Here is a 57,671-nt window from a genome sequence, read left to right as displayed (position 1 = left end):
CCATTTACGTATAAGAAAACACCTTTTTTCCCTAGCTTGTGATAAAGCTTAGTTAGCTTTTTATAGGAATTGATGTTTTTAAGGTTTACTTTCACTGCTTCCTTTTGAACATAAACCGCATCCGTTACACTTCCTTGCTCGTCCAATACGTCAGCTACAGCAGATAGCGCAGCATCTCTATCTTTAATCAAATCAAGTTCAGCTTTCAATTCGTCACTAATATGGGCACCGTAGTTAGTCAAAAGAAGATCGGCGATAACAGCCCCAGCAGGTTTATCCTTTACATTTTCTATTGCGTTCAGAAGACCTTTATAACCATTTTTGCCACCATTTCCATACGTATTGGAAGCGACAGTTGCATCCGTTCCTCCATCAACTTTCACCTTGATTTCTACGCCTGTTTTTGACGTATCCGGTTTATCAGGGTTATTGCCATTCTCGGATTTGGCGAATGCCGATCCTGCCATAAGGCTTGTTGCAACGATGCATGAAGCAGCAATCATCCAGGTTTTACTCATTTTCATAATAACGACTCCTTTTTTTATGTATCTTTTTATCTAACTTTATCACTCTCTTAGTTATTCGATAGACTTCCTGATTTTGGATGGGTGGTTTAAAAACATTAAGCGGGCGTTTTTTACAAAAATATTTTTTTGCCCCAGAAAAAAAGAAAACCACCCAACGATTATTAGTCGTAAGGCGGTTATTGAATGGATATTTTCAATTATTCACTGCTTCGCTAATCAACTATTTATTGTACTACCTTATTCTGCCGCAGCACGTTTCCAACAAGCTTGTGCCACATCTTTCAAGACCAAAGCCTGTTCCCACCGACTAGATAGTTCCTTGCCATCCGCCCCCGTGATCGCATAAGGTGCAGGTCCAAGCTCGCAGACGAAAGGCAGCACATCGCCCGGCTTAGCTCCCTGCAGCCAATAGCGCATCGCTTGCGTCCACCATTTCTCAAAGCGCCCCAGGATCGCATCTGAGTAGCCAGTATTCACTTGAATTTGCTCACCTGAAGAAATGCGGCTATGAATCGCGGACGTGCGCTGCAGTATGGTTTCGAATAGAAGCTCTGCTTTTTCTTGTCTCTCCGTCATTTCCCCTGCCAACACATAGTGGGAGATGTCTAATGTAAAACGCAAATCAGGGAGCGCTTGTGCGTATTGAACAGTGCGGATCAAATCTTGTGTAATTTTGCCGCGATGCGTCTCTACATAGAAAGGAATTCTGTGCTCAGCCGTCACGGCACCTAGCTCAGCAAGCAGTTGGATTGCCTCATCCCCCACTACAAATGAATCAGCCACCTGCGCGTTCACATACAGCATATCGATATCATCCGCATGTTTCATGTGCGTAGATAAGTCACTCGCACTAAACGGAAAGCAATGTGTACCGAAGCTAAACCCGTATTGGCTCAGCAAACCTTTCCATATGTCCCTATTCTGAGCATCAGGTACTCTCCCTAAGATGCCAGTAAACCCTGCGTCCGCGATACGCTCGAATTTCACCTCAAGCGGCAGCTCCGTCCCATCCGGACCCAGCCCCATCGTCGCCCACATGGATTGATGAACTTCCATCCGTGGAGGGCGATTCGAGCCATCATTAATACGGGTATTATCGAACTTGGTCAACATGTGCTAGTATCCTCCCAGGCTTCCGGCCGGTTTATTTTTAGTGAGATCACCATGCGCCAGCATATACACAGCACGTTTCTGCATCGTTCTTTCTGCTTCCTCTTGTGCAGCACGCGCATCTCCGCCGTGGACATCTTCAATCATCCAGCGCTGCCCGAAGCCAGCATGTACAACTTCATCTGCCCAGTCAAAATCTTGAAACGTCGTCATGAGCGGATCCTTCGCGACATCTCGGCAAAACTCCCACTCCTCGCGCTTGCCTGGCGGATATTTCATCGCGCCTTTTCAATGGCAATCGTCAAATGCGAATAGGCTTCGGTGCCCTCGAACAGCTGTGCCGTCATATCGTACCACCCCGTCCAGTTGGGGAATTGATACACATCGTACCCTTTCACACGAAGCGCAGCCTCACCAAACCAGCTATGGCGTACTTCATCCCACATATGCCTAGCCGTATCGCGATAGAAATGCCATGGCTTTCCTTCGGTTGTGAAATGGACATAGGCTACACCCTCCGCTGGAGACATCTCGAAATACCTAGACAGCATCATCGACAAGAATCGTCCATCCTCATTATCGGGGATGCCAAACCCTTGCATTTTCACAACCTGTGACTGAAAACGACTGTCTCTCGTGCTCGTTTGCGGCATCGCAAATGGCTCTGTTAAGATTCGAACAGATGGATCCACAGGGGCCCGATCTTCCCATCCGGTTATACCGCCAGCTGCTGCAAGAAGTTGTTCCACATACATTCTCCAATGTCTCGCTTGTTCCTTCTCCGCTTCCGAGGCAGTTAGCAAGAGATGCTGAAGCGCCTCGCGCCCCCAGTCCATTTGCTCCTCGCGATCGACGAGCTGATGCTTCAAAATATGCAGCGTAGGCTCATCCACGAGCGGCTGTGCTTTTCCCCTATAGGCATGAATTGCAGCTATTTGTGCTGGTTTCACCACTTCAAAAAGCGCCGTCAACAAACACAAGGTCGTCGCTGAATTCAACACGGTTTGCATAAGCTCGTTTAGCGACACATCAGGGCATTTGTCGAATGCCACGGTACTCATGCGAAGCTGCTTAATCCGATTGCGGAATTGATCGTGGTGCTCCGCATCCTGCGAGCTTAACCGCGCAAGGGCTCCTTTTATTTCATATTCAGGTCTAGCCGCCATATGACCAGCCTCGATCCGCATCAATTGGCGATCTACATAGGCGATTCGTTGTAATGTTTTTGCTGATTCTTCTACTGACATCCCGTTTCGATCCCAATCCTTGATTCCCATGAATGGATGCAACATAAATAGCCCTCCAGTATCTTTGCACTATTTTATTTACATATGATCTAATCATAGTTCTAGTTACTATTTAGATACATACAGTGAACAACATAATAATTTGCACTAAAATACATCACGACATGGAAGGGGTTCCGTTACGCGGTCAAAGGGAAGCTCCCCCAGCATCGCATCTGGATGATTCGCAGTCACAGACATTCTAAACATCAACGTTTGGATGGGTTTGCTGATTAATCTGTTAGTTGTGGAGTGGTATCTATTGCGACCTCGAAAATAAAGAAAAAGGGCTATCCACTCGTCTATGTGACTAGTCGGATTAGCCCTTTACTGTACTCGCTCAACTCAGTACCAGCTTGTAAACACCGATGAAGTTCCATACGCCAGTGGGATCGCGGCTCCGATCATCACAATCGGTCCCCACCAGGTAAACATCGAGATGCCCGCAACAAGGCTAATGAGCATAAGAGCTGGCAGAACTAAGATCGGAATTGCGGCCTGAAGCGCTTGGTGCTTCTTCGTATCTTGGATCGGAAATAGTGACAGGAACGGTGTCGTTAGCTCATCCTTGCAGAATGATTTACGCCAGAAGACCAGCAAGACTGCCGCAAGGATCCAGACGAGAATTTTAATCGCACCTGGCAATATAAACAATGCTCCGCTGATGACGATAACAAACTGAATCGATTGCCGCCATTGTAGACCATTACGGAAATAGGATTTTACTAACAGCTCAGCGATCCCATTGCCGGCTCCATTGCCTTTGATCAACCGCTGCGATCTGCTGAATAAAAGTGGATATCTGCGTGTCGGTTTTCTTTTACGCTCCATCACACGAATTAACATCAAGGAGACGATACGCATCCGCGCATCTCGCTCTCTCGTGATATCCGCGAAGAAGGCACCCTTTTCACGCAGCCGCGTCCGGGTTAAGGGTATAAATGTAAGCAGCCCTAGTCCTATGGCAGCCCAGCTAATGATAGCTTGATCCGCAATTTCCGTGACTAACAATTGGAATAAGAAGAACCCTCCCGCAAACACCACAATACGCAGCACCCAGAGCAGGAATCTCTGGAATCGAAGTGCTAGCAATTGGCGAACTAGGCCAATGTTCAGCTTCACCACATAAGTCAGCAACCAGAAGCATACGACCTGCGTGACGCTATACGAATAAACGGGCACGACCAATGGCAGGAAAAGAAATGTGAGAAGCAACGTAGTAGTCCCTTGCAGCACCACCGAATAGCGGTACCCGAGTTGCATGAGATGTCGAAACCAGCCTTCATTTTGCCGGAGAAACAGTTGATCCCCCTCTTCAACAAAGTAGCGCAGCGTACCCATCCATGTGAAAATGTAGAAAAGTGTAGCCACCGTATGAATGGATATCACGCTTAACCACGCAGGCGGTGTCATGTACCAAGCATAATAGTGATAACCTGCCACAATCAGCAGGGGTATGACAAAATAAATCGCGATGACCCAATCAACGGCCATGCGTAAGGCACGATATTGGAAGAGCAGATCCGAGCGGACTCTTCGCGCAAAAACCTGAAAGCTGCTGTTCAAACCACTGTCGCCCCCTCTCATAATAAGGAATGGAAGCAGTCGAACAAGGTGGCATCCGGCATGTCGCATTGTTGTTGGATGTCTTGCAGTGTACCGTTCGCTACCAATCTGCCACCCGAAAGCAGCACAAATGAACTGCAAATCCGCTCCGCTGTATCTAACACGTGGGTACTCATCAAGATGCCTGCGCCACGCTTGCATTCCTCTTCCAGCATCCCCAAGAAATCCTTAATCGCCTTCGGATCTAGGCCTATGAATGGCTCGTCCACGATGTACACATCGGGCTTATTCAAAAAGCCGAGAATGAGCATGATCTTCTGCTGCATCCCTTTGGAGAATTTCCCAGGCAATTGATGCTTCTCATCTAGTAGTCGGAAGCGGTGCAAGAGATCATCTGCTCTCTCTAGAAACACCGTGCGATCCAATTCATACACTGATGCGGCGAATTCCAAATGCTCCCAAAGTGTCAATTCATCATATAGAATCGGGTGCTCGGGAATATATGCGTAGCTTTTGCTTTCACCCATGAAGGAGATTTTGCCTTTAAAATCCTTCAGTAAACCGAGGATGCTCTTGATTGTCGTACTTTTGCCGGCGCCGTTCGGACCTAATAGCCCCACGAGCTCACCTTGCCTCACCGAAAAATGAATTCCCTTAATAATATCCGGCACCTCATCGTAACCGGCCTGTTCAATATGAACATCTAATACGGCTAATCGTTCGTCTGACATTGCGTGACTTCCCTTCCATCCTGATCGTGCATCACATGCACTTTGCCAACATCGTATCATGAAAGTTTGCCCAAAGTATGAAGGTTAGATAAAAATAAAAAACCTCTAACACGATCACTCGAAAAAAGTGATCGTGTTAGAGATTGGCTATTCTATTCCGCTAATCAAGATAGCGACGAAACCTAGCATGAAATCTTAATACCATCTCAAGGCGACAGGCAGACATTGGATAAACAAAACAAGGTCCTGTAATCGTTTCATCATCGTATTCACCCTTCCAAAAAGACAGAAAACGCCTATCCGTGTAGGATAGGCGCCATTGCCTTAAGTATTTGTTGCACAACGCTGTGCGGTTACTTAAAGTATACTAGGGGAATACTATTGTGTCAACTATAGTGACATGAATAATTAATTGAGCTGTTTATTGCTGATTTTTATATTATTACGTCATTTAATATGACATTAATACTGTGATTTTACAGCGAACGATCAAGATGTGAACCTATTAAAACCCGAATGCTCAATTTGGCTGGATTTGTCCAATCAAATTCAATATTTAGCTACTTTTTGGAGCATTCCATTGGGTTTATCCAATGGAGTGACCTCAATTTAGCCTATTTAAGACCCAAATGCTTATCTTGACTGGATTTGTCCAATCAAATTCATTATTTAGCTACTTTTTGAAGCATTCCATTGGATTTATCCAATGGACATGAGGGTGCTTTGAGATGGTGGTGACGTGCTTGGCATGGAAGCGGTGCTTGGGGTGGCGGTAAGGTGCGGTGAAAATCAAATGAGCTGCTGAAGCCTGTGTGAGAATGACGTGTTTATAGTAGCTAAGCCCAGGAGATACGGAACGTCATTCCGCTATTTTGGCTAATACAATGCAATCCTGAAAGTTGCGGAACGTGGTTCCGCTATTTCCCCTAAACCAGCTCAAGATTAGCTATTTCCAGGAAAATAGCGCCCTCTCGTTCCGTATCTGGCTAATTTAGCTAGTTTCAGCCTAAATAAGGGAAACACGTTCCGCAACTAGAGGAGTTTAGTGGTGGTGTTGGGTTACGGGGCGGTAGCGCAATAGGCGATTGACCGTCGAGCGGTTATGGTGTGCTGTTATAGTGTGCTGTTATGGTGTGCTGTTATGGTGTGGAGCTATTGGTAAGAGATCAGTCGTGCCGGCGGGTGGGTAGGTGGTATTAATATGTTGAGTTGAGCTACGGGGTAAGCAAAAGCTTCCCCCTATCAAAACAAAAAGATCCTCACCCAGCCAATGCTGGATAAGGATCTCAGTTCATTTATCATCAACCTGCTGCATCTCCTGAACACTGTAGCTATTGATGACCGCCGCCGCAAAGGTTACGCGATTGTTCCGAAAAAAGTGATATAACAGCCGAGCCTCCGCAGATTCTTCATCATAGCGTGAGAAGTTAAAGAAATCGTCATCGGCCCAACCTTCACTTCGCAATCTTTCAATGGACTCAGCAATTTTGCTAGGAATGACTGGTTTGACTATTTTAGACGCTTCCGTTGTCATCGTTCCAACTCCACCTCTCACTAGAATCTATCATTCTAGTAAAAGGATGCCCAGATCTCGCAGCGGATAAACCTTCCTGTTCGCCTAGTACTCCACATAGCTGGTCACGGACTTGCCTGGCAGCGTTACGGTAAGGTTTCAACGCGCTGTGCCAACAATGAGGGCGGATGTCGATTTACTGTAGTAAAAGTCCTTTTGTGGACCAACACGTTTCTTCATTCCGCTACATGCTGCGCTTCGGGTCTTAACTAGTTATCTCTAATCCTTGAAGCTACCCCTTAGCGACTATCCAGCAACGCCTTACTCTCCATGTCAAATAACTGGAAAACGTACAGCTAATTCTTGCATTTTCATCATCAAATTGAGTTTAGATGGAAAAGATGTAGCTAATTTCTCCGATATTAATGGTTTCAGCAAAAATCGTTTGAAATAACTGGAGGAAATCCAGCTATTCTGTTCCTAGGCGATAATCCGGCGAAATTAGCTGTAGAAAATCCAGTTATTGGTGGTTTTGCGAGAGGTGGTTTTGCGAGAGGTGGTTTTGCGAGAGCTGTTTGAGCCGGGCTTGCTTTAGCGGAAGTTGAACGCAAAAAAGAGCTGCCCTCAAGCAGCTCGATGCTGCTCCAGAACAACTCTTTTTGAATTTTACAATAACCTACCAGAACAACTCGCCATGCCCAAGCAACCTTGAGAGACCCTCAACAAAATAGTAGTCGCCATAGATGAGCGGAACGTCGATGTTTTTCCCCTCTGGATAGTGGCTGGTACCGTGGGTGACCAATCCCTCTTCGGTTTCGGAATCCCATGCACCATAGTTCGTGTAGAGCGAATGCAAGATGCGCTCACCAGCTTCACGATAGAGGGATGCTTCTTGGCTATTCACTTGCTCCGCAATTAGCAGCAAGCCGCATGCCGCACATGCGCCAGCTGAAGAATCGCGGTATGCCGGAATGCCATCTGGCAAACGAAAATCCCAATGCGGCACATGGTCTTCCGGCAGGTTCGCCAAGAAGAAATGCGCAGCACGCTTCGCCGCCTGCAAATATTTCTCATCACCTGTGTAACGGTAGCTGAGGCTCATGCCGTAAATCGCCCACGCGGTTCCACGCGACCAGGCCGATTCAGGCGCAAAGCCTTGACCGCCGTTCACTTCAAGCTTCTCGCCGGTATGCGGATCAAAAATCACGATATGGTTTACCGACCCATCGGGACGGATAAAGTGATCAACCGCCATATCCGCATGCCTAACGGCGATTTCTTTATAGCGCGGGTCGCCCGTGGTTAGCGTAGCCCAGTGCAGCAGGGGCAGATTCATCATGCAGTCAATGATGGCCCAGCCAGCATTATCTTCGCCTTCACGCCATGGATTCCAAGCACGAATGTAGCTTCCCTTCACATTGAAACGTGCGGCTAGCAGATTCGCTGCTAGTAAAGCCCGACGCTTAGAGTCATCTGCGCCAAGCAGCTTATAGCGCGCGACACTCGTCAGCGTCCACATGAACCCAATATCGTGATCCAGACGATAGTAATCGGTTACAACTTGATCAAGCTGTTGCTCGCAAGACTCTGCCAATTGCTTTAGCGCCTCATCCTTCGTATCTCGGTACAAAAGCCACAATAATCCCGGCCAGAAGCCAGCCGTCCACCAGTAAGCAGGCTCCAGCTTATATTCCCCGCCTACACTCGCATGTGGAAAGCCGTCACCAATTCGCATGCTTGTTTTACCTACTTTTGCTACTGTTTGTGCCCATGCTTCTTGAGCCCAACCCTTCTGAATCGTTGTCATCTGAGCCTCTCCTTACCAGGTGTATTTAAACGTTTAACCTATTATACCACCTGGCTTTACGGAATGCTCGGCTTGTTTGATTTTGGTTTATCCTGTTGTATCTACAACGATAAATCCCACATCTCTAAGCTCTCCAACTTCGCTTCCCCATTCCGAGCAAAAAGCTTGATGCCAAGGCTATCCTTCTTTGGATAGATCCGATTCGTTATCGTCTTGACCCCGTTATTCGCGAACAGCTCCAACGAAGAGCAATCCACGAACAGCTGCAGCCTGATGCTTCCGTCCTCTAGTGGATCCAACTTCACTTCACTCACACCCGTTTCTCCTGAACCGGAATGTGTGCGGTCCACACTAAGTGTACGTTCTGCTACCGAGTAGGACACTTCCGTGTACTCGGAGCCGTCGGCTGAGCTGCGAAGGTGCAGACCGAATACCGCTTCAGCTCCGGATTCGCGCGTGTTAAACAAGGCAATTAGCTCAAGCTGGTCACCTTGCATGTTCGATAAAGGAACGAGCGTATTCATGCCAATGATCAGCTGATCCACGCTTTGTTGCCCCTTCCGCAGATCAGCCAGTTCCGCCACAGGCTGCATCCGCAACGTGCCATCTTCCGCAAGGGTCAGTTCGCGAGGCAAGGTAAAAGCTCCCATCCAACCGTGCGCTTGCTCCGGCATTTGAGCCCCCCAAATGTTCATCCAGCCCATCAGGATGCGCCTTCCCTGGCCGTCCACAAACGTTTGCGGCGCATAGAAATCGAAGCCGTAATCCAATCGCTCTGCATGACGATAATCGAATTTCCCCGTTTCATAGCTCAGTTTACCTGATAGATACATCGTTTTCGTGGTTCCCATATTCATCGGAGATATAATCAGTACCTGGTCATCCCCAACACCCAATGGGAATAAATCCGGGCACTCCCACATATCCCCCATCGTACCATTGCTCTCTGCCGCAACCCCCAGATAACGCCAAGCTAACAGATCAAGGGACGTGTAAAACAACGCTTTGCCCAAGCCTTCATTTCCGTACCCGAGTACCATGTACCACTTACCCTCATGCGACCATACCTTCGGATCTCGAAAGCCAAAGCCACCTTCCTCCGGTGCGCCTGCAATAACAGGATTAGCCCCTGATTTGCTAAAAGTAACCCCGTCCGTGCTTGTCGCTATACACTGAACCTCCGTAGGCATCCGTCCATCAACATGCCCTGTGTAGACTAACGTCAGAACGCCGTTATCATCAACAGCGCTGCCTGACCAACAGCCATAACCGCCGCTTTCCCCGCTATCGTACGCTTCCGAAGGTGCCAACGCGATAGGAAGGTGCTCCCAGTGCAACAAATCCTTACTTTTGGCATGCCCCCAGTGCATCGGTCCCCATTTCGGCTCAAACGGATAATGCTGATAAAAAACGTGATACTCCTCGTTCCAATAAATGAGCCCATTCGGATCATTCATCCAACCTGCTGCCGGCATGAGATGATAACCAAGCCTGAAGTCCCCGCCGGCCGACTTGGCGGCCTGCTCCAACGCATGATTCGCTTGTTCCACACGTTCCATGTGGAGCTTATAGCTTTGAGTTTGTTGACGATTCATCTTAGCATCCTCCCTCAGATTTCCTCCACGCAACAACTATTCTACTGATCTAACTTTATCGCTATCCCTCTCCAACATCAACACGAAAACGCAAAAAATACTCTCATCAAAAAGATGAGAATATCGTATTTAAGCTTTTTCAAAATGATTATTTGTCTAGTTAGTAACCCAAACGATTCCGCCCTTACTTTCATAAGATAAGGTGTGCGAATGCATCATTCAACCTTTTTCGATCGACCTTCCCCAAGAAGGTCGTTTTTTTTATTTTCGCAGCAATACGCCTCATCAATCATGGCGTGTACACCGTTTTTAAATGCTGCAGATTCCAAATGACTTTATCTCCATTGGCAATAATCAACTCTATGGAACCATTTTCTACTTTGTGAAGTAAGCCTATTTTTTTCGTGTTATCTCCAAGATCAAAAACAACTAGGCTTCCTTTCAGTTTTTCACATTGCCCTTCAAAGGTTCGTGATAAGGATACGTTGATAGGATTCAAAGGTAGTGATTGATTATTAAGCGAGTACGGCGTGAGGTGAGAATGATAAGGAATTAACCATTTCAAATGGTTCATAGACACAAATACGGCTTTATAGACAGGTGAGTAGAAGACGAAATAATCATTCATAATACTAGTTAAATAGCCATGTATCGTTTTATTGCCAGTTACATATATCTCGACAAATCGGCCTTTTGCATTATTTAATATCTTTCGAAATGAGAGGCTATCCTCTTGATAATCGATTGGCATTCCATCAGTTATCAGTTCTGTTTCCGTACTAGACTCTGAATTCAATCTGACATTTTGCACATTTACTAAGGGGATATAATAATACTGTTGTTTATTGAGCACAACCATGATATCAAGCCCTAAATCAATTATTTTACCCGTAAAGCTATTATTCCCAGAAATTTCAACAATCACTTGTTGACCAACAAATTGTTGAAGCACACGCATACGAATAACCTCCAGTTATCATCATATCTGACGTATTAAAAAATCCAGGATACCCAGAATGCTAGAATGACTAACGTGAAAATAAGAGTGATTGGAATGACTGTAATCGTCACCTTTAAGTACTCGGCCCAGCTCAACTTTACTTTTCCTTTCTTGATAATGTGCATCCACATAATGGTCGCGAGAGTTCCTATTGGTAAAATAAGCGAGCCCATATCACTGCCAATTACACCAGCGAGATAAGAAATTTTTAAGGTAAGTGGATCAAGACCCATGTTCGTCAAAGTTAACGTTCCTACCATTAATGCAGGATGATTGTTGAATACATTCGATAAAACTGTAAGTAGAATCCCCATAATTAGACTTGCATGAAGTAAACTGCCCGAAACGAGTGGTTGCATAAATTGGATGAGCATTTGGGTTAGTCCGATATTATGCAAACCATATATAATCACATACATACTGAAGGCAAACAAGAGTATATACCATGGCGTTTTTTTAATCATATCTGTAGGCGCAATTTTCAAATAATACCAACGCCAGCCCAACAGGAATGTAGAACCGATAACAGCCATTAATGGAACTGGGAAATGAATGAACGAAGCAACAAACAGACTTATTCGAACGCTGAATACGAAAATTAAGATATTCCGCATGAATTTGGTTCGATTCTCTTTCGGAAGCGGTGATGAAATGTCTTGCAGTGGATGTGTTTGGTGTAAGGTTCCTACTCTAATTGGTGGTAGTTTACGAGGTAATACGCGATAAAAACTTAAAAATAGAAGCAGTGTAAGGAGTGCAAGACCAAGTGATGCAGGGACAAACATCATCGCTGTGTGCATATAGAGGTCCATATGAACAATTTTTAGCGCAATTAAATTGACAATATTACTTACACCAATTGGTGCGCTAGAAGCTGTTGCAATTAAAGCGCCGGAGAGTAAATAAGGAATTTTTTGATGGTTTTTAAGACCTAATTGATGAAGCAGCATAAGTAAGATTGGTGTTGTAATTAATATACTACCGTCGTTGTTTACAAAAAGGGTCATCAGAAAACAAAATAAATTAGTGTACCAGAATAGGCGTATTCCTGATCCTTTCGCTCGTTCTAGGAGCTTCTCTGCAGCCCAATTAAAAAATCCAAAGCTTTCTAAAACAATCGCCATAACAATCGTTGCCATAATGGTTACGGCTGCTCCACCTATGGTTTCAGTTATTTTACCCAAGTCATTTATAGTAACACTACCGCTTAGGAGGACAAATATGGCGCCGATGGTTGCTGGAATAGATTCATTAACATTAGGACGAAAGATAATATAAGCAATAGTGCATATAAACGACAAAATGGTGATAGGAATCATGAAATCTTGCTGCATCATAATTCAACCTCTTTTCGATAAAGTAAAATAAGATCTTTATGAAGATCTTATTTATCATCTTTTTACAGTCTCTCTAGTGAACAAAACCGCTTGTGAGTTACGGTTTTCTAGTTATTCCTCCCTCCATGATAGATGTCTTATAGTTTCATTAGCATAATATGTTCAATTAACATAGAGGGGACTAGTTGTTTATACTATTTCTATATAATTCCACTAATAGCACTGTATATTGACCTAGAAGTAGAAACAGGAGACAACTGCCTGCTAAAGGCATTTTCGCGAATCTAGCACATCCTCGTCCACTCGGGAGGAGTGCCTACGTAACAGCATGCTAATTCTGTCGTACCTACTCTAGAAAACTCCACAGAAACTCAAAAAGCGAGCCCCAGGGGGCTCGCTAATTTATGTCAAATGGGGTTATCGCTATTAATGACCCACATGCTCCTCCCGCATCCCAATGATTGGATTGCCTGTTAAGCACTGTTCGAACATATCGATAATAGCTAGGAAGCGTTCCGCTTCACGGAACACGTGATCCGCCAACAAAGGATGTATGATGCTCTTGATTTTGCAAGCTTCAATTAGATCACGGGCTGTTTTTTTGAAATCACGGAGAGCGACGACAGAGACACGATTCTGGTCAAGGAACTGGTCCAACAGAGGATCGGTTTGAGACTGAGGCCTCATCCCGCTCAAATCAATGGCTTGGAAGAGGAGTTGGTCAAAATCATGGCTAAAATTCCGCGCTTGCTCCACTAATTGCCGTTCGGATGGATCCAGCAGATGACCGATAAACTTGGCGTGATCCGCCATGATGCGCAGGAAGAACACATTTTCATCAATAATCGCGTCGGGTAACGGTTCTAATCGTCCTGAATTTAATTCGTGTAATCGGTTTCGGAAATAGTTGGCCTCACGACTCGTATGGTCGACCAACAACGGAAAATTGTTAGCGCCAGGAAGCTTGCATTGGATGATGAGTCCGAGAACTTTCCTTTTGAAAGCCCAAATATGTGCAACAGCAGCAGCCACTTCCGTATTGAATCGTCTAATTTGTTCGGGGTCAGTCTGCTGCGTATACGAGTGGGAACGACCCTCAATATGCTCGAATATATGGTAATAATGATTCGCTTCTTGAATCAGCTGCGTGTCCTCACATCGAAAGCCAAGTTTGAGAAATAAGGAATGTTCCTTCATAATACGTGACCAGAACCGGATCTCATCTAATGAACGCATCACGAACTCATTTGACAATGCAGGCACTCTCCTCACCATGATGTTCTCCTATCCCATTTATAATGCGTGGAGGCCGTATATATGCCATGAGGGGTGGAAATAGGACAACTAGAGGAGGTTTTTATCTGCTACGATTTCCTCATCAGCCTGAACTGCTCCGGCGTTATCCCTATAAAGAGCAAAATAGTCATATCTTAAGCAAGAAGATAGGATTTACACCCATTCATACTCCTATTTATAATGTAATTACATCCCTGCAGAAAAAGCAATATTATAATATAAATCCATTGACGAGGTGGTTGCACCATGTACTTTGGCGTTGATTATTATCCGGAACATTGGCCTGAAGACCGTTGGAAGCTAGATGCACGAATGATGCGAGAAGCCGGTATGAATATTGTTCGATTGGCTGAGTTTGCATGGGTGAAAATGGAGCCAGAAGTCGGTGTGTATGATTTCGCTTGGCTGGATCGCGCGATTGAGGTGCTTGCGCAGGAAGGGATCCAGATTATTCTGGGTACTCCGACGGCCGCTGCCCCCAAATGGTTGATGGACATGTATCCCGATATGTATCCTATGGATGTCTACGGTCTGAAGAAAGGGTTCGGCACTAGGCGCCATTATTGCCCGAATCACACAGTCTATATCGAACATTCGAAGATCATTACACGCAAAATGGTGGAGCATTATGCAGACCATCCCCATATCGTCGCTTGGCAGGTGGACAATGAGTTTGGCGGTCCTTGCTATTGTCAGAGTGATCTGCGCGAATTCCGCAAGTGGTTATCACGTAAATATGGCACGATTGATGCGCTGAATCAAGCGTGGGGAACGATTTTCTGGAGCCAAACTTATCGGTATTTTGATGAGATTGACTTACCGGCTTATTCCTCCAGCGATGGCTTCAGTCAGAATCCAGGTGCAGGAGATCTATCGACGCCGAATAATCACAATCCGGGTATGCTGCTGGATTATTATCGCTTTTTCACAGATGCTACCGTCGCCTACCAAAAGGCTCAAATCGATGAGCTTCGTAAGTGCACTTCACTGCCGATTACCCATAATCTGATGGGGCATGCGAGTGATTTGGACTATTTTAAAATTGGCAAGGATCTCGACTTCATCTGTTGGGATAATTATCCGAATAATATGTGGGGAAAAGCGTCCCCCTCTAGCGCTTCTATGGCGCATGATCTAATGCGAGGCATTAAGGAAAAGAACTTCTGGATGATGGAGCAGCAGAGCGGTCCCTGCGGTTGGCAGCATATGGGCGACACGCCTGAGCCTGGTCAATTACGGTTGTGGACGTATCAAGCGCTGGCGCATGGTGCGGAGGCAATGGTGTATTTCCGCTGGCGTGCGTGCACGGTCGGTATCGAGCAATATTGGCATGGGATTCTCGATCATGATGGGATAGGCCGCAGACGCTATCGGGAGATCAAACAGCTTGGCGCCGAATTAGCTCGGTTAGACGATTTGTTCGTAGGTTCTCAGAATGTGAGTCCCGTCGCTGTCATCAAATCCTACGACAATTACTGGAGTCATCGCCAGCAGCCTCACAACCGAAAGTTCAGTTATGGTATGCTGCTAAACGCCTATTACGACGCCATTGGAAATCAACATATCAATCTCGATGTGACGAGTGTGGATACGGATTTCTCTAAGTATAAACTGGTGATGATGCCCGCCTTTAACCTGATGACACCTGAAATTGCAGCCAAATGTGAAGCCTATGTAGCAAGTGGTGGCGCTTTGCTCATCACCTTCCGATCTGGCACCAAAACGTGGAACAACCAAATGTCGACACTCACTGTACCTGGTTTATTTAAAGAAATGGCTGGCGTCGAGCTGGAGGAGTTCGATTCTATTAATTTTGGCAGAACCGTCAAGGTGAAGGGTGAGTTCGGGGAAGGTACCGCCGCTATATGGGCTGATGTCCTGAAGAGTAATGGCGCCGAGGTATTGGCGACTTATGATAGTCATTACTATGCGGGAGAGCCCGCGGTCACGGTGAACACGTTTGGTAAGGGCCACGTCTATTACGTGGGATGTGACTTGGATCCTCACGCGCTTGGGGAGCTCATGAAGATCGTTGCCAAGCGTGAGGGGATCACGCCCTTGTTGAGCGAACAAGTGAGTGGCCTCGAGGTGATTGCTAAGTCGAAGGATGGGCAGGATTTCTGGGTGCTTTTGAATTATACGAATGCGGTGATTAACTTTGAATTACCAGCGGAATATGTGAATCTATTCGACGGTTCTGTGGTGGATAAGGATGGCACGATCGAACCGTATGGCGTCATGGTCATTCAAGCTTGCCATTGCAGTAAATCATCAATAATCTGATGTTGACCGCTTGGCCATATCCGATTTTATCCGATTCTTGGACTGAATTTATCATTGGTCGTACGTTCGAAGAAGGTTGGACGAGGAAGGGTAAGAAAAAGCCAAAGCCTGCACCCACTTGAGAATGGGTTCAGGCTTTGGCTTTTTCTTAGTTGATGGCCGACCGATTACATGCCGAATGAATGTATCGGAGCAGCTCGACTAGGTCCTGTAAACGTGTCGTGTGGGAGTCGTAGGCTGACAGCAGGTGCTGACGCCGTTTGATTGCAATAGCTTCCTTGATTAACGGATGCCATCGTTCAGGAAGGATCGTAAGACCATATTCGCCAGCACCGATTTTGCTGGTGATGTCATGTTCCTGCAGCGTATAAAGTTGCCTTAGCATACCTAATACGCACCATTCTACGGCCTCGTTTAATTGTTCGATGGCGGTGGGATTGGACGAAAAACTAATCGCTGTGTTAGCTTCTAGTCGTGTGATCCAGCTTAGCCAATAGGTGTTCATGTTGCCCAGAACGTAAGTTAACAACTCGTTTATGGGTGCAATGTAGGTGAATGGGACGTCCTTCCCATAAACACAAATCCCATACTTACGCATCACTTGAAGGGTAACTGGATTGATATCTGCTCCTGTACCATTCGTATTGATTTGATGGTTGTAATATGTAGCGTAGATTGGAATATCTGTGTAGGATTTATGAAGATCCTCTCGGCGTATATACGACCCCATGATGTCCGTGCCAGGAAGCGCCCGCTCCACTTCAGCGTGTGCTTGAGCAATGGCCTCTATGTCTGATTGACTAAGCGGCTGTCTCACCATAGCAATAAAATCAATGTCGCTTGAGCCCTCAATATAGGCGCCAAGAGCCGTCGATCCGTATACATAGACTGACTCTAAGTTCTCACCTAGATGAGTATGTAAAGAGGTGCAAAGCTTTTGCATGGTTATGGAAACAATGTGGGGTAGCATGGAAGCCTCCTATTGTATGTACCAAGAATGAATTCAGCACACATTATACCACACCCAATTCATCGATCCCTACGGAAAAGCTTTAGTATCTGGCCTATTGGCTGTATTTGTAACGCAGTATATGTGGAATATGCTCATGTCAATCGGCCTAGCTCCGTTTAGCTCCTTCCATCTTCCTTTTATAAGCTATAGCGGCTCGCTCGTTCTTTTTCAATTTGTAGCCATCGGCCTTATGCTTAGTGTGTATCGAGTGAAAGACCTCGGCACTTGCCAGATTAGATAGGCGTGCAGCTTGCACATCTTTCTCACCCAATCAGCCACTATCCCTTACCAATTTGTCCTATGGACATATACTTAAGAGAGAACCCAATAGGGAGGATCTGTGTGCTATGAAATCAGACCGCGTCACTATTATTATAGAAAAAGGGAAGAAACGCATTATTGCACAATCGCCCATTCATGGCGTTAATAGGCTGGTTTTCGTCATAAACCATCAATTTACCAATGCCCCTAACACGACGCAGCTCGCAAGTGGAGCAGGCCGCAGCAGTGCAGCTGGCAGTAACGCTGCTATTAAATCACCGCATAGTCAGCAACAGCAAAGCGTTGGTGCAGGAGGAACAGCGAAGAATAAACTAGTGAAGAGCGCCAAGGGAAGATTTTATGATAGCAAAAACCTAACTGAAATTCGTCGTAAAGGCAAAGAAATCATCGTTGTCATTAATGATCAAATCGTTAAGCTCCCTAAGCGTGCAAAAAATGCTTCAGCCACCCAAGTCGCCAGTGGTGCTGGAAAGTACAGTACGAGTGGGACTAACTCTGCCATCGATAGCCCTGGAACTAAGCAACAGGATGCAGTCGGTGGGAACGGGAAGGCTTCGAATAAACTGATTAGCAAGCGTAGGAAGCAAAAGAAGTAGTATTGGGGTATTAGGAGAAGGCCATCCTATTGGGGATGGCTTCTTGTTTGGAATAAGCTCGCCCTACTCCTTCCTTGGAAGGTTTAGAGCGAGCTCTTTTATACTGATCTATTAATGCTGTATATTAAATAGCACAAATCGTACAAAGAAAAAAGGAGCCGCCGCGAGGCAAGCTTCTTTTTTAATTATGAAATTCAATCTTGCACTCGCATGCCTTCATTGCCTAGGAATACAATCCATAAACATGTCGAGATATCCATCAAAAGGGAATTCCTTTTTGCTTACCTTTTCCTTTAAGGCCACTAACTCTTGCTCGGCTTGATGGATCAGTTCAACTGGATAGCCGAATTTGATCGCATTCGTCACGAATTCATCTTCATCAACAACCTGCCAGACACCGTTTCTCCGCACATAATCAAGATCTAAATCTACAAAAGAAACCGTATTTCCCTTCATCACTGCCGGCTGGTTGATATTACAATAGAATTGTTCGAATTTACCGTCCACGACATCTGCGCTAACCGTAAACCAAGAATCAAACGAGAAAAATTCAATGGTCCAATTTTCAACCGTGAATACGCTTTGCTTCGTATAGTGATGCAGCTGCCTTCCGTACTCTCCCAAGACAACGATATGTGAATCTGTCTTTTCTAATAAGGTTGTTTGCCATTCATAATGTAGTTGATTTCCATACTTTAAAGCTTGAATTGTGATCTGATTGTCCATTGTTTCGTCCTTTTACGTTTCGATAAGAGAGCTGATTTCTCCCGTTATTTCATCAGTGATCGGTTCATTCATCAATAAATGAAGTATATCATTATTTGCTCCAGCTTCCTTCAAATAAGCAAGCAATACGGCGGCCTTTTCCGTCCTGTTCATTAACGCATAGGCAACATACCAGACTTCAGGACTGCCAACCTGAATCCCGTTCCAAGTTGAACTCGGAATAGAGGGCAGCCTGCATAGGCCTTTACTTGTATAGATGGAGAGTCCCCCGATGATTTCCACTTGCGGGCCCTCGCTATGAACAACTAGCTTATAATTGGTTCCAAAGGGATAGTCCCCGCTTGTCTTCTCTTCAATTTGATCGTGCTGTAAAGCAATCAACACTTGTTCTTTCGGGGCTTCAACCATGACATCCCAGTCACCTACCGTGTTTGTTAAACCCAAGCTCAGCATTAAACCACTTCCGCCCAAAGAATAGCTAATGCCGGACTGCTCCAATTTTTCAGTTACCGCAACTAAATTTCTACGATCTGGATTCACGATTGGCTCTCCTTTTCCAGAAAACTTACCATTTGCTTTAACTTCTAGCAGCAACTCATCGGATTTTATACTTCTCAGAAGTTGAATCAGTTCCATTCTATCACATTTGAATTCGTGTAGGAGTTGTTCTTTCGATACACCCGAATTCGCATATTTATATGCCAGTTCGCTACTCACCAACTCCCCACTACTGCTACCTATCCACTACCTGCCCTCACAAAACCAGCCCCAAGTCTCTCCACAAATGAATGGATTTTCTACTGTTAAAAGTAGCGAATTGTTGGTGATTTAACGAATAGCTGGATTTCCTACAGTTAATTTTGTCCATTTTGAGCGATTGCTGCGATTCTCGCAGAATTAACTGCATGTTTTCCAGTTACTTTAACTTTTGAGCGAAAAATGCGAAAAATAACTGGAAATTTTCCAGTTATTCAATTTCTAGGCGTGGTTGAATCACGAACGGGCAGTCCCCGCAATCGAACAAAAAAAACCAGCAAACGCCATGTCTGCTGGTTCGGTTCAATGCATATCATTTTACTCGTAATCTACTCGTTAAAACTGCCCTCAAATTGATCCACTTCTTGCCGAGTCGGCAGCGAAGTCTGAGCTCCGAAGCTCGATACAGTCAGTGCGCCAACTTTCGCCGCAAACTCGATCGATTGCTCCAGGGTGTACCCTTCTCCATGCCATACCGCCAATGCGGCATTGAAGGAATCGCCGGCTGCCGTAGTATCCACCACGTTAACGCGATAAGCAGGGTAAGTGCCTGCTACTCCATTCAAGTGATAGGAAACCCCTTTTTCGCCTTGGGTAATGATCACATCGGTCTTCGTCAAGCTACGCAGCTCGTTCATGATTCCTGCATGATCTGCACCCGCAATCTGTCCAGAAGTCAGAATAGCTGCCTCTGTCTCATTAGGAGTTACCAAATTAACAAACGGCCAAATCTCATCCGGCAGCACCGCAGCTGGCGCAGGGTTCAAGATCACTTTCACGCCGTGGCTTTGGGCAAGTTGAACCGCGCGCATAACCGTCTCTTGGGGAATCTCAAGTTGAACGAGCAAGATATCCGCACCAACAAACACATCCTTGGCACGCTCTACATGCGCTGGCGTCACGCTGGCATTCGCACCTGGGACAACCGTAATCCGGTTTTCCCCATCCTGCACTTGAATGAGCGCCACACCTGTTGTTTGCTGAGGATCCACCAATACGTAAGATGTTCCAACGCCTTCATTCGTTAATTGCTCCAGCATCTGTTTCCCGAAAGGGTCGCCGCCTACGCAGCCAACCATTTCAACCTGTGCGCCTAGCCTCGCGGCAGCAACCGCTTGATTTGCACCTTTTCCACCGGGGATCATGACGAATTCCTGCCCAGTCACGGTCTCCCCTGCGACTGGAATATGCTCAGACTTCACGACAAGATCGATATTGATGCTGCCAACGACGACGATTTTCGCTGTCTTCTTCTGCATGTTACACCCCCTAGATTTCGCTATACACGGCTTGCACAGCATCTGATTTCAATGTAATGACACAGTCGAGCGCGTTAACACCTTCACCTTTCGGTAAAACAGCAAGCGGATTAATCTCTACACTCTCAATCGTATCCTGCTGATCATATACCCAGTAGGAGAAGGTTTCCAAGGTTTGGAGCAGAGCGTCCATATCGGTCTCCGGCATGTTGCGGAAGCCTTGTAGATACGTCAGAAGGCCCTTAATCTCGCCGAGCATTCGCTTTGCTTCCTCTTTGTCGAAAGGAGCCACACGCCAAGTAACTAGCTGGAACAGCTCGGTTAGCACGCCGCCAAGGCCGATCAGAACAACTGGACCGAAGATCGGGTCATTGGTCGACCCTAAGATCAGCTCCACTTTGTCTCCGACCATTTCCTCCAACAGCATCCCATCCACGTCCGCTGCATTTTGTTGAATACGACGCTCAAAGAATTCCTGCACCTGCTCCGGCTGCTTCAGGTTCAAAGCCACGCCGCCGCTATCACTTTTATGCGTAATCGTTCGTGACACTAGCTTTGCCACATAACGTTTGCCATCGAAAGGAATTGTGCTGAGGAACGAGGCAATATCGCCGTCAACCGGTAAGAAGTAATTCTCTGGAACGGAAATACCGACGGATTGAAGCACCTGCTTGCCTTCGATCTCCGTCAGTGTCAAAGAGCTTGTCTGCTTCGCAAATTCCTGCAATTGCGCCGCACCATCTGTTGTCTTACGATTGGCTGCAACTTCTACACTTAATTCAGCACCGCGGGAACGTTCATAAAACTCTACCAAACGCGTAAGCGTGGAAGCTAATTGCTTCGGATTAAAGAAGAGCGGGATTGGAAGCTTCTTAACAGCTTGCAATTCAGGGTCTTCCAGACTTCCTGTCCACAACCAGTACAAAGGCTTATTTGACGAACGATCCAGCGCGCCAAGACGTTCCGTTAGCGGAGCTTTACCATGCGTTGCGTATACAATTCCGTTCAATTCCGCCTCACCTTCAAGTGCGGCATGGATCTCAAGAATTTGTTCCGTTTGCATCGTGCCAGACAAATCGAGCGGATTATTGGCCGTCCCGAATCCAGTCAGCAGCGTATCAATGCGGGAAACGGTATCAGCCTGGAGTTGAGGTACACTAAGTCCTACAGCACCCATTTTGTCGCCAACGAACCCGCCGATACCGCCGGAATGCGATAATACCGCGAAACGACGCCCGGTAAGCGGTTTGCTGTATTCACTGCTTTTCACAAGCGCGATGAACTCTTCATAATCCTTAGCTGCCAGGATGCCTTTTTGACGGCAGAAAGCATCAAAGACTTGCTGATCTCCTGTCATCGAAGCGGTGTGACTAGCTGCTGCTTTTTGTCCAACAGCGGACTCGCCAATCTTCAGAGTAATAATCGGTTTACCCAGCTTAAGCGCTTTATCAGCCAGCTTGGCGAACGCTTTCCCATCTTTGATGCCTTCAATGAAAAGTCCGACAGCTTTCACATCCGGATCGTCCAGCATGAAATCTGCAAACTGTGTCATCGAGACACTTGCTTCATTGCCGGTCGAAACGATGTAACGGTAGCCAACACCGTAATCATTGGCGCGATTAAGCAAAGGACCGAATGCCGTAGCTCCGCTATGGGAAATAAGTCCGACAGATCCCCCGGCACGTTTGCTTTCCCCGATAGAGGAGGCAGAACTGGCCCACATGTTAGCCGTGCTGGAGCTGAGCCCCAAGCAGTTGGGACCACAGATTGGAATGCCTGTCCGTTCCGACCATGCGGTTAGCAAACGCTCGCGCTGTTCGCCAGCCTCTGTCCCTGACTCCCTAAATCCAGCACTGATGATTAATACGGAGCCAACTTGCTTAGCCTCACATTGCTCAAGCAATGTCTCGATCGCCTCTGCTTTCACAATAATGACAGCCAAATCGATATCAGCTTGTATGTCATCAAGTGAAGCGTAACAAGGTACGCCGAATATTTCACTGCTTTTTGGATTAACGGGAAATAATTGCCCCGCATAACCTTGCGTCAGCAAATTTTTCATTAATCTGCCGCCGTAATTCATTTTCTCGCTGGCACCGACGACGGCAATAGAAATCGGATTCAACATACGATGAAGAGCTTTATTCATTTGTCATTCACTCCTTGCCAACCAGAATCGTGTTGCGTTTCAGTAAGAATTGCGCCCGTAAATAAACGGGTGGATCAATCATTTTACCCATATAGGAACAGGACGATCTGCCCTGCTGTTGTGCTTCTTCATAGGCTTGTACAATTCCCATGGCCTTATCTAGCTCTTCCTGCCGCGGGGTATATACCTCGTTCAGAATGGCTACTTGGTCTGGATGAATGCATGAGCTGCCCATAAAACCTAGTTGCTTACTCTTCTCCGCTAAGCGTCGAAAATTATCTAAATTCCGAAAATCGGCAATCGAAGAGACGAAACCAAGCGGCATCACCTGATGAATTCGGGCTTGCAAAACAACCTGAGCATAATAAGGAAACAGCTCCTCACCTGTCGATGAGGCTTCAATCCCTAAATCAAGACAGAAGTCTTCATTGCCAAGTGTCACCGTGCTAATGCGATCACTAGCTGCAAGCAATTCACCTAATCGAGACAGTCCTAGGGCTGATTCAATTAAGATTGAGATTTCTGTATGTCCTTCCGACAAGCCGCGTTCCCGTTCCAAATCGGTCAGCTTCGCTTCCACGTCATGAATGATATCGATATCTTCAACTTTAGGAATGGTTACACTGTGCAGCCGCGGGGCTACACAACAAGTTAAATCCTTCTCACACATCTCCCATGCATTGTTCAATCGCACATTGATTTGTGTAGAAGTCAAAGGCATCGTGTTCAGTGCTTCACGCACCATCTGACGGCCGATGTCTTTCTGATCGACAGGAACACTATCTTCCAAATCAAGCTGTACCGTATCTGCACCGCGCGTTACCGCTTTCTGAATAAACCGTTCCACATTGCCAGGGACAATGAGGGTAGAACGTCTTACTTTTTCAACGCGATTTCGTACAAATTTCGTTTCCATAGGCTTAACTGCTCCTTCTGACCACGAGCTCTGGCGTCTCGATCATTTCATGTTTGTGACGCAGTATCGGATGTTCGATCATAGACAATACCATCTCCGCTGTCTTCATTCCGATTTCCTTCTTAGGCACTCGGACCGTTGTCAGCTTAGGGGTACATAACTTAGCCATACGAATATCATCGTAACCTACGATCGCAACATCCTCTGGTATCCGAATGCCGCTATTTTGCAGCCTTTCCATGATATTAATAGCTGTATAATCCGTTGATACGAATATGGCTGTTACTTGATGTGCCCGAACCCAGTCACTGATCGGATTGTCAGCGGAGAACATCTCCGAGCTGATCGAAAGCTGCGGATCCACTGACAGGCCGGCTTCTTTATGTGCTAATTCATACCCTTTTTTCTTATTGATGGAGTCATTCGTATTTTTCACATATCGATTCGTATAAAAGGCAATCCGTTTATGACCTTTTTCAAGCAAATGCTCCGTAGCTAACCGTCCCCCAAGTACATCGTCACAGAGTACACGGTTATAATCGGTATTACCATCTATGGGATAACGCGTATAGAATACAAAAGGAACCTTCTCTTGCTGAAGCTTACGATACATACGCTCTTTACTATCAACATTGGGAGAAGGATGAATGATCAGCCCCGCACTATTCAGCTGTAAAAACTCCTCAATAATGCTGTCTTCCGCTTCACCTTCATTGTTCGTGAGACCTACTAAAATTTTGTAGCCACGCTCTTTGGCATAATTTTCTATACCCAAAAACACCTCATGACTAAAGTCATCATGAAATGACGGAATAACCATGCCAATCAGCTTCATATGCTGACGAGCCAAGCCTTGAGCAATAACATTGGGACGGTAATCAAGCTCATCCGCTATCCGTTTCACTTTTTCCCGCAGCTCTTGACTGACTCTTCCTGTATTATTCAGCACCATAGAAACCGTCGCTTTGGTAACCCCCGCTAGCTCGGCAATTTCTTTTAATGTAGGCTTCTTCTCTCGAACCATGTTCTCATCCCATCCCCAATTCGCAATCGAGTTTCTGTATCATGCATCAATTGGCTGACAGCATAAGGGAAACCGCTGAAATGAGCCTCTAACAGCTACCATCCCAGCGGTGTCATCTTACTAAATCTCCGTTAATCTCATGTTGCTATAAGATGTCCTTGCCGCAGCAATTGTACTAACACCAAACATACCATACTCAAACGTGTTATCGGTATGCTTTAAAATTTCTTCTTCATTAATATATAGTGTAATTGTACTTCCCTGTACAGTCACTTTGAAAACATAATCTTGATCATGCTGCCAAGGATAAGATACGCCTGTTAACTTTTTGTACCCAAAATCATTGATATATAATGAAACTTCATTCTCACCGTCGAATCCAACGTGATAACCGCGCATTGCGCCTTGAACACGAACAGCTGCCAAATGGGAAGTACCATAATGAGGCTTCACATGTACCGTATAGGTATAATCCTTGGCGAAGTACGCGCCTGTGTAAGCTTCAGCTGTTTCCGCAGTCATGAGGTACATCGCGCCATTTTCAATGCTCCATGCTCCCAAGTTGTGAGCAAACGGTGTGATACAGCCAAAATTGATCGCCTGCTTAGTAAAGTCAATCGTATAATCAGCTTTGCCATTAATTCTAAACTGGTCAATGAAAATACGGCCTAAGCTTTTCGGTTTACGTGTCGAATAGGCTTCCAATACGATCCCTACTTCGTCGATCAATTCACCTTCGGAGTCCGGAATCTGGAATTCGAGATGAAGCCAATCATTATTAACAAGCTTTACATAACCCTGCACTAATTCTTTCTTACTGTTGGCCAATCGCACGTAGGGAGCAACACCCATCAATTCATTCCCGCCCCATTGGTCGAGATAAATTTCCATGGATACCGTTTGACCTGAGAAAGCTTTCGGCGAGAACACAGGTGAATATCTTTCATCACTGAAATCATCACGTGTGTAGAAAGGCTTGTAGAAAATTTTGGATAGCTCGCCACGCGTCATACGGTCAAATACCACTTCAAGAGAGCCAGTACCTTTAAACGCTTGTTCAGTAGAATGCTTAGTCATACAGAAGAATGGATCCGACACTCGGAAGTTATGCGTTGAACCTGGCAGCTCGAAATCAAAATAGATTTCATCTTCAACGAAGCTATCCTTCAACTCCTGCGGACAAGACTCACCAGCGAGTCTATACCCAAGAATCGCAAGCTCCTTCGCGTACGTTGGAATATCCAAGATGTTTAAGTAACCGGAAATTCCCGACATAACGATGGAATCATTGATCGGCTTACGATATTTATCAGCAATGCCTGAGATACCACAAGCAACCCCTAAAACCGTACCCACGTTACCTGCATTACAGTCCGTATCCCAGCCACACATTGTAGCGATTTCAACCGTTCGATTAAAGTCACCTTGACCATAAATCATTGCCAAAATACATACGCCCGCATTCGGAATCATGTGACATACGCCTCTGTATTTATCGTAGCCCCAATCCCGCTCCAGCATATCGCGACAAGCTCTGAAATCGTCAGGCTGCTCATCGTGGAATTTCAATACGGCTCTTGCGACTTTGGTATACGTAGACTCTGCAGGAATTTGGGCAAGACCTGCTTCGATAATCTCATTAATGTTATTAGTTTCAAAAGCGGCAGCAATCGCCGCGCAGAAAAATCTAGCTCCGTATACGCCTTCGCCATCATGGGATACCCGTGCAGCAGCTTCGCCGAAATCAGCAGCTTTCTTCGGGTTGCCTGGGTTAACCAAGCCCCACGTATCGATAAAGATTTGACCGCCAATTTGTTCAGCCATCAATTGACCATTTTGCTCGATCGAACCAGACTGAGGAGCCGGAACTCCTTTTTTCAAATTGATGTAAGCCGTGTGCTCCGTGCTAATCCCGTAACCGCCCCACCAGAACATACCGACGCCCTCACGCGTATAGTTAAGCCAAGCCCGAGCTACATCATTCGGTGTAATATCGCGATCTTTTGCATCATCATAGAGTGCTCTCAAAAAATAAAAGGGACCATTCGCATCATCGTCTGCTGCGAAATTTTTGTAATCCTTCACATAGTTCGTGATTTCACCATACGTGTTTTTAATTCTTTCATAGGTCCAAATCGTTGGCTCAACTGGCGCACCAAGCCTGATTCCAATGTTCATGCCCAAGTAGCCGGCATACAATTTCTCCAAATAATTTGATGGTATCAAACCAAACACCCGCCTTTATTTATTTAAACCGAAGTTGATCTTGTCTTCGCATGTTTATTTCTAAATCTTGTGTAATAATCGCTGTTGCTGCATCGACAAATCGATCACAATTCTGCTCGATATCTTGCTTATTCGCGGATTCCAGCACGGCAATCTCTGAAGCAGGAATGGCAGCCATCCCCTGCATACCACCGAGAATAGCACCAATCATGACACCAATAGAATCTGTATCACGGCCTGAGCTAACGCCATCCTTAACGGCTTCTAGCAAATTACCATCATGTAAAACGATATAAGCTAATGCTAGTGGAAGCTCCTCAATTGCAAACAACCGACTAGGCGTATAGTGATTGGATGGAATACCTACTTTATCAATGCTTCGCGTCACATCGTCTCCCATAGGAGAATAATGAGCAATAACTGCATGAAAACGAGCTACGACTGCATCGCGATCTTCTTTCACGTGTTTGAGCTCAGTTGCCGCTTCACAAATGTCTTGAATCGCCCGTTTGGTACCATCTTTGGCATATCGTAAGGCTGTTTCTACGATATCTTGCACCGTAGCGCCTGGTACGAAGGCTTGAGCCACACAAGCAGCCATCACGCCAGCCGCTTCTAAGCCATAGCTGACCTGATGCCCAGAAGCAAATAGAATTGCTTCATCGTATGCTGCCTTCGGATTACATGCATTTACAATCCCGATCGGAGCAATATACATCGCCGCGCCACAGTTAACCATATTGCCATAGCCGCCTTCGCGAGGCTCGCAATTCGCTAGCACATGGCGATTGAAAATGTGCTTTTCCGGGTAGAAGAGCCTATCCATAATTAAAGCCTCTTTACCAAACTCAGGAATATATCTAGGTCGGAAGGCAATTTCCTTCACGAACTCATTGGCAAGATCATAAGCGTCCAGATGACGCTGTTCCGTGCAATAAACATTCATCAGAGCAAGCGTCATTAATGTATCGTCGGTGACGATACCTTCGCCTCTCATTCGTCCAAGCCTTGCAGCTTCCGGCCAGTCGGCTTTCCACCACTTTGTCATCGTTGTATCTACTCGGCCGTACCTGCTTTTAATCTCGCCATACGTTAACTTCTCAACAACAGCGCCCATAGCATCGCCATAAGCCGTTCCGAACACTACACCTTTGACTCTCTCAGCAAATGTAATCATTTCTCTCCACTCCCTCTACAGGGAGTGTGAGGCATCCCTGCCCCACACTTTGCAGTTCTATTTATTTGATCGTTTTATTCGCGTATTCTGTAACGTCTTTACCGCCAGCAGCATTCCATTGCTCTACAAATTTATCGAAATCTGCCACTGTTTTCTTACCTGTCACAACATCAGCAGCAAATCCTTTGTAGACTGCAAGGGCTGCATCCCATTTCGCTGCCAAATCAGCAGGCATAATAAACGCATTGTCTTTGGTTGACATGGAAGTGAACATTTCCAAAGATTTCACTGCCGGTGCGGATAGGTAAGGCGTTGCTGGGTCAAATGCTTTATCTGGTTTGAAATTAAGCGTGGACTCCACGAAATGCGGGAACCAAGAAGCAAATTTATCTGTTAATTTAATTTTATTATCAACGATGGTATACTCTTGACCTTCAATACCAAGCTTGTCCAGCATTTGTCCTTTTGGACTAGCCATATACTCGAGGACAGCGAAAGCTGCGTCTTTATTCTTGGAACCGGCAGAAATCGCAAATCCACGGCTTTCTTTACTGATATCAACCGGCGTATAGCCTTGTGCTTTCCCTTTTGCAGGTGGAAGCGGAGTTAGCTTCGCAGCTGCGCCATTTTGTCCCGTCATCTTTGTGTTATAGATATCAATAACTTTACCTTGTGTACCAGCAACAACCGCTGCTTGGCCTTCATAGAAAGCTTTTTCTTTCGTATCAAACTTCTTCGTCAAATACTCCGGATCGAGCAAACCATCCTTGTAAAGTTTCGCGTAAAAGGCCAATTTTTCTTTCTCAGCTGCGCTTGTTCTGCTGTATACATACTTGCCATCTGCACCTTTAAGCCATGTGGATGTCAAGCCGAATGATTGAGCAAACATCACATCCAGCTCATCTAAGTTGCCAGCTGTTGTATAAGCGTATTTCGCGCCGTTCTTTTCTTTCAATTCTTTGAAGAACGTGTAGTAATTATCTGCAGTAGGATTAGCTAAAACTTCTTTGCCTGACGTTGTTTTATCCATCCAATCTTGGCGGACAACTGGAACGGCACTGTTGATCGGTGATAGCCATAGCAGGTAAGGGTAATTCTTCATTCTTTCTTTGTTGTAATCACTCATGGAAGCTTTCACATGCGTTGATTTCTCAATGTAAGGCGTCAAATCTGTTAAGATTTTTTGTGTAATTGCAAATTGATAGTCTCCACCTTGGAAGTACATTAAGTCAGGAATATTCCCGCCTTGCAGTAAAAGGCCTAACTTTTCGGAGTACGTTCCACTTTGCACAGGTACGATTTGCAGCTTAATGTTTTTGCCTTCTGCTTTCATACCTTCTTCAATACCTTTAACTAGCTTCTGAACGTTAGGATCATCTGCCGCGAAATCTTTCGCCACAATGTTAAGTGTTACTGGACCTTGTGTCGCTGCATTGGTTGCTGCAGGCGATGTTGTTTCAGTTGTCTTGTTCCCCCCGGAACTGCAAGCTGTGGTGAGCACCATTAATGCTGCAACCGACGTAAGTAGCACTTTTTTCATCGTATTTCCTCCTAAAAGTTTTTTGCCAGAAAAATTGGCATCGTAAACATAAGCTTAAAGCATCTATTCTTTAACGCCGCCTTCCATTACACCCTTAGCAAAATGCTTGAGAATAATGGGATATAGCACAAGAATCGGGATCATCGCGATAACAATGGTAGCTGCCTTTAAAGCTGAGAAATCAAGCTGAGCAATGTTGTTATTTTTCAATAGATTGGCTGAACCCACCAATGCGGAGGTATCACCTTCTACGATGAACTGTCTAAGCAATACTTGTAGCACTGTATTTTCACGACTGGAAAGGAAAATGCTTGATTTAAAAAACTCATTCCATCTGGCTACAATATAGAACATGCTAATAGTAAGCACGGGTACTTTGGAAAGCGGTAAAACGATCTGGGTAAAGACTCGCATATGCCCGGCCCCATCAATCTTAGCGGCTTCCAGTAAGGATTCGGGAATCTCCTCAATAAATCGCATCATAATGATGAGATAGAACACATTAATCGTCCGGTAGATCACCATGGCCCAGAGACTATCAAGTAAATGAAGGTCCTTGATCACCATATATTCCTGCACGATCCCAGGCTCGAAAATCATAATGATGATTAGGAAAATCATCAGCGGTGTCTTACCAACCAAATTTTTGCGTGTCAACACATAGGCTGTAATCGTCGTAAAGAAAACACTAAAGCATGTTCCTACGATGGTGATAAACAAGGAATTCATAAGCGCCCTGCCTATCAGTTCATTACTGAATACAACCTGAAAGTGTATGAGTGAAAAGCCCTTTGGCCAAATATCATAGCCGTGGATGAAGCGAACTTTATCAGGGCTGGAGAACGCTTTGGCAAATATGTTCATAATCGGTACAAACATCGTCAATGTAAGGACGGATAATATGGCCCCGATCAACAACTTGGGTACGGTAATTTTTCTACCTACCATGAAACTGCCTCCTTACCATGCACCTTTTGAGGTGAGTTTTTTGGAAATGAAATGTGTAGATAGGACGAGCACTACACCAATTGCGCTTTTGAACAAATTCGCCGCTGTGGCAAATGAGTATTGACCATTAATCAAACCAACCCGATACACGTAGGTATCAATAATATCGATCTGACTATTCACAGAATCGTTCGTGAAGTTTAACACCTGATCAAGCCCAGCATTCATAATAAAACCAACGTTTAGAATGAAGATCGTTACCATCGGCACATACAGATGAGGAAGCACGACGCGGGTGATGATATGCCAACGACTCGCTCCATCGACATACGCTGCTTCATAGAGACTTTGATTAATACCAAGAATTGCGGCAAGGAAGATGATGGAGTCCCAACCAATGTTACGCCAAGCTTCACTTGCGACCAGCACCCAGCGAATGGAATCTTTATCTGTTAGAAAGTCTTGCGCTGGGAAGCCGAAGAACTGAATTAACCCATTCACAGCACCCGTTGACTTGGAAAGGAACTCGAACCAGATCCCCGCGATAACGACCCATGATAGGAAGTGAGGCAGGTAGGAAATGACTTGAACTGTTTTGCGGAATTTGCCATTCATGAACTCATTCAGCATTAAAGCGAAAATGATCGGAATCGGAAAAATCAGAAACATTTTCATCGCACTGATGATTAATGTATTTTGAATAACTTGAGCAAAGATCGGTGTGCTGAATAATTCTCGGAAATATTTGAATCCTACGAAAACGTTATCCCCCATAATCCGAAAATCATAGAAGGCTAGTTTCATCTCAATAATGGGCCATACATGAAAGATAATAAAATAGACCAAGCCAGGGAGAAGCATTAAATAAAGTGTTTTGTCTGTCCATATTTGTTTCAATTTGGAACTCATGCTATCGGATTCAACCCCTTTCTAACCTAACAATGATTAACCGATTAAGCAATTTGATTAACCGATTAAGCAATCTTGCAAACTAAGAATATCCTAATATGAAAACGGTGTCAATCTACGATTTTTTCCTAAGTGAATAAAATTTTTCCAACTGCGGAATTGCCGAATGGACCAATCTCCGATAACCCTTGGAAGGAAATGACTATCCTATGCGCTTTATCCCAGTAGGGAAGCTCCATGTCTTCCTCGCTGCGAAAGGCGTTACGATTCAAGCAGCACTCCGTCCACCCTGGATTCACGGTTAGCACATGGGTCCAGCTTTGCTGCCCGGCTTGATCAGGACGATATAACAAGGTGACTGCCCAATGCCCAGGGAGCTCGTTATACAGCTGGATTTGCAGCTTGTTCGCATCACATAAGCCGGCCATTATGGGATCCACAAGCTTATTCGTTGCTAGCTGAAAAGGGATATCCGGCTCATCCATACCTAAGGCCTTGCCTCCCTGCGGATGTTCAAGAAAGGTATATTGAAATTCAGCATCATAGGGCTCTGTTCGCATAAATGGGCAACTCCACCCATCAAGCCCCTTCGAGAAATCGGCCAATACGAGGCTAGACTTCTCTATCGTAAGGTTCACACCGAGATAAGCCGGTGAGAAGCGAACTGGGAAGGAGCTCGTTTTGACGCCATCGGCGTATACGGCATCTATGTACAAGTAGCCGCTTATTTGTGGATCCACGACGGGAATCTTAATGCTAGCTTCTGCAGAAGCATCCATCTCCACGACATGCCAGTATCTCCCCGGCGGAAGCACTTCGCTGAAGTCCCACCAAGACCAACAGAAACGGAGCTTCTCTGGGAGCATGGTTGACGCATCCAAAATGGCATTCGCAAGTAAGCTGTCATAACCTTCCATGGTAGACAGGCTGAAGGTAACGCGCGGCGTTTGCCGCCATTGTCCTTCCCCTTTTACATGCACATCCATCCAGTGATCCAGTGTTTTCCCAGCCCATTGATCCAGCTGATGATTCTGATTCGCCGCGAAAAATAAGCCTCGATTTTCTTGCGGAATTTGGACCGTTGCCTCACAAACGGCATCCATCCATCCCCAATAATCATTGGTCGCTGACATTGCCAGAACAGGCGCATGCTGACGCGACGCTAGTGTCACCCCATCCAAGAAGCGGTTCCATTCGAAGGTATCCTCTAGGCTATGTGCCTTTCGGATATTACGATTCAGCCTTCCAGGAGCTAAATGCTTACCACAGCCGTAAATAGGAACGGCTGCCTTCAGTCGATTGTCCCATGCATTCAGCAGCCAAGTAATGCTGCCGCCTCTGGATATACCAAATACGCCAATCCGATTGGGGTCAACCTCTTCACGCAAGCTTAACCAAGTAACCATTTTCTTAGCATGAATGACTCTCGTTAGCATGACCGATTGCAAAGGGTCATATTCATCTTCCATATCAGAAAGTGGCATGTTTGCCAAATCACTATATCGGTCCGCTCCACTGATTTCTTCCTTCCAATCGTAGCTTAGAGCAACATATCCTTGACTCACCAAATGCCTGACATGGTCAAGATTAAGCGTCTGATTACCCCCGCCGTGAATGTGCATAACGGATGGATATGCATGCGCACCCTTTGGGAAGCCTAACCATAAATATGTACTCACCCATTCACCAGGCAGCAGTTCCGTTTCCATGTACATCGCCCAATACTCTGCATGCTCTTCGATCACACGCTCTACAATGGTCTCTTTGAATGTGCCCATCTGACCGGCAGCATCCATCCAATCTTGAAAGGTACTCTTCATAAAAATCAGTCCTCAAAATTATTTCCTTGTGGTTAACCGTTTAATCAAATATGATTGTGATTGTAAATGGTCTTAGATAGTATTGTCAACTTCTTGATCTATCCATGGCTCATTATAACTTGTCCTAAAGGAGCGACGATTACCATGACTTCCACTCCAATTGCTTCTGCTTCAAAATACAATGAACACGTATTCATTCCAGGTACATCCTACATTTATCGTGTGCAGCACCGCATCATGGAAGGGGATTGCCAATGCGATCATGGCCCTCGATTCGTTACCGTACCTGATTTCTATATAGATCGTTTCCCTGTTACCAATCTTCAATTTCAACAGTTTCTCAATGAAAGCGGTTATTGGCCAGACGACGACACTAACTTCCTCAAACATTGGCATGGGAAGCAACCTCCTATCGGCAAGGAACATCACCCTGTCATCTGGGTCAGCCAGCGGGATGCTGAGGCCTACGCTTCCCACTGTGGCAGCAGACTTCCAAGCGAGATCGAGTGGCAGCTCGCGGCGGGTGGAGATCACAAATTAAAATGGCCGTGGGGCACGGCTTTTCAAGCTGATCGCTGCCATGACGCGGGACAGGATACGCAGCCTGTTGATGCTTATCCGGATGGCGTCAGCCCGTATGGCTGCTTCGACATGAGCGGCAATACGTGGGAATGGGTGGCCGATGTCGTGGATGACGAGCAGCATAAATTTACCTTCCTGCGCGGCGGTTCCTATTACAAAGCTCAGCATACTTGGCACGCCGAGGGTGGACCCCATCCAACCGATTTCCATCTGAAATTTCAATTGTTGAATGAAGGCTTGAATCGTTGTGAAACCGTCGGATTCCGCTGCGTGAAGGAGGCTCACCATGATACGAACAGATAATCAAACCGGATGCATCACCATTGAAAACGAAAAAATGGGCTTCACCCTTCAGCTCACCGATCACCTAAGCTTGCATTCCGTGAGGCATCATGCGATACCTGTCCGCGAAGATTTGTCAGCTGAACAGCGGGAATTATTCGTCATGGAGGTAGAGGGTGGTCATTCCCTTCCGGCAAGCCATTGGAAGATTGACAAGGTCGATACCGTCACCGATCTTACGGAAGAGATGATATCCGTTCAACTTAGCGTTGAACTCGATCAGAATCGACTGTTCGCGAAAGTAATTCTCCTGCATCATCTTGGGGAGCAGTCGATCCGTTTCCTGATCCAATTGGCCTCGGAATGGGATGAATGGGGGCCGCGCGAAATCTATATGCGCATGCCTTATCTTGCCCAGCTTCAGCTCGTAGAGGGAGAAGATAATCATTACTTCTTCCCATCGAACCCTCAGTCCAAGAGAGATGGCAGCAGCATTGTTCAAATGCATGTTGAATTCACGATGCCCCTAGGCATCTTTCATCCCAATCTGCAGCAGGGGTTCAGTTTAGCCTTTCCGAATTTGAACGAAAATTGGTTCATCTGGGTCCAAAATCGCAATATGGACATGAAGCCTTGGACTACGTTAAACGAATTGCAGCAGCATCGGTTTCTGCTTCGTCCCGATCAGGTGTTAGCTGATGTGATGGAAATCAAATTTACAGCTATTGATCACGGCTGGACTGAATTTTTCAGTGAATGGCGCAAAGATGCTCGCGAACCGATTAATTTCGAGGAATATAAGCGTCCTGAGCTTCACTGGTACAGAGACACTTTCATACAGCATTTCACTTACTTGTATAGCAAAGAAATTTACAATTTCGAGACGAATGAGATTGAGGTCGATCGCTTTCTAGCGGAAGGTGAGTCATTCGGCGGCTACGATTCCGTACTTCTCTGGCACCAATATCCGCGTCTCGGTGTAGATCGGAGAAACCAGTGGCAATTTTTCGAGGATTTTCCGGGCGGCATGCTAGGACTTAAGCAGCTTGTTGAGAAATTCCATGCGAAGGACGTCAAAGTATTTCTCCCGTTCAAGCCGTGGGATATTGGATTTGACGAATCCCCTAAACAGTCTACCTTCAGCATTGTTGAAGTGGTTCGGGAAACCGATATCGACGGTGTTTTCCTCGATACGATGGATAGCGTGCCTGACGGCTTTCGCGAAGCGATCAACCAAGTTAAGCCGAGCTTTGTCTTCTGCTCCGAAGTCCGTCCGAAGAAAAGGAATCAAATCAAGCTGATCACCGGTTCCTGGAATCAATTCAAAAACCGCGAATCCATGCCAGAGGTGGATGCTTTCCGGTACGTCATGACGGAGCATTTCTCTCCCATCATCTCTCGTTGGCACGTTGGTGTTCGCAAGGATTTGCTGATTAAACGAGCTATTTTCAACGGGACAGGGATTCTGATCTGGCAAGATGTATTCGGCAGCTGGTTACCTTATCACGCTGAGCACAAAGCACAAATTAAGAAATGGAAACAGGTATGGAAGGCGAATAAAGCCAACTACCAAAGCAGCAAGCCGCTGCCGCTGTATCCAACACTGAAAGCTGGCCTATACTGCAACATGTTTCCTAGCGATGATGAATCCAGTGTGATTTACACACTTTATAACGATACGGATGAAACAATTGCTGGGGAATTGTTTGTGCACAGCTACCCGGAATTGAAGAGTGTCTCGGAGTTATGGCATGAGCGGCCTGTTTATCTCGAAGAGGTATCGGGAAAAATCTCTGGGGAAGTGAATCCTAAGGAGCTCGTGATTATTAAACTCGGGAGGGAACATTCACATGGAACGCGTACAAATTAATAATTTGGGTATGCTGCCATTAGCTGGTATATGTGATTATGAGAAGGCGTGCACAATCGGATATGACGTTGATCATAATGTAAACTTACTTAAAAGATATGTTTACGCAGAAAGTCAATTGACTCAAATTTACGCCGCTCATATCGCTCATGTTCCGGAGTGGGAAGTGAAATGTGCTTCCGGGTTGCATATTTGGCTGGATGCCGAACATAGCAGCATGCTGCGGAAGAGAATCATTGAAATGCGGGAACCTCCATTGCATCTTGATACTGTACCTGATGAAAGGATTGAAGCTTTCTTTGGCGAACTCCTTCGTTCAGAGACGACTCTTGAACTTATGGTAGGGATTTATTCTGTTGCCAAGCCTGAACTTATTCGCTCCCTTCGAAAACACTTGGCGGAAACCAATCCTCTGGTGGATCATCCTACTTGTCGTGTTCTCAAATTCATCCTCATGGAAGAAGAAGAAATGCTCGTCTGGGGTGAACAAGCGATTCAGGCATTGATGTTAACAGAAGAAGATCGAATTTCCGCTCAAAAATGGCAGCAACATCTAACATATTTCTTATGCGCTGCCGGCGGTATTGCTGGTGATTTAGAGAAGCCCCATGATTGGGCTCCTCCCCTACCTAGAACCGTTGCAGATCAGCCTTACGAAATGAGAGTCGAACCACGTCGGGATGCTCGATTCGTGGATACCGACAATATGAGCGCTAAGTTGGATAAATATTATTTAGACGAAAATCGACCAGCCGACGAGAGAACCTACGCACTTCTTTACAAAAGATTGAAGGAAATGGATGTACCTGAGTGGATGGGGCCGATCATTTATAAAACCAAAGGAAAACCTTGGGAATACTATCAGGACATGAGCAGGCAGCTCTGGGATGAAACACGTCATTCCATGCTAGGCGAAGCAGCACTCTATCAAGACGGGATGCCTTTCTATAAATATCCTGTTTCCTTCAAAACAAGCCTGCTGCTCAACACGGTATTCGAGCCTTTGGAAGCCCATATTATCCTCTGGTATATCGAACAAGGACTCATGCCCAAGGATACAGGAAAGCGATTAGAATGGTTCATTGCCAAGGAATCGGACAACGAGCTCGCTAAAATGTTCCAAGACTACGATTGGGCTGATGAGGTGCTGCATGCACAAATCGGCAGGAAATGGCTTGTTCCAGAAATGGGAAGTTTGGATGCCTTACGAAAAAAAGGCAAAGAAATCATGGATAAGCTCAGCGAGGAATTCCCTAAGCTGGATTCAAACTCCGATCATAAACAATGGTGGCCTGTATTCCTTGAGGAAATTCGCGCAGGTCGCGATCGGAATCGCAATAATTCTACGTCTGAATAAAGTAATGGCGTGTAAACTGAGGCCAGTTTGCACGCTATAATGAAAAATGACCCTATAAACGTCTTCTAATTTCATTCAACAATACTTTCTTCTCCTCTTCCGTTATTGCATCCGCTCTTAACTTTCTAGCTGCAACAGGCGCAATCCACGGTTCAACCTCCTCGATCGAAATTCCTGCTCTTTTATCGTACTCATCCATAAAAATCTCAATGATAGACTCTCGCAAAGAATTGAAATAATCAGTGACTGCTTTTGGAAGGAACGGCGGTAGAATTCCATACCTGATCATGACCACATATTCAGCTAGATCAGCTTCAGGATTACCTAAAGAGGCATCCATCCAGTCAATCCATACATACGTGTCATCATTACGCACCATGATATTACCTGGATTCGGGTCCCCATGACAAAATACATGTTTGACTGATAACCCCTCTAATTTAGCTAAAAGGTTTGATTTTTCACTTGCAGTTAAATGCTCAACGGAATGGATGCTGTAAACCAAGTTATTTCTTTGATTATTTAAGGTACCCACTGGCTTCTTCGCATGAACTTCACTAAGTGCTCGAGCAGTGAGTCGAATGTTGCTTTCATCCATGGTGAATGCTGTTTGACTCATCATCAGTTTCATAAAACCTTCCAATAATGTTTCTCCAACAACTCTCTCATAAACAATACCAGGGCGACCGTCCAACACCACGAAGTCGAATGCTTGAGGTACAGGAAGCCCGCTTTCCCATGCAATTTGATGATTATGATATTCGCGTCTCAAGGCTTCATCATTTGTGTTCGGTTTTGCCAATTTGATAATTTTCTCACCATTTTCCCATAGAAAAACTTCCGCACAACCACCCTCACCGAGCTTGCTTCCAAGCTTATTCATCATGCTGGATTCTCCTTTACAGGGCAAATATCCGCCTATTTTATTACCCTAAATTTACCATATAATTGGAAAATGTGCTGTTTTTTCTTTCGACCATAATTGCCCCCTTCAAGATAATTAACTGGAAAAACTCCTGCTATTTTCAGCAAAATCCACGTGAAATTAGAATTAACCGGAAATTATGTAGTAAATTTCTTCGAAATCGCTCCATTTCCCCAAAAGAGCTTTAATTAACTGCAGAAAATCCATATATTCCGCAAATTCGCCGTTATTCGTCCAGATTAACTGCATAAAATCCATCTAGTTTGCGAGAGAACTAAGGTCGGCGCGGGAAGGCGGATGTATTGCGAGTGAGCTATGGTCGGCGCGGGAAGGCGGATGTATTGCGAATGAGCTATGGTCGGCGCGAGTAGATGGGTAGTGCGTGAAAGCTAAAGTTGGCGGGGGAAGGCGGCGAATGTAAGACAAGTTAGTGTTTAGTAGTAAAAAGACGCCCACCCCAAAACTGGGATGGACGCCAACGATTCTGCCGTTAATTGCCGTAAACTTCGAATTCGTAAATACGCGCGTTGCTGCGATCGCCTGGTATAACTGCATACCCCGCATCACTTTGAACTGTCGTCGTGATGTAGAGTCTGACGTAACGGGAGGAGAACGAGGTTACGTTGCGATCCGTTGTTGCTGCGGTGTTCCATTACTAAAACCTCCTCATTGTTAGTAAATACCGTATTAAATCTATAGAAAAAAGCCGCTATCATCATTCTAAAAAGAAGATAAGCGGCTTTCATTCATGGTGTAAGTTTTTCGTTGTAAGTGTTTAAGTATAACTCCCTATCGTCTATTTCGAAGCTTTCCAAGCATCAATTTGCTTCTGCATTTCAGCAAGAATGTTGTCCAAGCCTGCTTTTTTCAGCTTCGCATTCATCGTTGGCAATGTTGTATCTGGATCAGCAATACCCGTGATCAATCCAGCATAGAATTCATCCACGACGGATGCGGTTTGTGCCAATTCACTTTTCACGTTACTTGGGTCAAAAGAGAATCCGAGAATTTTGGAAGGAATCGCTGCGGCATTCTTATCCGGACCTGCTGGGAACCATTTCGGCTGCGTAGCACTAGTACGGTACGAATTGAACATGTTACCGTACTCCCAACCGGAATCCACCCAGTAGCCGGCATTGTCCATCTTTTTGATCAAACCATCCGAAACCTTCGTATAGTGCTTGCCTTCGATACCATAGCTCATCAAATTGAATAGTTCCGCATTGGAGTACATCAAGTTGTAGAACATCATCGCTCTTGCTGGATCTTTGGATGTGCGGGAAATAGCAGTCATTGTCGCGATAATGGAACCTGTGCTCATATAGGGTTTAGAGAATTCGATGGCTGCTACATTCGCTGCATCCCCACCACCAAAGCGTTGTGCTTGGTTGGCTGCCGAGTCCGGATTAATGACCGTGAACGTGGAGGATACATATTTGCCTGCCAGTTCATCCGAGTTCGTATCTTTAATCGTTGCTGCATCTTTACGAATAATGCCTTTGGAGTACCATTCGCGCATTTGTTTCAAAAAGGCCGTGAATTCCTTCGTCTCATACAAATTCACAACTTTGGAGGAAGCATCGTCGATGCGAACTACACCCGGGTTCTTTTGTGAGAAATACTCAAGTCCGATGGCACTGCCGTAGTTCCCCATAACATCCGTATCACCCTTCAGGCTGAATGGATATTTGTCTGGCTCAGACGCTTTCACTTTTTCGAAAAATGGCGTCAAATCGGCCAATGTTTTGAACTGATCGGCTTTATAGCCATATTTGTCTAAGGTCGTTTTGTTCATCAGTAAGCCTGGCGTACGAGCTAGAACTTGGGTATTAATAATCCCGTACAGCTTGCCCTTCACTTTCGCCGCATCCCAAGCAGATGGAGGTACTTGCTTCAGAATATCGGGACCGTATTTCGGTAATAGCTCCGTGATGTCGAGGAATGCTCCTTTGTTCACGTTTTGCAGGTAGTCATTCGTCCAGTTGGATGTGAAAATCAAATCCGCTTTCTCCCCAGAAGCTGCAATCGCTTGCATTTTCTGATCGTACGTACCCCAATCCACCAATTGAATGTTCAATGTTGCGTTGATTTTCTCTTTGGTAATTTTGCTCATCGCATCCTGAACGAGCTTCGCATCAGGGAATACGCTTTGCGGCAAATACCAAGTAATTTCATATGGCTTAAGCTCCGCTGTAGCTGGGACTGGTGACGCTGTCGTAGCAGCTGGAGATGCAGGTGCAGTGCTGGCAGCTGGGGACGGTGAAGAGCTGTTCGTGCTGGAACCGCAAGCGCTGAGCAACATAGAAAGAGACACGCAGCTTACAATAACGGGAGACAACGCTTTAATTGTTCTATTTTTCATATGATCGAACCCTCCTGATTTCATGGTCAAAGTGGTACTAATGGAGCCATTTATTATCATCCGATCCGGATTCGGATTGACAAACGTTACTGGACTTACACTCAGTTAGCCTTTAACTGCGCCAACTGTCAATCCTTTGATCAAGTATTTCTGGAAGAATGGGAAAGCGAACAACATCGGGCCTGCTGCCAGAATGGCAATCCCCATACGGGAGGATTCAGCTGGAATCGCACTCATATCAATGCTGATACCTGCTTGCATATTTTTAGTCAAAAACTCGATATTAGACATGATTCGCTGCAAGTAGTATTGAAGCGGAATCAGATTCTCATTTTGAATATACAGCATCGCAAGCCACCAATCATTCCAATAAGCAAGTGCGTAGAACAAACCTACTGTAGCAAGGGCTGGCTTCGAAAGCGGAAGAACGATTCGCACGAAGGTGCTCAGTTCGGAAGATCCATCGATTTTGGCAGACTCAATAATTTCAAAAGGCAACCCATCCATAAAACCCTTCATGAGCATGGTAAACCAGGCGCTGACCCCATACGGAAGAATTAAGGCCCAAATCGTATCCTGTAAGTGTAAAACACTCGTCATAACGATATACGACGGAACCAATCCGGCATTAAAAAGCAGCGTGAAGAAGACGAAGTAACCTGTGATTTTGCTATATCGATAATCCTTCCGAGTCATAATATACGCCAGGGAAGAAGTGAGTATCAAGCTTAACACGGTTCCTACGACCGTCACAAAAATCGTCACCATGTAGGATTGAAGCAGCATCTTCGGCGTTTGAAAAATATACGAATACGCGACAAGCGTAATTCGCTCTGGAATTAGCTGGTAGCCATACTTGGCGATGTCCCCGTCGAAGGAGAGTGAGACCGAAATGACGTACAGCATCGGATAGATGAACAGGATGGATAGAACAATAAAGAATAGAATGATCAGCCAGTTATTTTCTGACTTTTTCTTGATGGATGAATTCACCGCCACCCTCCTCCCTAGAACATAGCATTCTCTTTATTAAATTTCCTGACGAGTAAGTTGGTCGTTACGACTAGAATCAGACCAACAACAGCCTGGTACAAGCTAGCGGCAGATGCCATTCCTAGGTCACCTACAACCCGCAGCGAGCGGAAAACATACGTATCCACGACGTCTGTCGTCGAGTAAAGCATCCCAGCATCCCGGGGCACGAAGTAAAATAATCCGAAATCCGAGTAAAATATGCGGCCCACATTGAGCATGAACAGCATCGTAATCAGCGGCAAAATGAGCGGGATCGAGATCTTCCGAATTTGCTGTAATCGTGAAGCACCATCTATAGAAGCAGCCTCATAATAACTGTTGTCGATGGACAGCAGTCCTGTGAAGAAGATGATGGCGGTGTAGCCGACATTTTTCCATAAGTATGTGAGTGTTAAAATGAGGGGCCAATAGCCCGGCTTACTATACCAGTCGATTGGGGCAACATGGAACTGATCCAATACCTTATTGATCACGCCGAAGGATGGATTCAGCAAGATGTAGCTGACGAAACCGACGACAACCCAAGATAGAAAGTATGGAAAGAACAAGATCGTCTGAAACAGCTTCACCCATTTACGGCCCAATTCAGCCAGCAATAATCCGATGACCAAAGCGCAGGACATGCCCACCACGATAAATAATCCATTTAGCAGCAGCGTGTTCCGTGTAATCCTTAAAGCATCTTGCGAGTTAAAGAAAAACTTGAAGTTATGCAGCCCTACCCAATCGCTTCCCCAAATGCCTTTGGCGTAGTTGATATCCTTGAATGCAATCACGATGCCATACATGGGTAAGTAGTAAAAGATAAACACAACAATAATGGCAGGCAATCCGATAAAAAATAAGCTTTTTGCCTTCCAGAAATGCTTCCATTCCTTGCGTATTGCTGAGAAGATTCCCAAGTATGCTACCTCCTTCTGTCTGTGTTTCCCTGCTTCCTCTTTGCGATTTCATCATACGAAATCTGGTGAGGAATTGGATACTGCTCATTTTTGCTGGGGTTAAAATGTACTGTACGATTTGAAAATCGGATGAATTTTCACTGTACTTTATGTAAAAGTGGCAGAGAAAACCCTTATAGAATGCGGGTTTATTATGGGTTGAGGGAGCGCATGAGGCAGATAGAATGATACGTACGACTGAGTGCAATATCGGTCTTGAGAATGATCATAAATAACTGAGTATGTAATACACTGTTTATATGATCCACAATTCAAAGGACGGGGAGATAACGAATGACTACTAATTCCATTGAAGTAAGCGGCTTGCGCAAAAGCTTCGGCAAACAAACCGTATTGGATGGCATCGATTTACAGGTGGAGAAAGGTACGATCTTCGCATTGCTTGGGCCCAACGGCGCTGGTAAAACTACACTGATCAACATCCTATCGACACTATCCCAGCAAGACGAGGGGGTTGCTCGAATCGAAGGACACGATGTAATCACTGACCGTAATGCGGTCCGGCGCTCGATCTCGCTCACGGGGCAATTCGCTGCGGTGGATGAAGTGCTGACGGGCCACGAGAATATCATCATGATGTGCCGCTTATCTGGCTTATCTGCGGGCGAGTCCCGCTTACGAGCAGCCGAGCTGCTGAGATATTTCGAGCTCGAAGGCGCAGCAGGCAAGCGCGTGACAACTTACTCCGGCGGCATGCGCCGCAGGCTGGATCTGGCCGTTAGTCTTGTCGTCAGCCGTCCCGTGCTCTTCCTCGATGAGCCGACAACTGGCTTGGATACGGTCAGCCGCCGCTCCCTTTGGGAGACGATTCTGCGATTGAAGCAGCAAGGCATGACGATTCTGTTGACGACGCAATATTTAGAAGAAGCGGATCAGCTTGCAGACGAAATTGCTGTGCTGAATCATGGACGAATCGTCGCATCTGGCTCTGCGGAGTCCTTGAAAGCTCGTGTTGGCGGCGAAGTCATCGAGCTCCGGAATCACTTGGACGAAGTCATTCGATCCATACCGACGAGCGGCACGGTTCAGGATGTTCGCCAAACGTTGAACGAGATCGCCAACTCGTGTCCGCTAGGTACACGAATCTTCATTCGTAAGCCAAGCATGGACGATGTCTTTCTAGCGTTAACCACAAAGGATCACAAGGAGGCTTCCTTCGTATGAGCGATTTCCAAACGATGAATAATCTTCAGCCTGTGAATATGAACAACTCTCAACCTATGCCAAAGCCCGCTTCTTTCGCTGCAACGAACACTGTCTTTATCGGACGCAGTATTCGGCATAGCCTGCGCAACATCGAGTCGCTCATGATGGCCATCATGCTTCCCATTATGTTAATGCTGCTGTTCACCTATATCTTCGGCGGTGCACTCGATCCAAGCGGCGACTACGTGAACTATGTTGTACCAGGTATCATCCTGTTGTGCGCAGGCTTCGGCTCATCAAGCACAGCTGTTGATGTTGCAACAGATATGACGAACGGCATTATCAATCGATTTCGAACAATGCCGATCAGCAGCATTAGCGTTATCACGGGGCATGTCGCGGCAAGTCTTGCCCGGAACCTGCTTGCTACTTGCATAGTCATCGGAGTTGCCCTGCTTGTTGGCTTTCGCCCGAATGCCACCTTCATTGAATGGCTAGGAGCAATTGGCGTCATCATCTTGTTCATTCTGACCTTTACATGGCTATTCGCCGCGATCGGTCTCGTCACAGGCAGCCCCTCCGCTGCCAGCGGTTACGGTTTCGCGCTGCTGTTTCTCCCTTATTTGTCCAGCGCCTTCGTCCCGACGAACACTATGCCATCTTGGCTGCAAGGGTTCTCTAACCATCAGCCGATCACGCCGGTCATTGAGACGATTCGCGGGCTATTAATGGGTACGCCGGTGATGGATAATGCCTGGTGGGCGGTCGGCTGGTGCGTGGCTTTGCTGGTGATTGCCATTAGTTGGTGTATCCTTGTGTTCCGTAGGAAAAGCGGGAAGTGAGTGCATTCCACACTCCTATGCACCACGCGCAACTTCCAGCGTGAGGTGCGTAAAGTTAGGTGGAACCAACTTACGGCATGTTGAGTTAATAACGTTGTGGCATCATCTTATATCGCAGAAAAATTCGGACTGTACCCGTTTAACGTTATGGCATAACGCTATTCTCCTTTAAATAGCTCATTTTCTACTAAACAGTAGAAATAGCGTTATGCCATCGTTCTATTTTCCTTGAACGTAGGCTCGTAACCAAAATAACGTTATGGCATAACGTTATTCATTCCCTGGCACAATCGGCCAAAGCCAAAATTGCCAAAAGGCACTTTTTTTCGGGGAAAATGCCCCAAACTAGATAAATAAGTGCAAAAAGGCATCCTTTTGCACCGAAAAGGTGCCCAAAGGATGATTGGGGGCAGAAATAGTTGCACTTTTGCACGCATTTCAAATGGAGGGATTGGCTCGAGTAAAAAGGTTGCACTTTTGCACTTTTCGTAGCGACATAAGTGGCTTATAGTACTCCCTCGACCTATGACTGAGCGGTATTTCGCGCAATAATCCATATTAACGAAGGGATACGATACTCCTATGAAGAATGAGTATGTAAATCATTTGAAAATAAGGAGTATGATACCTTTACATGGTTATTCAGTCTAAGATTTTAACCAAAACTGCATTAGCATTAGGCTTAATGCTGAGCTTCGCCATTACTACTTCTATTCCACATACCCACGCTGAGGTAACTAATGTTGGCTGGAAGGATATCGCTGTTGGAGGGCGCGTCAGCCTAGGAATTAAAAACGATGGCAGTGTCTGGGTATGGGGAGAAACGAACCGTGGAGGCGTTTTCGGCAATGGCGAAAAGGGCCCAAGTGCTACTAACACGAAAATTCCTACTCAGGTGAAAGAGTTAAATGAGGTCATCTCCATCGCGGCTGGTTCCGAGCACGCACTCGCGGTTAAAAAGGATGGTACTGTGTGGGTATGGGGTGACAATTTAGGCGGACAAGTCGGTGACGGCATGCAGACATCTCTTGAGACAGGTTCAGGCAAAATGGTTATAGATAATAACCGAGCTCTTCCTCATCAGGTCGAGGGATTATCACATGTCGTTTCGGTTTGGGGAGCTCGGGGGAAAAGTTATGCGATTAAAGATGATGGTACCTTATGGGCATGGGGAGGCATCTATTATAAAAAACCAGATGGGTCTACGGGTACCTACACGTATCCTGTCCAATTAAGATTTCAAAATGTGAGCAGCATTTCAACGGGATATGGCGATAACCTATTAGTTCTTGAAAAAGACGGAACAGTATGGACGTTAGACCGAGGAGCCATTGTGAGGATTGACGGACTCAGTGATATTACTGCTATCGCGGCAGGTGGAGTCAACTCCTATGCACTACAAAAAGATGGCACCGTTTGGACATTTGGCTCAAATGGTCAAGGTGTTATCGCCGGACAAGACACAGCTAACAAATCCGCTCCCCAGAAAGTACAAGGCATCCAAGACATTATCGATATCGGTGCTACCGCTGGCGGCCCTCTTTATTTGAAGAAAGATGGTACCGTTTGGGCTAGCGGTGATAACCGCGGCGGTCAATTAGGGATCGGGTCTTATGATAATAGTGATATCCCTATACAAGTAAAAGGCCTGATGAAAGTCACTAAAATAGGAGCACATGGGACTGGGTTTCGTTCTTTGGCACTTAGAGAAGATGGCACACTCTGGTCATGGGGTGGTGGTTATTCCGGCGATGGTACGGAGTGGTATCGGACTGAACCCGTTTGGATTAAAAGTAGTGAGGGTGAAGCTGCACCCCAAACTACATTGATCTCTGTACGTCTAGATGGGACATTGCTCTCGTTCGACCAGCAACCCACAATCATCAACGGAAGTACACTGGTCCCCTTACGTAAAATATTTGAATCATTTGGAGCCAAAGTTACGTGGGATACTGATACCTCAACAGTTACAGCAACGAAAGGTAACAGCATCCTAACTTTAGTCGTCGGAAACACGACAGGTACCTTAAATGGAAAGTCGATTTCGCTTGACGCTCCTCCTACCATTATGAATGGGAGCACCTTAGTACCTGTCCGTTTTATAGCCGAGTCGCTTGGTACCAAGGTTGATTGGGTTCCTAAAACACAGACCGTTAACATCCTCACAAAATGAAAAAAAGGCCAATCCTTCTTGCAGAAGGATGGCCTTTTTTGTGTACTAGCTTTGTATTAGTCAAACGTGATGAAATCGAAATCGATGTACCGATCCTGCTGCAGTTTCATTTTCTCTTCCGCATTTAACGCTGTCACCATAACCTCTTCATCATCATTCTCCACCACAGCGAATTGATATCCACTTGCCTTAATCATGTCATTTATTTCCTTGAGTAAACCATAGGTATTCATATAACTACCCACATACTCAGGATGAATTACTCGCTCTTGACCATTCAACTTAAAGCTAACAGTGATTGGCCCCTCTTCTGCGTCCCAAGTTTCCTTTATATCGGTTGGCTGAAATGCCCCACGGGATATCTTGCTCCACTGTCTTAACGTGGTTACGTAAGCATCTTTTCCCTTACCGACATCTAATTCCCAATCCTCTACCCAAACACGGTCTTCGTCTCCTATTAAAAGATAGAGTTCTGCTAAATCATTGTAATGCTCGCTAGAATCGAAAGGATTCCAATCCGTGAAACTCTTGTAGAATTCCAACATTTTTTTATCAAATTCTTGACTTGTCAGTCCCTTAACACTTTCAAAAAAGCCTAGATTCCGATAATATTGCGCTGCATCTAACAACCGTTCGGTAGGCTTAAGAGCACCAAACTTTTCTTCGCTTAGCTGATAGGGTGTTTTTATTTCTTCTAACGTTTGTAAGATATTTTGATATTCTTTGTTGATTTCCGAGTAAACGAGTTCTCCCGAGATGAGAATAATATTAAAATAGCTGTACTTCCCGTCGACTATTGTATGGGTGACTGTAAAATCTTCACCATTCGTCCCGCTTTTTGAATAAGTAAATTGCCGGGCTTTCAACCTGTTCGTTGTCAATGATTTTTCATCATAAAACTTTGTTACCTTCTGGTCCTCCAACACTTTTTTTATACCGACTTCATATTCATCTAGTGTCAGAGTCTTATCGAATAGTGACTTTGACTCAGAAGAAGATACCAAAGCGTTGTTTCCGCTCCCCGCATATAATTGGAAATTAGCGTTAGCTGGAGGCGTTATACTCAACCAATTGCCACCTAATGTTGCTCTTAACTTCTTATCAGGGGTAACAATGGATCTAATAGATTGAAGATAAATCGTTTTCGAGCTACTTTCCCAAGTCACAACAAATTTGGACGCTTCTCCTACAAATCGGATTGGCACAAAAATACTGCCTTCGATATTTCTCGGCGCTACGGTTAACGGATTGGGCACGTCGTTCAGAGTTGCATTTGGATTATCAACTTGCAGAGAAATCTTCACGCCCTCCTTCTCCGCTTGAATGGTTCGTGTTGTCCCATCCCACTGAATAACGAAACCTAACTTTTCAAAAAGAGGTCGGAACTGCACTAATGTCGTTCCTGCATCTACCAAAGGAGCAAGATCAAACAGAACGCGATCATCGTTCACTAGTACAGATATGCCAGATACCTTATCCGATGAAGCAGAAGCCCGATTTACTGCAACTCCCGATTGTTCTAATTGCTTCAGTAACGCGTTAGAGCCTTCATTAAGTGAATCTTTGGTAACATAGATATGGTGTAGTTTGTTCATTGCACCGATCGGTGATATATCTGCAACTGGATTATTTGAGACATCAAGCCATCCTAGTTTAAGTTTGGTAAGCGGCTGAATATTCTTGATTTTATTGTTACTTGCCAGCAAATCGGTCAGACCAGTCAGACGAGTGAAACACCCGATTTCCTCAATTTGATTATTGGTCATGACTAGCTTTTGTAAGGCATACAGATTGGCAATCGGACAAGCATCTTGAATTTGATTATGATCTATGGAAAGAAACGTTAACTTATACAAACTGCTGAGCGGACTGATATCTGTGATCTCCTGATTAGGCAAGTATAATTGTTGCAGATTACGTGCCATATTCAGGCCTTTCAAACTCTTAATTTTCTCATTCCCCTTCGGATATAGGGATGTTAGTTTTTGTAGATTTGTATAATCCAGTGCCGTACCCTCTTCTAATTTCAACTCGGCCCGAATTTCTTTCTCGAGGGCTGGGTCCTCGATTTTAACCTCTGGTGAAGCAGCATATGTCTGAGATGGGACCAAGCTACTCCATGATAATATCCCGATTAAAGCAATAGCGAGAATTTTGTGTTTCATTTGTCATGCCTCCAATTCATTCTATTGGCTTTCAATTACAACCATTTGATTCTGGTCATCCCACTCTACCTTAGCGCCGAGCGTTTCGCTGACAAAACGGACGGGCACAAACGTCGTTCCATTTTGTATCTTAGGAGCAATTACTAGTTGAATGACACTGCCATTCACGAATGCTTCCTTCGAATCAATCGTTAACAGCACTTCCTTAGCATCTTTCGTCGCTTTTACCGTACGCGTATGCTCGTCCCACGTCACACTAGCACCTAGAGCGTTGAAAATTCGACGCATCGGAAGTAAGACACTCCCCTCTTCACGCACAGGTTTCTCATCGTTAGAAAAGCTTTGAATATTCGTATTGATCATGACAGTAAGCTCATTGCCATGCGAAATGACAACACCGCGATTCTTGGCAACCTGAATAAATGCTAACGAGTTCTCATCAAGTCGATTGTTCCCAACATGAATTTCCCAAAGTTTTGGATGATCATTTAGTGCTTCAATATTGGTGATCTGATTGTTTTCCAGGTATACCTTCGTTAAGTTCATAAGGTTTGATAAAGCCGATATATCCATGATCTGATTGAACCTAACATCTAGATCAGATAAGGTTGAAAATCCTTTTAGTCCCGAAATATCAGTGACATTATTTTGGGATAGACTTAAACTCACTAATCGACGAAGGTCTTTTAAAGGTGTCAGATCCTGAATACTATTCCCATCTAGTGAAAGATAGCTTAATCGCTCCAGGTTAGATAAATAACCGATATCGGAGAGACCATTGTAGCCCAATGTTAAAAAAGTAAGTGAGGTCAATTGTCCAAGCCTTGAAAAGTCCTGCACCGGCACCCTATCCAGAAATAGCGTTGATAGTTTATGCAGCTGAACTAATGGTGTAATGTCAGTGATTGGATTATAGCTGAGCTGTAAATCGGACAAGTTGGTCATCAGTGACAACGGATTAAGTTCACTGATTTGGTTATTCATTACGTTCAGATGTTCTAAAGAAGTCAACTTCGTTAGAGGTCTAATATCTCGAATATGGTTTTTAGAAAGATCGAGTCTAGTCAAACTTTGCATGTCCTGCAAGAAAGTCAGATCTTCGATACCGAAGTTGGAAAGATCGAGCCACTTCAGTTTATTTAGATTTTGAACAGCTGAAAAGTCCTTAATCGGGTTATCATCGATGTTTAGATAAGTAAGCCCCGGCATGTGTTTGATAACTTGAATATCTGCTATTTGATTACCACTGAATGAAAATGATGTTAGTTTCGTCAACCTGCTCAGTATGCTAATATCTTTGATCTCATTATTGCTTATGTATAGAGAAGTTAAATTGATTAAGCCTGACAGCGGGGAAACATCTTTAATGTGGTTAATATAAATCTGCATTGAAGTTAAACTCACCAATCCCTGCAAGGGAGATATGTCATAGATATCGTTACTGTAAAGGGCTAAACTTTCGAGCTTAGTTAGTCCTCTTAGAGGCTCCAGATTTCGTATTTTATTATCGTACAAGGTTAAATCTTTTAAATTAGTCAATCCGCTTAAAGCGCCAATATCGGTTATTTTATTATGATTAAAATCAATAGATACAAGATGTGTTAAGTTAGCAATCGGCGTTAAATCGGAAATTTTATTTTCTCCCATACGAATCGATGTAAGATTTTTGGCATACTCCAGGCCATTCAAGTTTTGAATACCTAACCAGCTTGCTCCCGAAATCGATTGTAATGACAACATATCCTTCTCTGTTATTGGCGCATCTGAAAGTTTCAACTGTTTTCGAATTAATGCATCTAATGCGGGATCTTCGATCGTTACCCTAGTCGTCGATTCCGCATATACTTTGCTAGATCCCCCTGTGAATTGCCCTATGGATAAAAGAAGTAGAACAACTGCAACCATCCAAATATATTTCTTTATTTGTTTCAAGATTTTATCCTCCTATTCAAATTTCACCTTACAACCCTTCACCATTATAGTTGAATGAAACCCCACGAGTATACTAAATATTACAATTTATTCAATATATGAAATGAACACACGTCAATAGGTGCCCCACTGTCTATACGATATGGAACTTGTGGTCAATTGAATATACACACAAGATAGAGGGTGTACTGATGACGATCAACAACGCTTTCAACGTCCCCCCCAAAAGAAACGGCTGTCCGCAAGTAGATCCATCTACTTGTGAACAGCCGCTTTTTTATGCCTAATCAAAATAGAAAGAGCAACCTCTTACCCCAGGCCCTCTTTTTTCTGCTTCAAATAATGCTCAATCCCATCCAATATACGCTCGAGTCCGAAATCCAGATCATTGCCAATCGGGTTTTCCACTTCATCCGTGTAAGCACCTGCCATCAAGATGGGATGCAAACTGGGGAACCGATCCGGCTTAACCAACTGCTTCAGTGCCGAACCATAGGGAATGCCGCTGAATGCTTCCGGGCTCGCGCCATCGCGGATAGCTTTGTCCATATCTCGTGCAATTAAACCACATGCTCTTGAATAGCTGCTTACGAGCAGCAGGAAAGACATCTTCTCAAAATCGTTCAACGGGAAATCCCGCATGATTCTTAGCATCCAATCGATCACCTGGAGATTGTTTGGCGTGAGGGGAACGCTCGTAATCGGAATATCGCCATACCAAGCATGTTTCCGAAACACATCCACGCAAGCCCAGACGTATTCCCTCATTTCCTCGCGCCATGGTTTACCCTCCACTTCCGGTGGAATTGGAATATCACAGACGGCTTCCTGCATCAGGATGAGCAGATCTTCCTTACTTGTGATGTAGCGATACAATGACATCGTCGTGAACCCCAATGATTGAGCGACTCTGCTCATCGAAACCGCCGTAAGTCCATCGCGATCCGCAATGACAATCGCCGCATCGACGATTTTTTTGATGCTAAGCTCACCCTTCGGCCCCCTGCTAGGCTGCTTAATAATTCCCCAGCTTAGAGCTACCCCAGACGGTAAGCTTTGTATAACTTCCTCATCGATCTCGTCGCCGATCTCCATGTTGTTCAATCCTCCATCATTCTTGCAATCCGGAAATGTATATCATGTATACAGTATATCATAATCGCTCCGGCATCGCTCTGATGGGATGAGTTGTGTAATGACTCAATTGGCTGATCTTCTCCCGGCTAAAAAAGTACGCATGACTTGCTCTGCTTTCTGCGCTAACAGATCAGGTGTACGACTCATCGCCTCCTGAAGCGATATCGGTCCGTCCACGATACTGTGAATACTCGTCATGCCATATTCATAAAGCTTCTCAACCCCTTGTCCGACTGAGCCTGAAAGGACGATGACGGGAATGCCAAGCTGCCCCGCAGCCTGCGCAATCCCCATCGGCGCTTTGCCGGAAGCGGTCTGGGCATCCGTCTGCCCTTCGCCGGTAAATACGAGATTCGCATCCTGCAGATGCTCATCAAGCCTGGACATTTCTATCACCACATCGATACCACGTTTCGTGCTCGAGGGAAAGAACGCTTGAAACGCACCGCCAAGCCCTCCCGCTGCGCCAGCCCCCGGCAGCTGATGAACAGCTGTACCGGTATGCGTTTCTATGATATCGGCCCAATGGGAGAGCGCTCCATCTAGCGCTTCAACCATCTCCGGCGTCGCACCTTTCTGCGGTCCGAAGACATACGATGCTCCTTGTGGGCCAATGAACGGATTCGTGACATCTGAAGCAACAGTAAATTGCGATTCGCCTATGCGCTCATCCCACCTGGAGGCATCGATGCGCTTAATGTGAGGCAAATCTTGACCTCCAACCCCAATCTCGCGCCCTTCCTCATCTAAAAGCTGTAAGCCCAAAGCTTGAAGCATGCCACAACCACCATCGTTCGTCGCACTGCCGCCTAGCGCAAGTATGAAGGAACGATATCCGTGATCGAGCGCATGCCGGATCAATTGACCGGTACCGTACGTTGTCGTCACCATTGGATTTCGGTGCTTCGCTGGAACTAAGATTAATCCAGAAGCCGCCGCCATTTCAATCACACACGTGATGCCGTCTCCGAGGACTCCATACGTGGCGGTCACCTCATCTTGCAGCGGGCCTTGTACAGGAACGGAAATCTTAACGCCCTGTGTTGCCTGCACAAGGCTATCCACCGTTCCTTCTCCTCCATCTGCTATAGGAATAAGGAAGGTTTCTGCCATTGGCATAGCCCGCAGAATCCCGTCCCTTATCGCCATCGCTGCCGCTTCTGAGCTAAGGCTGCCTTTAAACGAATCTGGTGCAATCACGATTTTCATAAAACTAGCCTCCCGCTCGGAAAGCATTTCCCGATTATTTCCCAAAGTAGTAAGTCTGGGCTCCACGCACTTCGGTCTCCACAGCAAAAAGCGCTCCCGCATGAGGTTGGCTCAGCAGCTCTTCAGCCGTAAGACCGCATGAGGCCGTTGTAATGTACAGTGTCTTCAACTCTGGACCTCCGAATACGCATGAAGTGACGAGTGCTGCCGGAACTGGAATGCTTTCAAGACATTCTCCCGTATTCGGGTTCCATCTAGAGACCTGCCACCCATTCCAATGGGCAATCCATAACATGCCTTCGGTGTCTATGGTCATGCCATCTGGCCATCCTTCAACAGGTTTAAAATCAATAGCACAGCGAGGGTTAGAGATGTTCCCTGCCCAATCGTCATAATCAAAAGCCATCACTTGTTCTGATGCGCTATCGATAAAATACATCGTCTTATGATCCGGACTCCAAGCTAGCCCGTTCGAGATCGTGACGTTATCCAGCTTCTTATGGCACTCCAAGTTTGTATCCAAACAGTATAAGCTTCCCGCTCCCGGAGCATCGTCAAGGTCTTTGGTGCCTGCCCAAAACCGCCCCTGCGGATCACATTTTCCATCGTTAAAACGATTGTTAGACAAATGTTCCTCAGGATCATAGATGGGTGTCAGACTTCCATCATCTAACGAAAGAGAATGGTAGCCCTTATTTGTGACGACTAGAAGACCGCCGCTCTTATTGGGTACAACAGCACTTAATGCTTGTTCGAAGTGATACACATTCTGCCTTCCGGAAGCTGGTTCCATGACATACAGATTGTTGCTTAGGATATCTACCCAAAATAATAATCCATGTTGTGCGTCCCAACTGGGACCCTCGCCTAACAATGCTTTAACGTCTGCAACTACTCTAAGAGAGTTAGCCAATATAGCGTCACCTATCCTTTAGCGATCTGCTGCAAATGTATTCCGAAGTGTACCAATTCCCTCAACTGTCGCTTCCACAACATCACCAGGCTTCAACCATACCTGTGGCTTCTTGCCCATTCCAACTCCCGGTGGTGTTCCCGTACTAATGATATCACCCGGTTGAAGTGTAATCGTCTTAGAAAGAAACGAGATCAAATGCGGAACATCGAAAATTAATTCCTTCGTGTTCGAATTCTGCATCACTTGTCCGTTCAACGTCAGTGAGATGTTCAGTCTTCCTGGGTTCTCAATCTCATCTGCGGTAACAATCCACGGACCAGTCGGCGCGAACCCGTCTATTGCCTTTCCACGGGTCCATTGTGGTTCGTTAAGCTGAATATCACGGGCACTGACGTCATTCAATACCGTATATCCGAAAACGTAATCCATAGCATCTTCTTTTGTTACCTTTTTTGCCGTTTTGCCAATTACGACTGCAAGCTCGACTTCGTAATCACATTGAGAGACTTCGCTCGGGATCGTAATGAAATCTTCGTGTCCGGTTAAACAGTTGTTGTACTTTGGAAAAAGTACAGGAACCTTCGGTACCTGCATATTGGATTCAATGACATGATCATGATAGTTGAGTCCGATGCAAATAATTTTCTCTGGATCCGTCAAAGGTGAAGCTAGTTTGACATCCTCCAACGGATAAACAGAGCCGTTTTCCGCAAGTCCAGTGAGGTATTCTTCGGTACTCTTACCAGATTCAGCAAGCCCACGAATCACATCTCGTGAACTGCCAGATACGTTTAATGCTTGAATCGAATTCTCACCTTTTACAACTCCGACTTGCAGCCTATTCGGGTCTTGCTTTGTGTAAAATTGCAGTAATTTCATCCTATTTTATCTCCTCAGATTTTTATTTGAAGGTTACATTTTGATGCCGGCCTTTATAGTTGTTTGATAATAATAGAAGATCGGATAGTAATATTGCGCAAACTTCTTCGGACTATCTCCCCAGAAAATAAGGGCATCTCCAGAGATTTGTCTACCTTCTCCCTCGCCCCCCCGGATATCAATGCCTTCACGGAACGTCGCTCGACCCGCTTCCAGATACTTCACCTCACCGGTAAACTCATAGGCATAAGACAACGCCTCTAGACAGATCGGATTGCTGTGCAGTTTCTGCGTACTAGGTAACTCTTTATAGTAAAATAAGCCCGTTTCTTTCACATAGCAATGCGTTAGATAATCGTCCATTACCTCCACGATCATCTGCTTGACCCGTTCCTGTGGGCGAATGCGATAGTAGCGCATCAAGCTGTTGACCGCCACACAAATCATGAAGCCTGACCGATATACGGTATGATCCGTAGCAGGGGACAAGAATGTGCCGAATTTATTTTTCCACATTTCAAAATGATCGACAATGCGCTCTGCAGCTTCCAGCCATTTCTCTTCATAAGTTTCATTATATAAGGCTGTCAGACTGCGAAGCGCCCATCCACTTTCTCTAGCGGCAATGCCTCCCTCTCCTTGGTAACGTGGCGTATTTAAGATCCTTGTTATGTTGTCACCAATACCAATAGCGGCCGCAAGCGCGGATTGTTCACCGGTCATGTGATAATAGTCAAGTAGGCCTTCGACCCACTCATGACATATTTTAACGACTCCTGTTACATGCTTGGCGGAATGCATGATTTGCCCATTTTGACGCAAAGGATCCTCGCTATAATGGCAAATATCCACATCCATCCAATGTTCAGCGCCTCTTAACATGTAATCATAGAATCTTCTTCTTCCGGTTCTCGCGAACAAATGCATCATAGCATGCGGAAGGTCATACTCGTTGTTCACCCAAACCCAATCTCCGTCGCCTCTGCCTTGGAACGTATAATTCTTGTCAGGCGCATCGCCCCAATGCAGCATGCCGAAGGTTTTCGCTCGGCCGTCCGCCATTCGATAAAATCCACGCTCTACCCAGTCGATGAATTGATCGCCTGGAATGGACTCGATAATGCCAGCCCGCTCATAGGCTCCGCGCTCTAGCACAGGATGATCCGGCATCTGCATTTGCAGACTTCGTACGTTCACCTGCTCCAGCGTTTCTTCCGCTCCATGCACATGCAGGAAGAACCGATGAGTTTTGGCCATCCCCTGCATCATGGTGATAGGGTGTCCCGCAGGAATGATGCCCACGTTGATTTCTTCGGATGCTACATCCAGAGATTTCGGTAGGTTTTGTTGGGCTTGGAACAACGTCACACTAATGCCACCATGATTTTGTTCATGGATATCTGCCCAGAATGTACCGCAAAATGTTTCCGGTATGTCTTCGATAAATTCTTTCTTAAGAGATTCGGCCGTAAAGGCATACGACAACCGTTCGCCCTTCACTCCGCTCTTCGACAATCTCTTATCCGCTCCGAAGCGGCTGATTCCCAGTCGAAGCTGTTCGGATTGCAGAATGTCCTGCGCAGATTGAATACGCAGCTCTGCAGCATGAATCACTTGCTCCTTGTCCGACTCCTTGTTGATGATCTGATAATCGACCATCAACCACGGTTTTCCTGCAAACGCATAGACCCGGACAACGAAATCGAACCAGCGATTCTCTTCAGCACTGAGATGCTTCCCTTTGGCTTCAACCGAGCACCGAACAGGACCAGCTTCGAGAACGCGCCAGCCATCAGCGGAAATTTCGCATACATACTCATGGTTCAATGCATCTCGAAGCGACGGACCTACTACGCTATGCGTCGGAAAGCCATCATTGCGCTTCAACGATTTGAATAAGCCTGTTTCGCCCGGAGCTGACAACTCGGCTTCCAGCGCACCTGTCGTGATCACAAGCGATCCATTACCTTGCTGAAGCCCGACTGGTTCTGATGGCGAAACAGTTTCACAATCCGTTGATATAACGAATTGTTTGCCAAGATTGGCCGGAAGATCCGCAAGGAAATGCAGCAGCAGCCATTTCACGGAGCCATCAGGCCACGTTGCCGTTACTCTGGTCTGAGTCGGAACTACCTCGTTGCCGTCTAGAACAGAAACTTTTGAGCTATCAGACACAATCCCTTCCGCAAAAGGAACAGCAATCGTGCTTGGTTCTTCATGGCGTGGAAACTTGGAAAGCTTCTCAAAACTCAATGAAATGTTCATCGTATTCTCCTTCTTCCTCTAATTCTTAATACTCATCCTCATCTGCTTATACTCGTCATCAATTCGCTTCCGTTCAGGATGGGTTTCTACCGTCGTTCTTTGTTTAAGCAAGCTCTGGCATTCCAGCATATGCTCAATCAGTTTGCTTTTCAGATCGCTCTTTATGCCAAACAACGTCTCATCCTTCGATCTATTAGTAATCTCTTGTGGATCTTCCTGTACATCAAACAGTTCTTCGCCA

At 45.6% G+C, this 57,671-nt stretch carries 46 protein-coding genes (2 of these 46 cut by a window edge); 9 read left to right on the top strand and 37 right to left on the bottom strand.

Annotation, left to right across the window (positions count from 1 at the left end; translation table 11 throughout):
* The 12 genes from AC58QC_RS12655 to AC58QC_RS12600 all read right to left on the bottom strand — a co-directional run.
* A protein-coding gene (locus AC58QC_RS12655; protein WP_497415497.1) for a stalk domain-containing protein crosses the window boundary here: on the bottom strand, positions 1-524 show its 5' portion. 328 nt of this gene lie to the left of the window's left edge; the window shows 524 of its 852 coding nt (coding positions 1-524); the start codon lies at positions 522-524; its stop codon lies beyond the left edge, outside the window.
* Positions 525-764: 240 nt separating this feature from the next.
* Positions 765-1,640, bottom strand: a complete 876-nt coding sequence (locus AC58QC_RS12650) for a sugar phosphate isomerase/epimerase family protein (protein ID WP_497415496.1) — start codon at positions 1,638-1,640, stop codon at positions 765-767.
* A gap of 3 nt (positions 1,641-1,643) precedes the next feature.
* Positions 1,644-1,916 (bottom strand): hypothetical protein, encoded by a 273-nt coding sequence (locus AC58QC_RS12645; protein WP_497415495.1) that lies wholly within the window; start codon positions 1,914-1,916, stop codon positions 1,644-1,646.
* On the bottom strand, positions 1,913-2,929 hold the full coding sequence (locus AC58QC_RS12640) for a hypothetical protein (protein WP_497415494.1): 1,017 nt from the start codon (positions 2,927-2,929) through the stop codon (positions 1,913-1,915). The genes AC58QC_RS12645 and AC58QC_RS12640 overlap by 4 nt, the downstream gene beginning before the upstream one ends.
* 339 nt (positions 2,930-3,268) lie before the next feature.
* Complete coding sequence (locus AC58QC_RS12635; protein ID WP_497415493.1) at positions 3,269-4,489, bottom strand: ABC transporter permease; 1,221 nt, start codon at positions 4,487-4,489, stop codon at positions 3,269-3,271.
* 17 nt (positions 4,490-4,506) lie between these two features.
* Positions 4,507-5,220: an ABC transporter ATP-binding protein gene (locus AC58QC_RS12630; protein WP_497415492.1), complete on the bottom strand. Its 714-nt coding sequence runs from the start codon at positions 5,218-5,220 to the stop codon at positions 4,507-4,509.
* Between the two features lie 1,291 nt (positions 5,221-6,511).
* The gene (locus tag AC58QC_RS12625; RefSeq protein WP_497415491.1) at positions 6,512-6,754 is read right to left on the bottom strand and encodes a hypothetical protein; all 243 of its coding nucleotides are present in this window, start codon (positions 6,752-6,754) and stop codon (positions 6,512-6,514) included.
* Between the two features lie 655 nt (positions 6,755-7,409).
* Positions 7,410-8,540, bottom strand: a complete 1,131-nt coding sequence (locus AC58QC_RS12620) for a glycoside hydrolase family 88 protein (RefSeq protein WP_497415490.1) — start codon at positions 8,538-8,540, stop codon at positions 7,410-7,412.
* 101 nt (positions 8,541-8,641) lie between these two features.
* The gene (locus AC58QC_RS12615) at positions 8,642-10,135 is read right to left on the bottom strand and encodes a glycoside hydrolase family 32 protein (protein WP_497415489.1); all 1,494 of its coding nucleotides are present in this window, start codon (positions 10,133-10,135) and stop codon (positions 8,642-8,644) included.
* A gap of 289 nt (positions 10,136-10,424) precedes the next feature.
* Positions 10,425-11,093, bottom strand: a complete 669-nt coding sequence (locus AC58QC_RS12610) for a YwrJ family protein (protein WP_497415488.1) — start codon at positions 11,091-11,093, stop codon at positions 10,425-10,427.
* A gap of 35 nt (positions 11,094-11,128) precedes the next feature.
* Positions 11,129-12,472 (bottom strand): arsenic transporter, encoded by a 1,344-nt coding sequence (locus tag AC58QC_RS12605; RefSeq protein WP_497415487.1) that lies wholly within the window; start codon positions 12,470-12,472, stop codon positions 11,129-11,131.
* Positions 12,473-12,898: 426 nt separating this feature from the next.
* Positions 12,899-13,747 carry a DUF2935 domain-containing protein gene (locus AC58QC_RS12600; RefSeq protein WP_497415486.1) on the bottom strand — a complete coding sequence of 283 codons (849 nt, stop codon included), beginning with the start codon at positions 13,745-13,747 and terminating at the stop codon, positions 12,899-12,901.
* A gap of 267 nt (positions 13,748-14,014) precedes the next feature.
* On the opposite strand from AC58QC_RS12600, the gene AC58QC_RS12595 reads away from it, so the two are divergent.
* A complete protein-coding gene (locus AC58QC_RS12595; RefSeq protein WP_497415485.1) occupies positions 14,015-16,051 on the top strand; it encodes a beta-galactosidase in 2,037 nt (678 codons plus the stop codon).
* A 148-nt stretch (positions 16,052-16,199) separates the two neighbouring features.
* On the opposite strand, the gene AC58QC_RS12590 is transcribed toward AC58QC_RS12595, so the two are convergent.
* On the bottom strand, positions 16,200-17,021 hold the full coding sequence (locus AC58QC_RS12590) for an aminoglycoside adenylyltransferase domain-containing protein (RefSeq protein WP_497415484.1): 822 nt from the start codon (positions 17,019-17,021) through the stop codon (positions 16,200-16,202).
* Between the two features lie 31 nt (positions 17,022-17,052).
* Between AC58QC_RS12590 and AC58QC_RS12585 the strand changes: the two genes are divergently transcribed.
* On the top strand, positions 17,053-17,304 hold the full coding sequence (locus AC58QC_RS12585; protein WP_497415554.1) for an FtsW/RodA/SpoVE family cell cycle protein: 252 nt from the start codon (positions 17,053-17,055) through the stop codon (positions 17,302-17,304).
* 106 nt (positions 17,305-17,410) lie between these two features.
* The gene (locus AC58QC_RS12580) at positions 17,411-17,941 is read left to right on the top strand and encodes a hypothetical protein (RefSeq protein WP_497415483.1); all 531 of its coding nucleotides are present in this window, start codon (positions 17,411-17,413) and stop codon (positions 17,939-17,941) included.
* Between the two features lie 216 nt (positions 17,942-18,157).
* On the opposite strand, the gene AC58QC_RS12575 is transcribed toward AC58QC_RS12580, so the two are convergent.
* The 12 genes from AC58QC_RS12575 to AC58QC_RS12520 form a co-directional block, all read right to left on the bottom strand.
* On the bottom strand, positions 18,158-18,667 hold the full coding sequence (locus AC58QC_RS12575; RefSeq protein WP_497415482.1) for a DUF402 domain-containing protein: 510 nt from the start codon (positions 18,665-18,667) through the stop codon (positions 18,158-18,160).
* Between the two features lie 12 nt (positions 18,668-18,679).
* Complete coding sequence (locus AC58QC_RS12570) at positions 18,680-19,207, bottom strand: hypothetical protein (RefSeq protein WP_497415481.1); 528 nt, start codon at positions 19,205-19,207, stop codon at positions 18,680-18,682.
* Positions 19,208-19,752: 545 nt separating this feature from the next.
* On the bottom strand, positions 19,753-20,682 hold the full coding sequence (rbsK, locus tag AC58QC_RS12565; protein ID WP_497415480.1) for a ribokinase: 930 nt from the start codon (positions 20,680-20,682) through the stop codon (positions 19,753-19,755).
* Positions 20,683-20,692: 10 nt separating this feature from the next.
* Positions 20,693-22,831, bottom strand: coding sequence for an acetate--CoA ligase family protein (locus AC58QC_RS12560; protein ID WP_497415479.1), 2,139 nt, complete (start codon positions 22,829-22,831; stop codon positions 20,693-20,695).
* A 7-nt stretch (positions 22,832-22,838) separates the two neighbouring features.
* Positions 22,839-23,747: an HpcH/HpaI aldolase/citrate lyase family protein gene (locus AC58QC_RS12555; protein ID WP_497415478.1), complete on the bottom strand. Its 909-nt coding sequence runs from the start codon at positions 23,745-23,747 to the stop codon at positions 22,839-22,841.
* A gap of 4 nt (positions 23,748-23,751) precedes the next feature.
* Positions 23,752-24,771: a LacI family DNA-binding transcriptional regulator gene (locus AC58QC_RS12550; protein WP_497415477.1), complete on the bottom strand. Its 1,020-nt coding sequence runs from the start codon at positions 24,769-24,771 to the stop codon at positions 23,752-23,754.
* A gap of 120 nt (positions 24,772-24,891) precedes the next feature.
* A complete protein-coding gene (locus AC58QC_RS12545; protein WP_497415476.1) occupies positions 24,892-27,006 on the bottom strand; it encodes an ADP-ribosylglycohydrolase family protein in 2,115 nt (704 codons plus the stop codon).
* A 10-nt stretch (positions 27,007-27,016) separates the two neighbouring features.
* Positions 27,017-28,174: an ADP-ribosylglycohydrolase family protein gene (locus AC58QC_RS12540; protein WP_497415475.1), complete on the bottom strand. Its 1,158-nt coding sequence runs from the start codon at positions 28,172-28,174 to the stop codon at positions 27,017-27,019.
* A gap of 61 nt (positions 28,175-28,235) precedes the next feature.
* Entirely contained in the window at positions 28,236-29,714 is a 1,479-nt protein-coding gene (locus AC58QC_RS12535) for an extracellular solute-binding protein (RefSeq protein WP_497415474.1), read from the bottom strand.
* A gap of 63 nt (positions 29,715-29,777) precedes the next feature.
* Positions 29,778-30,662, bottom strand: a complete 885-nt coding sequence (locus tag AC58QC_RS12530) for a carbohydrate ABC transporter permease (RefSeq protein ID WP_497415473.1) — start codon at positions 30,660-30,662, stop codon at positions 29,778-29,780.
* A gap of 12 nt (positions 30,663-30,674) precedes the next feature.
* The gene (locus AC58QC_RS12525; RefSeq protein WP_497415472.1) at positions 30,675-31,571 is read right to left on the bottom strand and encodes an ABC transporter permease; all 897 of its coding nucleotides are present in this window, start codon (positions 31,569-31,571) and stop codon (positions 30,675-30,677) included.
* A gap of 128 nt (positions 31,572-31,699) precedes the next feature.
* Positions 31,700-33,391, bottom strand: coding sequence for a dienelactone hydrolase family protein (locus AC58QC_RS12520; RefSeq protein WP_497415471.1), 1,692 nt, complete (start codon positions 33,389-33,391; stop codon positions 31,700-31,702).
* A 144-nt stretch (positions 33,392-33,535) separates the two neighbouring features.
* On the opposite strand from AC58QC_RS12520, the gene AC58QC_RS12515 reads away from it, so the two are divergent.
* Genes AC58QC_RS12515 through AC58QC_RS12505 form a run of 3 tightly spaced genes read left to right on the top strand, consistent with a single transcriptional unit; the run spans position 33,536 to position 37,482 of the window.
* The gene (locus AC58QC_RS12515; RefSeq protein ID WP_497415470.1) at positions 33,536-34,276 is read left to right on the top strand and encodes a formylglycine-generating enzyme family protein; all 741 of its coding nucleotides are present in this window, start codon (positions 33,536-33,538) and stop codon (positions 34,274-34,276) included.
* The gene (locus AC58QC_RS12510) at positions 34,260-36,125 is read left to right on the top strand and encodes a hypothetical protein (RefSeq protein WP_497415469.1); all 1,866 of its coding nucleotides are present in this window, start codon (positions 34,260-34,262) and stop codon (positions 36,123-36,125) included. Before AC58QC_RS12515 ends, AC58QC_RS12510 begins: the two co-directional genes overlap by 17 nt.
* Positions 36,106-37,482 (top strand): hypothetical protein, encoded by a 1,377-nt coding sequence (locus tag AC58QC_RS12505; protein ID WP_497415468.1) that lies wholly within the window; start codon positions 36,106-36,108, stop codon positions 37,480-37,482. Before AC58QC_RS12510 ends, AC58QC_RS12505 begins: the two co-directional genes overlap by 20 nt.
* A 52-nt stretch (positions 37,483-37,534) precedes the next feature.
* On the opposite strand, the gene AC58QC_RS12500 is transcribed toward AC58QC_RS12505, so the two are convergent.
* The 4 genes from AC58QC_RS12500 to AC58QC_RS12485 form a co-directional block, all read right to left on the bottom strand.
* A complete protein-coding gene (locus AC58QC_RS12500; protein WP_497415467.1) occupies positions 37,535-38,368 on the bottom strand; it encodes a phosphotransferase family protein in 834 nt (277 codons plus the stop codon).
* A gap of 835 nt (positions 38,369-39,203) precedes the next feature.
* Positions 39,204-40,769 (bottom strand): DUF3502 domain-containing protein, encoded by a 1,566-nt coding sequence (locus AC58QC_RS12495; protein WP_497415466.1) that lies wholly within the window; start codon positions 40,767-40,769, stop codon positions 39,204-39,206.
* A gap of 105 nt (positions 40,770-40,874) precedes the next feature.
* Positions 40,875-41,762, bottom strand: a complete 888-nt coding sequence (locus AC58QC_RS12490) for a carbohydrate ABC transporter permease (protein ID WP_497415465.1) — start codon at positions 41,760-41,762, stop codon at positions 40,875-40,877.
* A 14-nt stretch (positions 41,763-41,776) separates the two neighbouring features.
* Positions 41,777-42,706, bottom strand: coding sequence for an ABC transporter permease (locus tag AC58QC_RS12485; protein ID WP_497415464.1), 930 nt, complete (start codon positions 42,704-42,706; stop codon positions 41,777-41,779).
* A gap of 333 nt (positions 42,707-43,039) precedes the next feature.
* Here AC58QC_RS12485 and AC58QC_RS12480 point away from each other — a divergent pair, with 333 nt between their 5' ends.
* From AC58QC_RS12480 to AC58QC_RS12470, 3 genes are all read left to right on the top strand, one after another.
* Positions 43,040-43,930: an ATP-binding cassette domain-containing protein gene (locus AC58QC_RS12480; RefSeq protein ID WP_497415463.1), complete on the top strand. Its 891-nt coding sequence runs from the start codon at positions 43,040-43,042 to the stop codon at positions 43,928-43,930.
* A 38-nt stretch (positions 43,931-43,968) separates the two neighbouring features.
* Positions 43,969-44,754 carry an ABC transporter permease gene (locus tag AC58QC_RS12475; RefSeq protein WP_497415553.1) on the top strand — a complete coding sequence of 262 codons (786 nt, stop codon included), beginning with the start codon at positions 43,969-43,971 and terminating at the stop codon, positions 44,752-44,754.
* 634 nt (positions 44,755-45,388) lie between these two features.
* A complete protein-coding gene (locus tag AC58QC_RS12470) occupies positions 45,389-46,927 on the top strand; it encodes a stalk domain-containing protein (RefSeq protein WP_497415462.1) in 1,539 nt (512 codons plus the stop codon).
* A 56-nt stretch (positions 46,928-46,983) separates the two neighbouring features.
* On the opposite strand, the gene AC58QC_RS12465 is transcribed toward AC58QC_RS12470, so the two are convergent.
* From AC58QC_RS12465 to AC58QC_RS12430, 8 genes are all read right to left on the bottom strand, one after another.
* Complete coding sequence (locus AC58QC_RS12465) at positions 46,984-49,092, bottom strand: stalk domain-containing protein (RefSeq protein WP_497415461.1); 2,109 nt, start codon at positions 49,090-49,092, stop codon at positions 46,984-46,986.
* 21 nt (positions 49,093-49,113) lie between these two features.
* The gene (locus AC58QC_RS12460; protein ID WP_497415460.1) at positions 49,114-51,024 is read right to left on the bottom strand and encodes a leucine-rich repeat domain-containing protein; all 1,911 of its coding nucleotides are present in this window, start codon (positions 51,022-51,024) and stop codon (positions 49,114-49,116) included.
* Between the two features lie 309 nt (positions 51,025-51,333).
* A complete protein-coding gene (locus AC58QC_RS12455) occupies positions 51,334-52,119 on the bottom strand; it encodes a TetR/AcrR family transcriptional regulator (RefSeq protein WP_497415459.1) in 786 nt (261 codons plus the stop codon).
* Positions 52,120-52,224: 105 nt separating this feature from the next.
* Positions 52,225-53,370 (bottom strand): glycerate kinase, encoded by a 1,146-nt coding sequence (locus AC58QC_RS12450; protein ID WP_497415458.1) that lies wholly within the window; start codon positions 53,368-53,370, stop codon positions 52,225-52,227.
* Between the two features lie 34 nt (positions 53,371-53,404).
* The gene (locus AC58QC_RS12445; RefSeq protein ID WP_497415457.1) at positions 53,405-54,283 is read right to left on the bottom strand and encodes an SMP-30/gluconolactonase/LRE family protein; all 879 of its coding nucleotides are present in this window, start codon (positions 54,281-54,283) and stop codon (positions 53,405-53,407) included.
* A gap of 18 nt (positions 54,284-54,301) precedes the next feature.
* Complete coding sequence (locus AC58QC_RS12440) at positions 54,302-55,165, bottom strand: fumarylacetoacetate hydrolase family protein (RefSeq protein ID WP_497415456.1); 864 nt, start codon at positions 55,163-55,165, stop codon at positions 54,302-54,304.
* Between the two features lie 33 nt (positions 55,166-55,198).
* Entirely contained in the window at positions 55,199-57,430 is a 2,232-nt protein-coding gene (locus tag AC58QC_RS12435) for an RIFT barrel domain-containing protein (RefSeq protein ID WP_497415455.1), read from the bottom strand.
* Between the two features lie 18 nt (positions 57,431-57,448).
* Positions 57,449-57,671, bottom strand: partial view of a sulfatase family protein gene (locus tag AC58QC_RS12430; RefSeq protein WP_497415454.1) — the end only. Its footprint extends 1,211 nt past the window's final position; 223 of the gene's 1,434 nt are visible here — the last part of the coding sequence; the start codon falls outside the window, past its right edge; the stop codon is at positions 57,449-57,451.

This window comes from Paenibacillus sp. J22P51, assembly GCF_059692215.1.
The sequence above is the reverse complement of the archived record's forward strand: the minus strand, read 5'-3'. Positions and strand labels throughout refer to the sequence as shown.

Coding starts and splice junctions, on each gene's coding strand:
- AC58QC_RS12650 (WP_497415496.1), bottom strand. CDS start 1,640: ATGTTGACCAAGTTCGATAATACCCGTATTAATGATGGCTCGAATCGC.
- AC58QC_RS12645 (WP_497415495.1), bottom strand. CDS start 1,916: ATGAAATATCCGCCAGGCAAGCGCGAGGAGTGGGAGTTTTGCCGAGAT.
- AC58QC_RS12640 (WP_497415494.1), bottom strand. CDS start 2,929: ATGTTGCATCCATTCATGGGAATCAAGGATTGGGATCGAAACGGGATG.
- AC58QC_RS12630 (WP_497415492.1), bottom strand. CDS start 5,220: ATGTCAGACGAACGATTAGCCGTATTAGATGTTCATATTGAACAGGCC.
- AC58QC_RS12625 (WP_497415491.1), bottom strand. CDS start 6,754: ATGACAACGGAAGCGTCTAAAATAGTCAAACCAGTCATTCCTAGCAAA.
- AC58QC_RS12620 (WP_497415490.1), bottom strand. CDS start 8,540: ATGACAACGATTCAGAAGGGTTGGGCTCAAGAAGCATGGGCACAAACA.
- AC58QC_RS12615 (WP_497415489.1), bottom strand. CDS start 10,135: ATGAATCGTCAACAAACTCAAAGCTATAAGCTCCACATGGAACGTGTG.
- AC58QC_RS12610 (WP_497415488.1), bottom strand. CDS start 11,093: ATGCGTGTGCTTCAACAATTTGTTGGTCAACAAGTGATTGTTGAAATT.
- AC58QC_RS12605 (WP_497415487.1), bottom strand. CDS start 12,472: ATGATGCAGCAAGATTTCATGATTCCTATCACCATTTTGTCGTTTATA.
- AC58QC_RS12600 (WP_497415486.1), bottom strand. CDS start 13,747: ATGGTGAGGAGAGTGCCTGCATTGTCAAATGAGTTCGTGATGCGTTCA.
- AC58QC_RS12595 (WP_497415485.1), top strand. CDS start 14,015: ATGTACTTTGGCGTTGATTATTATCCGGAACATTGGCCTGAAGACCGT.
- AC58QC_RS12590 (WP_497415484.1), bottom strand. CDS start 17,021: ATGCTACCCCACATTGTTTCCATAACCATGCAAAAGCTTTGCACCTCT.
- AC58QC_RS12580 (WP_497415483.1), top strand. CDS start 17,411: ATGAAATCAGACCGCGTCACTATTATTATAGAAAAAGGGAAGAAACGC.
- AC58QC_RS12575 (WP_497415482.1), bottom strand. CDS start 18,667: ATGGACAATCAGATCACAATTCAAGCTTTAAAGTATGGAAATCAACTA.
- rbsK (WP_497415480.1), bottom strand. CDS start 20,682: ATGCAGAAGAAGACAGCGAAAATCGTCGTCGTTGGCAGCATCAATATC.
- AC58QC_RS12560 (WP_497415479.1), bottom strand. CDS start 22,831: ATGAATAAAGCTCTTCATCGTATGTTGAATCCGATTTCTATTGCCGTC.
- AC58QC_RS12555 (WP_497415478.1), bottom strand. CDS start 23,747: ATGGAAACGAAATTTGTACGAAATCGCGTTGAAAAAGTAAGACGTTCT.
- AC58QC_RS12550 (WP_497415477.1), bottom strand. CDS start 24,771: ATGGTTCGAGAGAAGAAGCCTACATTAAAAGAAATTGCCGAGCTAGCG.
- AC58QC_RS12540 (WP_497415475.1), bottom strand. CDS start 28,174: ATGATTACATTTGCTGAGAGAGTCAAAGGTGTAGTGTTCGGAACGGCT.
- AC58QC_RS12535 (WP_497415474.1), bottom strand. CDS start 29,714: ATGAAAAAAGTGCTACTTACGTCGGTTGCAGCATTAATGGTGCTCACC.
- AC58QC_RS12530 (WP_497415473.1), bottom strand. CDS start 30,662: ATGGTAGGTAGAAAAATTACCGTACCCAAGTTGTTGATCGGGGCCATA.
- AC58QC_RS12525 (WP_497415472.1), bottom strand. CDS start 31,571: ATGAGTTCCAAATTGAAACAAATATGGACAGACAAAACACTTTATTTA.
- AC58QC_RS12520 (WP_497415471.1), bottom strand. CDS start 33,391: ATGAAGAGTACCTTTCAAGATTGGATGGATGCTGCCGGTCAGATGGGC.
- AC58QC_RS12515 (WP_497415470.1), top strand. CDS start 33,536: ATGACTTCCACTCCAATTGCTTCTGCTTCAAAATACAATGAACACGTA.
- AC58QC_RS12510 (WP_497415469.1), top strand. CDS start 34,260: ATGATACGAACAGATAATCAAACCGGATGCATCACCATTGAAAACGAA.
- AC58QC_RS12505 (WP_497415468.1), top strand. CDS start 36,106: ATGGAACGCGTACAAATTAATAATTTGGGTATGCTGCCATTAGCTGGT.
- AC58QC_RS12500 (WP_497415467.1), bottom strand. CDS start 38,368: ATGATGAATAAGCTTGGAAGCAAGCTCGGTGAGGGTGGTTGTGCGGAA.
- AC58QC_RS12495 (WP_497415466.1), bottom strand. CDS start 40,769: ATGAAAAATAGAACAATTAAAGCGTTGTCTCCCGTTATTGTAAGCTGC.
- AC58QC_RS12480 (WP_497415463.1), top strand. CDS start 43,040: ATGACTACTAATTCCATTGAAGTAAGCGGCTTGCGCAAAAGCTTCGGC.
- AC58QC_RS12475 (WP_497415553.1), top strand. CDS start 43,969: ATGAACAACTCTCAACCTATGCCAAAGCCCGCTTCTTTCGCTGCAACG.
- AC58QC_RS12470 (WP_497415462.1), top strand. CDS start 45,389: ATGGTTATTCAGTCTAAGATTTTAACCAAAACTGCATTAGCATTAGGC.
- AC58QC_RS12465 (WP_497415461.1), bottom strand. CDS start 49,092: ATGAAACACAAAATTCTCGCTATTGCTTTAATCGGGATATTATCATGG.
- AC58QC_RS12455 (WP_497415459.1), bottom strand. CDS start 52,119: ATGGAGATCGGCGACGAGATCGATGAGGAAGTTATACAAAGCTTACCG.
- AC58QC_RS12450 (WP_497415458.1), bottom strand. CDS start 53,370: ATGAAAATCGTGATTGCACCAGATTCGTTTAAAGGCAGCCTTAGCTCA.
- AC58QC_RS12440 (WP_497415456.1), bottom strand. CDS start 55,165: ATGAAATTACTGCAATTTTACACAAAGCAAGACCCGAATAGGCTGCAA.
- AC58QC_RS12435 (WP_497415455.1), bottom strand. CDS start 57,430: ATGAACATTTCATTGAGTTTTGAGAAGCTTTCCAAGTTTCCACGCCAT.